Origin of the sequence: Novosphingobium sp. (genome assembly GCF_039595395.1) — a bacterium.
In the GTDB taxonomy this organism is placed as follows: domain Bacteria; phylum Pseudomonadota; class Alphaproteobacteria; order Sphingomonadales; family Sphingomonadaceae; genus Novosphingobium.
In genome coordinates this window covers 3,477,356-3,535,026 of the sequence record NZ_JBCNLP010000001.1, presented here as the reverse complement: position 1 = coordinate 3,535,026, position 57,671 = coordinate 3,477,356, and the positions used below count along the sequence as shown (strand labels likewise).

Below are 57,671 nucleotides of genomic sequence, written 5' to 3'. Positions count from 1 at the left end.
GCCGCTCTCTGGTGCATCACGCGGTGATGCACCACAAGGCCCGCGCATCATAAGCCGCGCGGCCAGAGAGGATTTGCCGCGTGAAGGACACTGCCCCGACCACCCTCGCTCTTGTCGATCCCGACGAGATCCGCACCCGCTTCTGCGCGGCGCTTTCCGCCATGTATCGCGCCGAGGTGCCGCTCTACGCCGATTTGCTGGACATCGTGGCGCGGGTGAATGCCGGGGCCGCCGATGCCGCTTCCACTCCCGCGCGCGTCGATATCGAGCGGCACGGCGCCATCCGCCTCGGCACACCCGCCGAACTGGCGATGATGGGCCGCGCCTTTGCGGTGATGGGCATGGCGCCGGTGGGCTATTACGATCTGGCGCCCGCAGGCGTGCCGGTGCATTCCACCGCCTTCCGCCCGGTGAGCGAGGCGGCGCTGGCGCGCAATCCCTTCCGCGTCTTCTGCTCTTTGCTGCGGCTCGACCTGATCGCCGACCCCGATCTGCGCGCGGAGGCCGCCGCCATTCTCGCCACGCGCCAGATCTTCCGCGCCGAGGCCGTGGCGCTGATCGAACAGCATGAGGCGCAGGGCGGTCTGAGCGAAAGCGAGGTGGACACCTTCGTCGCCGCGCTGCTCGAAACCTTCCGCTGGCATCAGGAAATGCTGGTCGACCGCGCCACCTATGAAAGGCTTGTCGCCAGCCATCGCCTGGTCGCCGATATCGTCGCCTTCCGGGGCCCGCATATCAACCATCTCACCCCGCGCGTGCTGGATATCGATGCCGCGCAGGCCGCGATGGTGGCGCAGGGGCTCGACACCAAGGACTCGATCGAAGGCCCACCGCGCCGCGCCGTCCCCATCCTGCTGCGCCAGACCAGCTTCAAGGCGCTGACCGAGAGCGTGCGCTTCGCCGGAGACACCGGCGCCCCCGGCCAGCACACCGCGCGCTTTGGCGAGATCGAGCAGCGCGGCGCGGCGCTGACGCCCAAGGGGCGGGCGCTGTATGATGATCTGCTGGCGAGGGCCTCCTCAGCCGATACCGCGCAGCCCTATGCGCAGCGGCTGGCGCTGGCCTTCGAAAGCTTCCCCGACGATCTGGAAACGCTGGTGCGCGAGGGGCTGATCTATGTCCGCCGCATGGCCGATGGAGCGCTGGAGCCGCTGACCTATGAGGACTTCCTGCCGGTCAGCGCGGCGGGGATTTTCCAGTCCAATCTGGGCAACGAGCAGCGCGAGACCTATGCGCAGCAGGGCGCTCAATCGGTGTTCGAAGAGGCGCTGGGGAGGGCGGTGCTCGATCCCTTCGCGCTTTATGCGGCGATGGCTGAAGGGGGATGAAGGGGGCCTCCGGCGGGCAAAGGGCCATCGCCCTTTGCAATCCCTTTAATGTCTAAGTCAGCTTGAATGTTGAGGCCTTGGCTCAAGGCCCCAACATGATGGCCGCTTCGCGGCGGGGCTATGATACGCTCAGCGTGCGAGGCGGCACAGCAGTAGCGCGCTGAGCGCCGCCCGTTCGCCAAGGCTCTCGGCAATCAGATATTCGTCCGAGGAATGGATCGACCCGCCGCGCACCCCCATCGTATCGACCACCGGCACACCGCAAGCCGCGATGTTGTTGCCGTCGCACACGCCGCCCGTGTCTTTCCAGCCGATCTCCTGACCCAGCAACCGCCCGCATGTCCGAACCAGCTCCAGCAACCGCTGACCCGGCGCATCAACAGGCTTGGGCGGGCGGGCAAAGCTGCCATGGCGGTGAAGATGCAGATCATGCGCGGTTGCGACCTCGGCCATCAGCCGGTCGAGCGCCTGCTCGGCAAAGGTCTGGAGATCGGGCGTCAGCGGGCGCATATTCACGCGCAGCACGGCATGATCGGGCACGACATTGTTGGGCCCGCCGCCCTCGATCTTAGCGCAGTTCACCGAAAGGCCGGGACGCACCAGGGCGCTCAGCCGCAACGCCAGATCGGCGGCACCGATCACCGCATTGCGCCCATCCTGCGGATTGCGCCCGGCATGAGCGCTGCGCCCTTTCACCAGAATCGAGAAATTCCCGCTACCCGGCCGCGCCCCGGCCAGCGTGCCATCGGGCAAAGCGGAGGGCTCATAGGTAAAGGCCGCCAGCTTGCCCGCCGCCGCGCGGCGCAGCAAAGGCGCGGAGCCGGGCGAACCCACCTCCTCATCGCTGTTGAGCACCACCTGATAGCCGACCCTGTCGCGATCAGGGCTGGTTTCAAACGCCTGCAACGCGGCGAGCATCACCGCAATCCCGCCCTTCATATCGGCCACACCCGGCCCATTCAGCACGCCGGGGCTGAGCCACTGGCAGCTCTGGAACGGATGATCGGCTTCGAAGACGGTGTCCATATGGCCGGTCAGCAGCAGTTGGACCGGCGCCTCAGGGCGCACCGTCAGCAGCAGATTGCGTCCATGGAGGACGTCGCTTTCCTGCCCCTGAGCATCGATCCGCGTCACCGGTTCGGGATCGAGCAGCTCGATCTGGCCGGGCAGCTCCGCAAAAGCCTGCGCCAGTTGCTCGGCCATCAACGCCAGCCCCTCCAGATTGCGGCTGCCGCTGTTGATTGCCGCCCAGCGCGGCACCTGATCCAGCATCGGCGCGGCCATGGCGCGCTCCACCACGGCTTGCTCGGCGCTGGTCAGCGGCTCTGTCACGAGGGTAATCCGGGGATGGCCAGACTTTCGATGCGCGGCGCCTCGAAACTGGCGGCGGGATAGGCGCAGTAATCGGCGGCATAGGCGGCGCTGGGCCGGTGATTGCCCGAATCCCCCAGCCCGCCAAAGGGCATGGCCGAGGCGGCGCCGGTCGTCGGGCGGTTCCAGTTGACCACGCCCGCGCGGATTTCGGAGGCAAACCGCTCCCACAGCGCCGCGTCCTGCGCGATCAGCCCTGCCGAGAGGCCGAAAGCGGTGTTGTTGGCGGCGGCGATGGCGGCGTCAAAACTGTCGGCGCGGATCACCTGAAGCACGGGGGCGAAGATTTCCTCATCGGGCGTGGCGATGCCGGTCACCTCCAGCACGGCGGCGCCCATAAAGGCGCTGTCGTCGCCGCGCGGCGCGGCAGGAGCCAGCAAAAGTTTCGCGCCGGATGTGGTCAGCGCCGCCACGGCCCCGCGCGCCTTGGCGGCGGCACGGGCCGAGATCAGCGGGCCCATAAAGCCTTCCGCTTCGTCCCATGCGCTGACCGGCAGGGCGGCGGCTTGCGCCAGCACCGCCTCAAGCATGCGGTCCCCCGCCGTGCCTGTGGGCAGGATCAGACGCCGCGCGCAGGAACAACGCTGACCGGTGGTGATAAAGGCCGAATGGCTGACCAGCGAGGCCACCGCCTCAGGCTCGCCATCCCAGGCAATCAGGGGATTGTTGCCGCCCAGTTCCAGCGCCAGAATGACATGCGGGCGGTCGGCAAAGGCATGGCGAAACACACGCCCGGCCTGCGCCGATCCGGTGAAGAGCAAGCCGTCGATATCGCCCGCGACCAGTGCCGCGCCGGTGTCACGGCCGCCCTGCACGATCTGGAACACGCCATCGGGCAGGCCAGCCTGCGCCCACAGTTCCGCCATCCTTGCGCCCACCGCCGGGGTTTCCTCCGAGGGCTTGAACACCACCACATTGCCCGCGATCAGCGCCGGGACGATATGGCCGTTGGGCAGATGGCCGGGGAAATTATACGGCCCCAGCACCGCCATCACCCCATGCGGACGATGCCGCAGCACCGAGCGGCCAAAGGGCATCGCCTGCTCGCGCGAACCGGCGCGCTCGGCCTGAGCGGCGATGGAGATCTCCACCTTGCCGATCATGGCGTTGACCTCGCCCCGGCTGTCCCACAATTGCTTGCCGGTTTCCTGAGCGATCAACTGCGCGAAGGGCTCCAACTGTTCCTTCAGCAGAGCGGCAAAGCGCCGGGTGAGGCCCAGCCGCTCCTCCAGCGGCGTGCGCGCCCAGAGCGGGGCTGCGGCGCGGGCGCGCTCCAGCGCCTGCGCGCATTGCTCGGGGCCATCCACCTGGCCTTCCCAGATGATGGCGCCATTGGCGGGGTTGGTCGATTGCAGGATCATGGAATCATTCTCGTCTTCGGATTTATGCTGTCAACCGGCGGCGCGGGTTGCTGCCAGAGCGGCTTCGAACCTTGTCAGCGCTTCGGTGGCCTCCTCGCCGGTGATGGTGAGCGGGGGCAGCAGGCGGATGCAATTCTCGCCGCCGCCCGCCACCAGCAGGCCATGCTCGCGCATGGTGGCCATCATGGCGCGGTTGCCCGTCACCAGCTTCACGCCGATCAGCAGGCCCTTGCCACGCACGTCCACCACCTGATCGGGGTAGCGCGCGGCGATCTCGCGCAGGCCGGTGAACAGCTTGGCGGAGATAGCGCGCACATGCGCCAGCATGTCTTCATTGGCGATGGCGTCGAATGCGGCCATCGCCACCGCCATGGCCAGCGGATTGCCGCCGAAGGTGGTGCCATGCACCGCCACCGTCATGCCCTGCGCGGCCTTTTCGGTGGCGAGGCAGGCGCCGACCGGAAAGCCGCCGCCCAGTGCCTTGGCGATGGCCATGATGTCGGGTGCAGCGTCCGGAACCCATTGATGCGCGAAGAGGCGGCCGGTGCGGCCCATGCCGCATTGCACCTCGTCGTAGATCAGCAGCGTGCCGGTTTCGTCGCAGAGCGCGCGGATCCAGCGCAGCCACTCGGCATCGAGCGCGCGGGCGCCGCCTTCGCCCTGCACCGGCTCGACGATGACGGCGGCGGCGGTGGGCGCGCGCAGCGCGGCCTCGATGGCGGGCCTGTCATCGAGCGAAAGCTGGACGTAGCCGGGCAGGCGGGGGCCAAAGCCCTCCAGATAGGACGGATTGCCCGAGGCGTTGATCGCGCCATAGGTGCGGCCATGGAACGATCCGGCAAAGCCGATGATGTCGATCCTTTCGGGCGCGCCCTTGGCGTAATGATAGCGCCGCGCGGTCTTCAGCGCGCATTCCACCGCCTCGGTGCCCGAATTGGCGAAGAAGACGGTGTCGGCGAAGCTGGCTTCGATCAGACGGTGCGCCAGTTCTTCCTGACCGGGGATGCGGAAGATGTTGGAGACATGCCACAGCTTTTGGGCTTGCTCGGTCAGGGCTTTGACCAGCACCGGCGCGCAATGGCCAAGGCTGTTGGTCGCCACGCCCGACACGCAATCGAGATAGGCGCGTCCGTCGCGGCCATACAGCCACACGCCCTTGCCGTGATCGGCCTCCAGCGGGGCGCGGTTGTAGACGCCCATCAGTTCCTGCGGCTTGGTTTGCGTGTCGATCATGCTGCTTGTTCCTCTCTCCACAGGCGGAAGTCGCCGAGGCGGCCTGTTGCGATCAGGCCCTTGCTGGTGCGGATGGGTGTGGTCTCATCCACCACCGCGCAGTCGCGGATGGTGGCGATATGGTCGGTGCGGGCGTGGACGGTGGGGCCCGCGTCGAAGATGTCGCAATAGCCGTCGTCAAGGAAATCCTCGCCCATCAGCAGGCGATAGGCGGGCAGGGATTTCTCATGCGGGCGGCCGATCACCTCGCGCGCGGCGGCGGGCAGCATCGAGGTGTAGATCGGATAGCGCGGCATCAGATCGGCGATGAACTGGTTGCCGTGCATGGCGTTGAACAGATCGGCCTCCAGCACGCCGCCGCCGAAGAAGGGCCCGGCCACCGCGTCCCAGAAGGGGCTGGTGTCGCCCTCCATCCAGCCACGCAGCTCGGCCACCACCTGATCGCCGAAGCGCTCGCGGTGCTGGGCGATGAAGAGGTAGCGGCTGCGCGCCAGCATCGCGCCCATGCCGCCGGTGCGCGCATCGGGGTGGAGGAACAGGCCCGCGATCTCGCTGGCGCCGTCGAAGTCGTTCACCAGATGCAGCACATGGGTCGAAAAGCTGCGATTGAGCCCGCGCGAGGCATGGGTGACCCGCGCGCGCTTGTAGCTGTAGAAGGGCCAGCGCACCCCGATGCGCGAGAAGATGCTGGCGGTGCCGATGACGCGGCCGGCGCCATCTTCCAGCACCAGCATGTAGAACTCATCCTGCGGGGCGTCGATCTGGGCGTCGAGCGAGTCCTCGCTCCAGGCGAGGCGTTCCTGCAGCGCGGGGCGGTCGTTGGGCAGGTTGGTCATGCCGCCGCCCGACAGCGCGGCGAGCGCGAGCAGGGCGTCGAGATCCGCCATGCGGGCCATGCGGATGAAGGGTTGGCCGGGGTTCGGGGCGGTCATCACAGCTCCCCCGCCTTGAAGCCGAGCAGGTCGAGCAGGGCGGCGCGGGCGCTCCAGCATTGCTGCCATAGATCGGGGGTGCCGATGTCCTCGGGCGCGATGCGTTCGGGCCAGTGGCGGGTGATGAGGTCGGCCAGCGCATCGGCTTTGGCTTCGGTGAGCAGGAAGCGTTGGTCGAGGGTGGCGATGTCGCTCTCCTCCAGCGCGACGCGCAGGCGCAGGCACGCCGGGCCGCCGCCGTTGCGCATGGATTCGCGCAGGGTCATGAACTGCGTTTGGCGGATCGGGCCGTTCGAGGCGATGAGTTCGTCCAGCCATGCCGTGACGGAGGGCACCTCGCGCGCCTCGCCGGGGAGCAGCAGCAGCATGCCGCCCTCGGGCAGCGTCACCAGTTGCGAGTTGAACAGGTAGGAGCGGATCGCATCGGCCAGCGAGACGCGGGCGGCGGGCACCTCGATGATCCGGGTTTCGGGCAGGCGCTGGCGGATGGCGGCGTAGAGGGCGTCGCGCTCGGCAAAGGCCTGTTCGTGAGTGAAGAGCACGGTTTCGTTGGCCACCGCCACCACATCATTGTGGAAGGCGCCCGCCGCGATGGCTTCGTCGCTCTGGCGGGCGAGCAGGGCGTTGCGCGGGTGGAGATGGTGCTTGCGGACCAGCGCCTCGGCGGCAAGGCGATGCTGGCGCGCGGGGAAGCCGCCGACCGGTCCCGCGCCATGGACGAAGATTTCCAGCCCCTCCGCGCCATGGCTGGCGCAGAGGCGCATATGGTTGGCGGCGCCCTCATCGCCGAAGGGGGCGGGCAGGGGGGCGTGGACTTTGACGCCGGGCATGTTGGCGAACAGGGCGTCGAGCTGGCGCTGCGTCTGCGGCGCCTCGATGCTGCGATGGGGCATGGAGGAGAGATTGGCGACCGAGAGATGGGTCAACCCATCGGTGCTGTCGGGCCGGGGCGAGACGGTGGCGGCATTGGCCGTCCACATCGCCGAGGCGGAAAAGCTGTTGCGGAAGAGCGCCGGATCGGCCTCCCATGCGGCGCGGCAGACCTCCAGATCGCTGCCGGCAAAGCCCATGCGGCGCAGCCATGCGGCATCGGGCCGGTCATGGGGCAGCAGCAGGCCCTGCGGCAGGCCCAGCGCTATCATATGCCGCATCTTGGCCAGCCCCTGCAGCGCCGCCTCGCGCGGGGCCGAGGTGCTGCCCGCATGCGTGGCCGAGGCGATGTTGCCCAGCGACAGCCCGGCGTAATTATGGCTGGGGCCGACCAGCCCGTCGAAATTGACCTCCAGCATGCACATCAGCCTTTTGTTATTCCTTGTACTCCTGATAAACCTGTTTTGCGTGAGTGATCTCATGCATAAAATGCCGATTGATATGAGTGAATGGAATGGATCAGGATGACCGGCGGCTGCTGCCGTCCATCACCATGCTGCAATGTTTCGAGGCGGCGGCGCGCTATGGCAGCGCCTCGCTGGCGGGGGCGCGCATTGGCCTCACGCAAAGCGCGGTCAGCCGCCATATCGCCAGTCTGGAAACCTGGCTGGGCAAGCCGCTGTTCGACCGGGTGGGGCGGCGGATCGTGCTCAACGAGCAGGGGCGGCTCTATCTCGACCGTATCGCCCGGCCTTTAAGCGACATCCGCGCCGCGACGCGCGACATGCTGGGGCATGGATCGGGGCGGGTGGTCAATCTGGCGACCTTGCCCAGCTTCGGCATGCGCTGGATCGCGCCGCGCCTGCCCGGCCTGCTGATGCATGACCCCGATCTGGTGGTGAACATCGCGGCGCGCACCGATATCTTCGCCTTTGCCGATGAGAATTTCGATGCCGCGATCCACGTGGGTGCGCCCGACTGGCCCGATGTGGAGCATGATCTGCTGTTTCGCGAAAAGGTGTTGCCGGTGGTCTCGCCCGCTCTGGCGCGGAGCGTGGGGGTCAAGGCGCCGGAGGATTTCCTGCGCCTGCCGCTGCTGGCGCAGAGCGCGCGGCGCGATGCCTGGCAGCAATGGTTCGCCTTGTGCGATGTGCCCTTTCCGGCGGAGCGGGCGGTTTCGGTGATGGGGCATTTCTCGATGCTGGCGCAGGCCGCCTGCGCGGGGGCGGGGGCGGCGCTGCTGCCCAGCTTCCTGATCCAGCCCGAGCTGCAATCGGGCGCTCTGGTGGTGCCGGTCGAGCGCGCGCTGGCCGAGGATCGCAACTATTACCTCGTCTACCCCAGGGCGAAATTGCAGATGCCGCATTTCGCCCTGCTGCGCGACTGGCTGCTGGAGGAAGCGCGCAAGGAAGAAGGATCTAGCGCGCAATATGCGTGATCATCTGCCCCGGTGAGGCCTGAATGGCCCGCGGCGGCGGCAGGGTCGATCACGATGCCGCCCTCGGTCGGTTTGATGCGGCCATAGGCGGCGCGGAAATGGTCCAGCCGTCCGTGCGCCACCAGACTTTCGGTGCCGTCATTCTCTTCCACCGCGACGATGATGTCCTGCTGGGCGTAGCGGATGGTGGCGATCTCATCCGTGGCGCAGACCATGGTCGGGCCGCCGTCGAAGACGTCGATGTAATTGCGGTAGGCGAAGCCTTCCTTCTCCAGCATGCGCTGCGCCGCGCGGCCCGAGGGGTGGGGGATGCCCATCACCGCCATCGCGCTTTCGGGCACCATGGCGGTGTAGATCGGGTGCTTGGGCATCAGATCGGCGATGAATTGCGCGCCGCGCACCGCCTTGAACTCGTCGGCCTCGCGGAAGGACATGCCGAAGAAGCGGCCCGTCACCCCGTCCCAGAAGGGCGAGACGCCGACCTCGTCGATCACCCCGCGCAGTTCGGCCAGGGTGCGGTCGGCAAAGCGCGCGCGGTGCATCGCCATGAAGAGGTAGCGGCTGCGCGCCAGCAGCGATCCGGCGCCCGCCGACCTTTCGGTGGGGTGCAGGAACAGCCCGCCCACCTCGCTGCTGCCATTGTGGTCGGTGACCAGCGTGAGCATCTCGCTGCGGATCGCGCGGGAGAACTCGCTGGAATAATGGGTGAAGGCATCGATGCGATAGGAGTAATGCGGGCGGTCGGTGCCGATGCAGGAGAAGATCTGGCAGGTGCCGCGCACCTTGCCGGTGTCCAGATCCTCCAGCACGAACATATACATGTCGCTGACCAGATCGTCGCTCTGGCGGGCGAAGGAGGCAGCGGCGCTGTCGAGCTTGTCTTTCAGCTTGGGGCGGTCGGCGGGCAGGTTGGTGAAGCCGCCGCCGGTGCTTTTGGCCATTTCATAGATGGCGGGCAGATCGTCTTGACTGGCGGCTCTCAGGACATGGGTCATGGGTTGGCTCTCGCAGGATGCGGCGCATCGGTGGCTGGCCTTGACCTAAGGGTAAGTGTGAAAATCGCCAAGCCTTATGGTGGGGCAAGGCTTCGGCCTCGCCCCTGCCGGATCAGCCCGCCTTGGCTTTGCTGCGCGGCAACCATTTGTAAAACTTGCGCGAATTGCCGATGAAAAACTTTTCCCGCGCCTCGGTGGAGGAACCGGCGAAGGCGGCCTTGGCCAGCCCCACGACCTGAGGCAGCGCGGCCACGCTGTCGGACTGCGGATAGTCGCTGCCGAAGATCACGCGGTCCTCGCCGAAGGTGCGGCGCAGCATGCCCAGCCGCTCGCTGTAGGCGGCAAGGTCGGTGTGGATGGCGCCCGCCATGGGGTGGATGATCTCGGAAAGCTTGCAGGCGATCTGGGGGCGGGCCGCGAAATTGCGCAGCGCGGCCTGATAGGCGCGCTGGTCGGCGGGGGTGGGGTCGAAGGCGGGCAGATGGTCGATGACGATGCGCAGATGGGGCACTGCATCGCTGACGCGCAGCGCGCCCTCCAGCAGGGCGATGTTCTGATTGGCGGTTTCCAGCACCAGATCGGCATCGGCCAGACGCCTCAGCCCATCAAGGAAGGCCGGTTCGCGCGAGCGGGCGGCCAGATCGTAATCCCACAGATTGCCGTAGCGGATGCCGCGAAACAGCGTATTGGCGTGGAAGCGGGCCAGCAGTTCCGGGAAATCAGCGTGTTCGGGGCGCAGATTGCCGATCATGCCCAGGATGATCGGATTGCCGGCGGCCTGATCGAGCACCCATTGATTGTCCTCCACCAGCGGGCTGGCCTCGACCACGATGGCGCCGATGATGCCCAGCGGTTTGGCATGCTGCGCATAGGCGGCGGGGAACGAGCCGGTGCGGTGCGTGGGGGATTTTTCCGGCCCGGCATAGGGCACGCCCTGCGGCCGGTTGGGATCGAACAGATGGATATGCGAGTCGACGATGGTCGTGACCGGATCGGGCGTGGTGAAGGTGGCGCTCAGGGCCCGGTCGGGCAGCAGCGCGGTGGCACCTGCCGCGCCCGCCGCGGCAAGGGCGGCGCGGCGCGAGAACAGGGAGGTGGTCATCGATCGGTCGCCTTTTGCGTGAGGGTGGATGAGGGTGAAGCGAGGCCGAGGATCATCGCTGCGCCCAGAAAACACAAGAGGGCCATCGCATAGAGCCCGGCTGTGACAGAATGGAGCGCGCTCTCGATTGCCACCCGCACATTGGGGCCGATGAAGGACCCGGCGGCGCCCAGCGCATTGATCAGCGCGATGGCGCCGGCGGCCTGCGTGGCGGGCAGGCGGGCGCTGGCCAGCGCCCAGAACAGGGGCTGCACCGCGATAAAGCCCGCCGCCGCGATGCTCAGCCCGGCCAGCGTGAAGGCCGGATGATGCAGCCAGACCGAGGCGGCCAGACCCAGCCCTGCCGCGAGGGAGCTGAGCACGGCGATACCCTTGTGGCGCCCGGTCCGGTCGGCGAGGGCAGGCAGCAGCAGCGTGGCGAGCAGCGCGGCGCTCCATGGCAGGGCCGAGAGCAGGCCGACCTGCCAGCCGACGCTTTGCCCGGTGGCCGCGGCGATCTGGCTGGGCAGGAAGAACACCAGCCCATAGACGCTCATCTGCACCAGCAGATAGATCGCCCCCAGATAGAGCACGCGCGGCGAGCGCAGGGCGCGCAGCAGGCTGGTTTCGTCAGGCGGCTTGCGGTCGCTGTCGAGCGCTTTCTGCAGTGTGGCCTTGTCCTGCGGGCTCAGCCATGGGGCCTGCCGCGGTCCGTCGGGCAGGTGGAAGAAGGCGAGGATGCCCACCAGCGAGGCCAGCAGGCCCTCGATCAGGAACAGCCATTGCCAGCCTGCCAGCCCCAGCGCTCCATCCAGCCGCAGCAGCCCGCCCGAGACCGGCCCGCCCAGAATGAAGCTGAGCGGCGCGCCGATGTAGAACAGGCCCAGCGCGCGGGCGCGAAAGCCCTCGGGGTAGAATTTGGTGATGTAGAAGACCACGCCGGGGAAGAAGCCCGCCTCGGCCAGACCCAGCAGGAAGCGCAGCAGGTAATAGGATGTCTCGTCGCGCACGAGAAACATCGCCGCCGAGACCAGCCCCCAGCTCACCATGATGCGCGAGAGCCAGATCCGCCCGCCGAAACGCTGCAGCATCAGGTTGGAGGGCACCTCCAGAAAGGCATAGCCCACAAAGAAGATCGAGGCGCCCAGCGCATAGGCCTGATTGCCGATGCCGGTCTGCGCCTGAAAGCTGTCCTTGGCGAAGCCGATGTTGGTGCGGTCGAGAAAGGCCATCACATACATCAGCAGCAGCACGGGCATCAGCCGCAGGTTGAGCCGACCGATGATGCGTGGAAGCGCGGCATCAGCCGTGTCGGCTGGTGCATCGTCCTGTGGCGCTTCGGCCTGTAGTGTGACGGAAACCACGGCAACCACTCCCTGCGCGCCGCATCGCGGGCGATGTTGCGTCTCTCATTCTGTTATGTGGGATTGAATGCCGTATGTTGAGATTTATTGCAACCGCCATCGACGGCTTTGCGGGGTGGATCAGGCGGCGACCGGCCCGGTGCTTTCGCGCAGGATCAGCTTGTGCGGCAGGCGGATCGACGCGATCTGTGCGTTCGGGTCTTTCAGCACCTCCAGCAGCAGTTTCACCGTGGTGCGGCCCAGATTCTTCATCGGCTGGCGCACGGTGGTCAGCGGCGGGTCCATCATGCGGGCGTAACGCGTGTCGTCGAAACCGACGATCGAGACATCCGCGGGGCAGCGCAGCCCCAGCCGCCGCATCGCCGCCAGCGCGCCGATCGCCAGCTCGTCGTTGAAGCAATAGAGCGCGGTGGGCCGGCCGGCCCGGCCCAGAATCTCCAGCGCGCGCTGGAAGCCCGATTCGGTGTGAAAGCCGCCCGCCGACACCGTCAGATGCATCGGCTCGGGGAAGGATCGGGCGCATTCCAGCGCGCCCTGCAGGCGGGCGCCGTCGAGCGTGTGATTGTCGGGCCCGGCCAGAATGACGACATGGCGGTGGCCCAGACCATACAGATGGGTGATCACATCGCGCGAGGCGGCGGCATTGTCGATGTAGACGCTGAGCAGGTTGAGGCTGGGGTCATACTCATGCCCGTTGACGATGGCGGGCGGCGAGGCGGCGCGCTTCACCGTATAGCGCAGCACCTCGGGCAGGCCGCTGGCGAGGATGATAAGCCCGTCGGCCTCCTTGCGCTGGAACATCTCGGCATAGTCGTTCTCGCGCAGCTTGTCGTATTGCGTGTCGCCCAGCAGCACCGAATAGCCCGCCTTGTGAGCGCTTTCCTCGATGCCGCGAATGACCACCGAATAGAAGGGGTTGGAGATGTCGGGCACCGTCACCAGGATCTTGCGGGTGCGGGTGGTGCGCAGGATCTTGGCCGCGGCATTGGGGGTGTAGTTCAGCTTGGCCACAGCCGCCTGCACCCGCTTGCGGGTCCCTTCGGACACGATGTCGGGCGCGCTGAGCGTTCGGGAAACGGTGGCGGTCGACACGCCGGCCAGAGCGGCAACGTCCTGAATGGTAGCCATGGCGCTATCACTGCCTCAGCGCGGGCGGCCTGACAAGATGGGGCGAGGGGGTGAAAGTTCGGATTCGCCTGAAGTTTTCGCCCGAAGGCGGGCAAGTTTTCGCGCAATTGTCGTGGCGGTGGGCAGGAATCATGGAAATATCTGCAAGAAATTCAAGGTGATGATCGCGAATGCGCGGCTTGTTGCGATCCAGCAATCTTTGCCATTGACAGAAGGGCCATTCTTAGAAGAATTAATGCATAAGATAAATGTAACGGATTTCATAAGGTCCGTACAGACGAGAGGCAGGGGCGATGAGCTTGGCAGTGGAAGCGCTGACGGCAAGGGATACGCACGGCATAGCGCTGCGACCGGAACATCAGATTTTGGCCACGAGTGACGATCTCAACTGGTCCTCGCTCTATGCCTCGCGGCAGGTCGAGCAGCCGCATCATGGGCGCTATTCGGCGCGAAACAGCCATTTTCTGGCGCTGCACCTCAGCGGCCCGGTCGCGGTGGAGCGCGAGATGCGCGGCCATGTGGCGCGCGCGAAGGTGCGTCCGGGCGGCATGCTGCTGATGCCGGCGGGCTGCGATTTTTCGGTGCGGCTCGATGCGCGGTCGGAAACTCTGCATCTTTACGTGCCCGACAGCGTGCTGCGCGTCGCCGCCGCCGAATTGTGCAAGGGCGACCCCGAGCGAATCGAGATCCTGCCCCGTCTGGGCGACCATGATCCGCTGATCGAGCGGCTGGGCCAGACCTGCTGCAAGATGCTGGCCGAGGGGCTGGGCGATTACTTTGCCGATGGCGTCTCGCGCTGGCTGGCGGCGCAGATGGTCGCGGCCCATTCCACCGGCCTGCGCCGTGCCGAGCCCAAGGTGACCGGGCTGAGCGCCGGGCAGCTTCGAAAAGTATCGGGTTTTATTGAGGAAAATCTCGAAGACCCGCTCAACATCGAGGATATTGCGGCGGTGGTCGGGCTCAACCCCATCCATTTCGCGCGGCAGTTCAAGCGCTCGACCGGCAAGCCGCCCTATCAGTTCGTGATCGAGAAAAGGGTGGAGCGCGCCCGCGAATTGCTGGCCGCCGACGATATGCCGATCGCCCAGGTGGCGGCGGCGGCTGGCTTCAGCCATCAGGAGCATCTCACCCGCGTCTTCGGGCGCCAGACCGGCATGACGCCGGGTGCCTATCGCCGCAGTCTGCTGCATTGATATCCGGGCATGGGGCATGAAGACTGTCCCATGGCCGACATATCATCGCCCAAAATTGGCGATGACTGTGCAGAGATTGATGTGCGCGTGATGAATTGGATATATCCACCATCCGGATTCATCGCCTTTATGAAATTTCTAGTCGCCAGAACAGCTTCGGGCCAATTTTAGGCAAAGCCGGTGCGGATCGTGCAGGACATGCGACGGCCTGAATTCCTAACTCACGATCACAGCGAAATAAGTGATGGAAGAGGGAGTGCCGATGTCCGCAAAGCGCAAGGCGCAATTGTTGCGTTTCACCGTCTGTACCGCTGCGGTGGTCACCGCCGCTGCCGCATGGGCACAGCCTTCTCCCGCTCAAACCGCTGATGGCGCCACGCTTGAGGCCCAGTTCCGCGATCCGCCCGCCAGCGCCCGCCCGCGTGTGTGGTGGCACTGGATGAACGGCAATGTCACCAAGGATGGCATCGCCAAGGACTTCGCCTGGATGAAGTCGGTCGGCATCGGCGGCATGACCAACTTCGACGCCAATCTGCGCACGCCCCAGATCGTGCCCAAGCGGCTGGTCTATATGACGCCGGAATGGAAGGACGCCTTCAACTTCGCCGCGCATGAGGCCGACCGGCTCGATCTGGAGCTGACGGTGGCCTCCTCGCCGGGCTGGTCGGAAACCGGCGGGCCCTGGGTCAAGCCCGAGGATGGCCTGAAAAAACTGGTGTGGAGCGAGACCCGCGTTGCCGGCGGCAAGCCCTTCAAGGGGGCGCTGGCGCCGCTGCCCGGCATCACCGGACCGTTCCAGAACATGCCCATCCCCTCGGGCATTCTGGAATCGCTGACCGGGGGCAAGGCCGCCGAGCCGCCCAACTTCAACGGTTCGATCGCGGTGCTGGCCGTGCCCGACATGAGCGCGGCGGAGGTGATGCCGCAAGGCTCGGTCTCGGGCGGCGGCGCGCTCGATCCGGCCCGGCTGCGCGGCGATGACCTCACCCAGGGCGTGGAGGTGCCGCGCGGCACGGCGGAGGCGCCGACCACGGTGGTCTACAGCTATGACGCGCCGCAGACGATGCGCTCGGCGCGGATCTTCATCCCCGGCGCCAAGACGATGTTCGCCAAGGCCACGCTGGCGGTCGCGCTGGAGGCCAGCGAGGATGGCCAGAGCTGGCGCAAGCTGGCCGATGTGCCGATGACCGAAGTGCCCAGCACCGTCAGCTTTGCCCCCGCCACCGCGCGGCAGTTCCGGCTGGTGCTGACGCCTCTGCCTTTCAGCGGCTCGAACATGGGCGCCCCGGCCGAGGGGATCATCGACATCAATCTGCTGGCGCCGCCCAAGGGCAACACCAACACGCTGCGCCAGTTTACTTTGTCGAACGCCGCGGCGATCGATCAGTTCGAGGCCAAGGCGGGCTTTGCGCTGGTCAATGACTATTTCTCGCTGGGCGGGCCCAAGGATGGCGCGCAGGGGCCAAAGGCGGCTCAGGTGATCGATGTGACCAGCCATGTGCGGCCCGATGGCACGCTCGACTGGACACCGCCAAAGGGCAACTGGCGCATCGTGCGGCTGGGCTATTCGCTGCTGGGCACCACCAACCACCCCGCGCCGCCCGAGGCTACGGGTCTTGAGGTCGACAAATTCGATGGCGAGGCGGTGCGCCGTTACATCGACCACTATCTGGGCATGTACAAGGATGCGGCGGGGCCCGGCATGCTGGGCCAGCATGGCATTCGCGCGCTTCTGACCGATTCCATCGAGGTGGGCGCGGCCAACTGGACGCCCAAGATGATCGCCCAGTTCAAGGCGCATCGCGGTTATGATCCCACGCCATGGCTGCCCACCTTGTCGGGCGTGCTGATCGGCAGCCGGGACGATGCCGACCGCTTCCTCTTCGACTGGCGCCGCACGCTGGCCGAGCTGATGTCGAGCGAGCATTACGGCACCATCGCCAAGGCCGCGCATGAGGCCGGGCTGAAGGTCTATGGCGAGGCGCTGGAGGACAACCGTCCCTCGCTGGGTGACGATATGGCGATGCGCAGCCATACCGACATTCCCATGAGCGCCATGTGGACCTTCCCGCGCGGCAAGCAGCCCAACCCCAGCTATATCGCCGATATCAAGGGCGCGGCCAGCGTGGCGCATATCTATGGCCAGAATCTGGTGGCCGCCGAAAGCATGACCTCGGCGCTGACCTATTGGGCGGATTCGCCGCGCACCTTGAAGCATGTGATCGATCTGGAGTTCGTGACCGGCGTCAACCGCCCGGTGATCCACACCAGCGTCCATCAGCCGGTGGACGACAAGGTGCCGGGCCTGTCGCTGATGATCTTCGGGCAATATTTCAACCGGCATGAGGCCTGGGCGCCGCTGGCCAAGGCCTGGGTCGATTACATCAGCCGCAATGCGCTGATGCTGCAGCAGGGACGCAATCTGGCCGATGTCGGCTATGTCTATGGCGAGGAAGCGCCGTTGACGGGCCTCTATGGCCATCAGGTGATCGAGGATGCGCCCAAGACGCATGCCTATGATTTCGTGAACAATGATGCTTTGAACAGCGCGCTGAGCAACGATGGCGCCGATCTGGCGACGCCGGGCGGAGCGCGGTATCGGGCGCTTTATCTGGGCGGTTCCTCGCGCGAGATGACGCTGGCGACCCTGCGCCGGGTGAACGCGCTGGTCGAGGGCGGCGCCACGGTGATCGGGCTGAAGCCCACGCATAACCCCAGCCTGGCCGATGCCGGGACACCTCAGGCGGCGCAGGAGTATGATGCGCTGACGGCCAAGCTGTGGCCCGGCGCGGGCACGGCGACTGTGGGCAAGGGCCACGTCATCGCCTCGGGCGATGTCGAGGCGGCGCTGGCGGGGATGGGGGTGGCCTCCGACTTCCGCTACACCGGCGGGCAGGCGGACAGCGACATTCCCTTCCTGCACCGCAAACTGGACGGGGGCGACGCCTATCTGCTGGTCAACCGCCAGTTGCGCGACGAGACCATCGAGGCCCATTTCCGCGTCACCGGCCTGAAGCCCGAGATCTGGCATGCCGAAACCGGCACCTCGGAACCGGTGAGCTATCGCGTGGAGAACGGCGAGACCATCGTGCCGCTCAAGCTGGGCAGCGAGGATGCGCTCTATGTCGTGTTCAACAAGCCGGGGGCGGCATCGGCTCAGGTGGCGCCCAAACCCGCGGTGGCGCTGGGCGCGTTGGCGGGCCCGTGGAAGGTCGAGTTCCAGCCGGGACGCGGCGCGCCTGCGTCCGTGACCTTGCCGCAACTGGCCGGGCTGGAGCAGAATGCCGACGCAGGCGTGAAGTATTTCTCCGGCGTGGCGACCTACAGCAAGGACTTTGCCGCGCCCAAGGGATGGAAAGCAGGCCAGCCGCTGTGGCTCGATCTGGGCGATGTGCATGAGCTGGCCGAGGTCAGCGTCAACGGCAGTTCGGCGGGGATCGTCTGGCACACGCCCTACAGGATCGACCTTGGCAAGCTGGTGAAGCCGGGCAGCAATCATCTGACGGTGCGGGTGGCCAATCTGTGGATCAACCGCCTGATCGGCGACGCGCAGCCCAATGCAGCCAACAAGGTGACCTGGACCGCCATACCGACCTATCGCCCCGATGCGCCTTTGCGCCCCTCGGGCCTGCTGGGGCCGGTGACGCTGCAGGGCGAAGGGAAATAGGGCTCTCGCAGACAGGGGGCGTCCCTCCGCCTCCATGCTGTTGATGAGAAGACTGGCGGCTCGGGGTGATCTCCGGGCCGCCTTTTTGCGGCTACGCTGGAATGCATGCAAACATGCGCTATATCAGCGCGATAGCTGCGTGTTTCTTCCGCGAGGGCAAGCCATGAGCACCATCGACAGCCGCGATATGATTGGCCCTCGCGAGGCGCTGGCCTATTACGACAGCCAGTCGATCGATCTGCCTCGCGCCGTCACGCCGCTGGAGGCGTGGAACCTGATGATGGCGCAGCCCCAGCCGGTGCTGCGCTGGGCGTTCCGGGTTCGCGATGCGATCTCGGCATGGTTTGGCGTCAGAAAGATCGGCGGCTTTACGGGGCGGCGTCATACGGAGGTGAAGGTCGGTGACCGGCTCGACTTCTTCCTGGTCGAAGGCGTGCGGCCTGATGCGCTGCTGCTGACGGCGCGCGACCGGCATCTCGATGTCATGACCGGGCTTCATACCGATGGCACGCGCCTGACCGTCACCTCCTCGGTGATCGTGCATAATCTGTTCGGGCGGGCCTATATGGTGCCGGTGGGGCCCGCGCACAGGGTCATCGTGCGGGTGATGCTCAGGCGTTTGCGCAGGAGTTTGATGGAAGCCGGGTAAGGGAGAAAAGAGACAGGCGAGGGGGTTACCCCCTCGCGCTCCCATGAATGTCGATCTTACGCTTCGGGTTCGGCCTTGCGTGCGGTCGCCGCGCCGCAGGCTGAAAACCCCCAACGAGCCTGTCGTGTTGGGGGGGCTTCACTGCCTGCGGCGCAACGCAGACAAATAAAGGGATTGCAAAGGGCGATGGCCCTTTGCCCGCCGGAGGCATACTTCCCTCTTCCTGAAACACACAAAAAAAGACGACCGGGAGGGCAAATCCCGGTCGCCGCAGGTGAGGAGGCCCGGTTGGTACCGGGCCGTGTGAAGATCGATCAGAACTTGTGCTTCAGCCCGAACTCGAAGCTGCGGCCCAGCGTCTGGCCCAGCCCGGTGCCGTCCACCGTGCCGAAGCCTGCGCCGGTCACATTCTTGTAGGAGGGGTTTTCGTCGCCGACATTGTTGACGTTGAGGCTCAGCGTGGTGCCGCTCAGCAGGCCGGCGTCCTTGATGTCATAGGCGAAGTACAGGTTCACCGGGTGGAAGGAGTCGACATGCGTCTGCGTGATCGCTCCGGTGGTGATCGGCGCGATGTCGAAGCCCGCCGAATAGTTCATCGTGGCGCGCATCGTCAGATTGCCGACCGAGCCGCCCAGCGCCAGCGCAAGCTGCAGGCGGCTGAGGCCACCCTGGCTGGGGTCAAAGGCGCTGAGCTGCGTGGTGCCGCCCACCGCCAGGCTGGCGTTCTTCAGCGAATAGGTGCCCGCCACCATGGCATTGACCGAGCCGAAGCTGGTCGGCCGCTGGTAGTTCAGCTTGAAGTCCAGACCGCGGTAATAGAAATTGCCCAGATTGGTGCGGGTGGCGTTGAAGATCGCATAGGGCGTGGTGCCGTTGGCGATGTTGTTGGCCGAATAGAGCGTGGCCAGGCTCGGCCCCTGCACATGCTCATTGCCGATCAACGCCTGGGCCTGTGCCAGGGTGGGGTTCAGCACATAGGTGCTGGCAAAGGCCGGGGTGGTGAAGATCGAGGGTGAATAGAAGGGGTAGATGTTGATGGCGTGGAACAGGTTCACCGCCCAATAGGTCAGGCTCATCGACAGGCCGGGGACGAATTTGGGCTTATAATCCGCGCCGAAGGAATAGGTGTGCGCGGTCTGCGGGCCGATGTTGTTGCCGCCGCCCGCCAGCAGGATCGTCGGGCGTCCGATGTTGGCATTGAAGTTCGAGCCCACCGGCTGGAACGGGCTGTTCAGCAGAACCTGCGCGCGGCTGTCGATGGCGCCGGCCTCGTCCTGAAGGCTGGGCGCGTTGAAGGAGGTGCCGTAATTGCCGCGCAAGGTGAAGCTCGGCGTCGGCTGATAGGTGAAGCCGATCTTGGGGTTCACCGTGCCGCCGAAATCGCTGTAATTGTCATAGCGGATCGAACCGTCGAGGTTCAGCGCATAGATAAAGCTGTTGCGGTTGTCGGCGCCGAAGACCGGCACATAAAGCTCGCCCCACACCGATTTGGTGGTGCGCTTCTGATTGGCGAAGGCCGCGTTGGAGAGGTCTCCGGGCACGGCATCGGCCTGATAGGCCACGCTCTTTTCATGCGAGAGCTGGGCGCCCGCCGCGATCTTCACCGCTCCGCCCGGCAGGTTGAACAGCGGGCCGGTGACATCGAGGCGCACCTGTTCCAACGTCTGCACATTCTGCGCGAATTGCGCGAAATTGGTGATCGCCTGAATGACCGAGGGGTTGGTCGCCGCGATGTTGTAGGGGTTGAGCGCGGTCGCCGGATTGGTGGAGGCCAGAGCGGCGGATTCGGCGGCGGCATTGACCTCGGCCGAGCTGGCGTTGGTCTTGCTGTGGCCGTAATTGCCCAGCAGCGTCACATCCCAGTGATGGCCCAGATCCATCTTCAGCGTGGGGGTGATGCCATATTCCTGGGTCTTGGTGGTGTTGATCGCCGAATTGCCGTTGGTGCTGGCGTAATTGTAATAGACCGTCTGCGATGTCGCGGTGCCAACCGGGATGAAATAGGGGTTGGACGAAGTAATCGTGCCGCTGGAGGCCAATTGCGCGGTCAGGATGGTGGTGTCGCGCCGGGTCCAGAAAGCGGTGACGTCGAGCTGCAGCCGGTCGGTCAGGCGCTGGGTCAGCGATCCGAAGACCGAGTTCTGCGTTTCGTTGGGCTGCAGGTCGGTGTAAAGGTCGGCGTCGCATTTGTTCTGCGTGCCCGCCACCAGATTGGGCAGGGCGTAATTGACGCCATTGGCCACCACATTGCCGGGGTTGCAGTTGGCGACGCGGTTGTCGGTGCCGCCAAAGGGCGTGAGATTGGTGCGGTAATAGCTGCGATAACGCCCCAGCAGGTCCGAATTGTGGCGGTTCTCATAGGAGATGATCGCCGAGCCCGAACCCCAGTCCTTGCCGCCGGTGACGTTGAAGTCCTGCTTGTAGTAATTGTTGGCGAGGCCGTAATGCGCGTCGACCTCCAGCCCGTTCATATGCTTGCGGGTGATCATGTTGATGGTGCCCGCGATGGCGTCCGAACCATAAAGCGCCGAGCCACCATCGGCCACCACATCGACCCGCTCCAGCATGCCGGCGGGGATGATGTTGATGTCGGGCGCGGTCTGCAGGATGCCGACGCCGACCATATTGTGCCCGTTGAGCAGCAGTAGCGTCGCCGCGCCGCCTGCCGCGCTGATGTTGCGGATGGTGGGGCGCACGCTGGTGCCGCCGCTCAGGCCTGTGCCGGGGGTGGGCAGGGCGTTGAAGGCGTTGGAGATTTCCGGCACCGTCGCCATCACGCCCAGCGCCGTGGTGGCGCCCGAGGAGGCGATGTCGGCATGGCTGACGCCGACGACATTGGTGCCGACCGGGGCGATGCCCTTGATGAGGGTGCCGGTGACGACGATCTCATTGTCGGTGGGTTGGCGCGGCTGGTCCGGCGCGGCGGCGGGGGCATCGGCCCCGGCATCTGCAACAGGCGCGGGGGCGCTTTGGGCCATGGCGGGGGCGGCCAGCAGGGCCAGGCTCGACACGGATGTCACATAGATCAGAGTTTTCAGCATAATCCCTCCCTGCGGATGCGGTTCTGTTGACCGTCATCGGCTTGCGTCATGTGACCAGAATGGCTCGCCTGATACGGAGCGATGCAATTCTGTACATTGCGATACGAAGTACAGAGGAGGGCATGGAGCATCCTGCACGAAACTGTCATCGCATGCACAAAAATGAACGTGTTTTGGATTGAATGCTTGGTGTTGCTGGCTTGCAACAAATTTTCGGCGCAAGATGGGCCTATGAATGCTTGCCATTATTGCAGCAGCTTAGCGAAGTTTTGCCATATATTGGGAAAATGGGCGACGACATGCGCCGCCGCCCGGAACAAACCTATTGCAGGTTCACAAAGGCCCCGCCATCGACCAGCAGCGCCGCGCCGGTGACATATTGCGCCATATCCGAGGCGAGGAAGATGATCGGCCCGGCCAGATCCTCGGCCTCGCCCAGACGGCCCAGCGGCACGCGCGCCTCCATGCGGCGGCGCTTGTCGAGATCGGCCAGATCCTCGCGGTTGATCTCGGTCAGGATCGTGCCGGGCAGCACCGAATTGCAGCGGATGTTGTGCTTGCCAAGGGCGATGGCCGCGCTCTGCATCAGCGAATGGACGCCCGCCTTGGTGGGGGTGTAATGCGTCTGGAACTCGCCGCCCACCAGCGCGGAGATCGAGGACACCGCGACAATCGCCCCGCCATGGCCCTGCTTCACCATCTGATTGGCGGCGGCCTGCACCATGTAATAGGCGCCATGCAGATTGACGCGGAAGGTGCGCTCCACCACCGCCACCGGCATGTCGAGCAGGGCATGGAACGGGCAGATGCCCGCATTGTTCACAAAGACATCCACCCCGCCAAAGGCCTCGACCGCGCGGGCGATGAAGTCCTGAGCGGTGTCGGGATCGGCCACATCGCCCCGCACGGCCAGCGCCTTGCGGCCCATGGCCTGAATGTCGGCGATCACCTGCTGCGCGCGGTCCTCGCTGGTGGCATAGTTGATCGCCACATCCGCGCCTTGCCTTGCGGCCTCCACGGCGGCGGCGGCACCGATGCCGGTCGATCCGCCCGTGATCAAAACGCGTTTACCTGCCAGCAATGTCATCAAGGCTCTCCTGAGCGTGGGAATATGGAAAATCAGCGCTTTGGGGTCAGCAGGCCGGGAGTCAGTAAACCTCTGGCCTGCGCCCAGGCGAGGAATTGCTCGATCCACAGATCGCTGCTCTTGCCCTGTTTGCGCATGCCGAAACCGTGGCCGCCGCTTTCATAGAGATGCGCCTCCACCGGGCGGCCCGCCGCGCGATAGGCGGTGATGAAGCCAAGATCGCTGTGGCCGAAGATGGGGTCGTCGATCGCCATGGCGGTGAACATCGGCGGGGCGTCGGCGGGCACGGCGCGTGTGCTGAGCGGGCCGTAGATCGGGGCGATAAAGTCGGGGCGGCTGGCTGTGTCCGGGTCGAGGCCGGTGCTGATCGTGGTCATGGCGCCGGCGGAAAAGCCCATCAGGCCAACGCGATGCGGGTCGACATGCCATGCGGCGGCGCGCTGGCGCACCAGCCGCAGCGCCGCCTGAGCATCGGCCAAAGCCTCGGGCGGGGTGGAGAGGTTGTCGCTGGTCTTGCCCGCATTGCCGAGCAGCGCGGCGAGCTGGCCCATAAAGGCGGGCGTGTCGCGCGGGGTGGGTTTCAGGCGATATTTCAGCACGAAAGCGGCGATGCCATGGGCCGCCAGCCAGCGCGCGACATCATAGCCCTCATTGTCGATCGAGAGCATCATGAAGGCCCCGCCCGGCGCGACCACCACGGCGGCGCCATTGGCCTTGGCCGGATCGGGCAGAAAGGGCGTGAGCGTGGGCGCGGTGACATTGCGCACGATGCGCGAGTCCATGAAGCTTTCCCATTGCTCGGCATCCGGGGTTTTCGTCTGGGGTATCAGGGGGATGGCGTTGGGATCATGGGCGCCGGGCAGTTCCGTGCTCGCCGGTTGGGCCTGCGCGACAAGGGGCGAAGGCAGCGAAAGGCCGAGGGCCATGATGGCCAGCTTGCGACGGGATACAGGCATAGCGGCGCCCTCATGCGGGATTGGACCGTGGCCGGAGGCTTGGGCCTGTCCAGCGTGCTCAGGATGAGGGCTGGCGCGGGTGGCGTCCTGCATGAAATGTATCGCTGCGATGCCGGGGGAGCGCGCGGATCTTGCCGCTGGAGGATGCGGGGTGACGGCGCGGTGAAATCCCGCCCTTTGTGCGCCGGATTGGTGTGAACGGCTTGAGGATCAGCGGTTTGCGTGGGGTGCGCGCGCTCGGTGGGCAGCCGGGTGTCGGAGGCTTGGCGCGGGCAGGGGAAGGTTCGTTTTGTGCAGGGCGCGGCCCATCGGATCCCTGCCGATGGGCCGCGCCGGAACGATCAGTCGCCGAAGCCCATCAGGCGCCGGTTGAGCGCGCGATCGGCGCCGGATTTGGCGAAATCGTCGAAGGCATGGGGCGTGGTGCGGATGATATGTTGCGCGATAAAGGGCGCGCCTTCCGCAGCACCATCCTCGGGATGCTTGAGGGCGCATTCCCACTCCAGCACGGCCCAGCCGGCATAGTCATACTGCGCCATCTTGCTGAAGATCTGCGTGAAATCGACCTGGCCATCGCCCAGCGAGCGGAAACGACCGGGCCGGTCCACCCAGCTCTGATAGCCGCCATAGACGCCGCTGCGGCCATTGGGGCGCAGCTCGGCATCCTTCACATGGAAGCATTTGATGCGCTCGTGATAGATGTCGATAAAGGCCAGATAATCGAGATGCTGCAGCACGAAATGGCTGGGGTCATAGAGAATGTTCGCGCGCGGATGATTGCCCACGCGATCAAGGAACATCTCGAAGGTCACGCCATCGTGCAAGTCTTCGCCGGGGTGGAGTTCGAAACCGATATCGACGCCATTCTCGTCGAAGACATCGAGGATCGGCTTCCAGCGGCGGGCCAGCTCATCGAAAGCGTCTTCGACCAGACCGGCGGGACGCTGCGGCCAGGGATAGACATAGGGCCACGCCAGCGCGCCGGAGAAGCTAGCATGCGTGGTCAGCCCCAGACGGCGTGAGGCGACTGCCGCCAGCTTCACCTGCTCGACCGCCCATGCCTGACGCGCCGCCGGATTGCCGCGCACATGCGGCGCGGCAAAGCCATCGAATTGCGGATCGAAGGCCGGATGCACCGCCACCAACTGGCCCTGCAGATGGGTCGACAGCTCGGTGATCTCCAGACCCTTGTCGGCCAGCATCCCCTTGATGTCGTCGCAATAGGTCTGGCTGTCGGCGGCCTTCTCCAGATCGAACAGGCGCGGGTCAGCCGGGATCTGCAGACCCTTGTAACCCAGACCCGCCGCCCAGTCGGCCAGACCCGACAGCGTGTTGAAGGGCGCTGTATCGCCCAGAAATTGTGCCAGGAAGATACCCGGCCCCTTGATGGTTCGCATGATGTGTCGCCTTAAACCGTGAAATCGACCCAGCCCGCGCCCTTGGCGCTGGCATGAACCGCCGTTTCGATCAGAGCCATACCGCGCAGACCATCGGCGATGCCGGGGATCAACGCGCCCTCCTCGCCGCGCAGCAAACGCGCGAAATCGCGATACAAATTGGCGAAGGCTTCCAGATAGCCCTCTGGGTGGCCGCCCGGCGTGCGGGTGGCCCACTGGGCATCGGTGCCCAGATCGGGATCGCCCGCCTGCACCAGCTCGCTGCGGCCGTTCTCATGGAACAGCCAGAGCTGGTTGGGCTCTTCCTGACGCCAGCGCAGCCCGGCCTTTTCGCCATAGATGCAGATCGTCAGCCCGTTGCGCTCGCCCACCGAAATCTGCGAGGCGAGCAGCGCGCCGCGCGCACCATTCTCAAAGCGCAGCAGGATCTGGCAATCGTCATCGACCCGGCGACCCGGCACCACCGTGCCCAGATCGGCCAGAATTTGGGTCACCTTCAAGCCGGTGACAAATTCCGCCAGATGAAAGGCATGGACGCCAATATCCGCCACGCAGCCGCCGATGCCGCTGCGCGAAGGATCGCCGCGCCATTCGGCCTGCTTGCCGGTTTCGGGCTTGGCCAGCCAGCCTTGCGGGTATTCGACCACCACCTTGCGGATCGGGCCCAGAGCGCCCGCCGCCACGCGTGCCCGTGCCTCGCGCACCAGCGGATAGCCGGAATAGGTGTAGGTCAGCGCAAAGGGTTTTGCTGACTTCTCGACGATGGCGGCCAGTTCATGCGCCTGTGCCAGCGTGGTGGTGGCGGGCTTGTCGCAGATCACCGCCAAACCAGCCTCCAGCGCGGCTTGCGCGGCGGGCAGATGCATATGGTTGGGCGTGGTGATCGCCACGAAATCAATGCCATCCTCGCGCGCGGTTTCTCGCGCGATCATCGTCGCGATGTCGGGATAGGCGCGGGCCGGGTCGATGCGATAGCTCTCGCCCGCCGCGCGCGATTTCTCCGCGCTGCTGGAAAAGGCGCCCGCGACCAGCTCGATCTCGCGGTCCATCTCGGCGGCCAGGCGGTGCACCGGGCCGATGAAGGACCCCGGCCCGCCGCCGATCAGTCCCATGCGTAAACGGCGTGAAGCCATGAAATCACTTTCCTTGAAAGGAACCGGGGAGCGTCCGCACGCCCCCCGGCAAACGTCCTCAGGCCTTGAAGCGCGAGAGGAAATCGTAGGACATCTTCACCGAGTCGAAACGGTCATGCGCGAAGGGCGGTTCCTGCTCGACGAAGTAATGCTGCACCCCGGCCGCCACGCAGGCGGGCAGGATGGCATGCCAGTTCAGCTTGCCCTGACCCACTTCGCAGGGGTCCTGCTGCAGCGCATAGTTGGTCTTGGTGGTGGGCTTCACGTCCTTGAGGTGAACCATCTTCACGCGGCCCTTGAGGCGACGCAGTTCCGTCGCCGGGTCGAGCCCGCCCGCCGTGATCCAGCCCAGATCGAGTTCGAGGAACACGAGGTTGGGGTCCAGTTCTTTCAGCAGCACGGCCCAGCCGGTGGTGCCGCCCACCGGGCGGAATTCCATATTGTGGTTGTGATAGCCCAGTTCGATGCCATGCGGCTTCAAAGCGGCGGCGCGCTTGTTGAGCAGGTCGCCCATACGCTTCCACATGTCGATCCCGCCCGCCTCGATCCCCTGGATCAGCGAGGCGCGCTGGTCGGGGCCGGGCTTCCAGTCATCGGGCAGCAGGGGGATGGGCAGCACGGCCTTGCCGATGCCCAGCGTGCCCAGCGCATCGGCGATCTCCTGCGGGCTGCTCATCAGCGTCAGCGAGCCGGGGGGCAGGCGGTTGGGCAGGCCCATATGGATCGAGCTGAATTTCACGCCCGCCTTGTCGCCCTCGGCGCGCAGATCCTTGGCGCTGTGACCATAGAGGCCGGGCAGCTCGAACTCCTTGTAGCCGGTGGCGGCCAGACGGGTGAGGGTGCCCGACAGATCCTTCTGCGCGGCCTCGCCCATGGTGTAGAGCTGGATGCCGATCGGCTTGTTGATCCGCTTGAAGAAAGGCGTGGTGGGGGCGGCGGCCCAGGCCGGGGTGGCGGCGGCAACGCCGGCCACACCTCCCATAGCCATGGCGCCTGCGAGCAGGCTGCGGCGGTTCATCTCAAAAGCCATCAGATATCCTCCAAAGACCCGGCCGGTGCGACCGTGGGTGGGTGAAACGCAAAGGCAAGAACCAGCGCGCCCAGCAGGGCCAGCCCGGTGGGCACATAGAACAGCGTCTGGTAATCGACCTTGCCATCCGCGCCGGTGAGCGCGGCAATCAGGTTGGGGAAGACGTAGCTGGCCACCATGTTGCCCACGCCCAGAATCAGCAGGTTGAACAGGCCCTGCGCGCTGGAGCGGACATCCTTGGGGAAAGCGTCATCCACGAAGATGTAAACCGTGGCGAAGAAGAAGGCGTAGCAGATGCCATGCAGCAACTGCACCGCGATGATCGCGGGAATGCTGTCGGCCAGAAAGGAGAAAGCGAGGAAGCGCGCGGCATGGCCAAGGATGCCCACGATCATCGTGGTGCGCCAGCCCAGCTTCACCAGCACCTTGCCCAGCACCAGCATGGTGAGGATTTCGGCGACCTGCCCCAGCGACAGCACTACCATCGAGAGATTGCCGGCAATCCCCACGCGGTTCGTCAGGAAGGCGTCGGACATCACGAAATAGCCGTTATGCACCACCGAATCGATGAAGGTGACGAAGAACAGCACCGCGACATAGGGCTTCTTCAACAGGCCGAGCGCCCGGCGCCAGGCCAACGAATCGACACCATTGCCCTTCTGCGGCGGGGTGTGCGGCAGGGTCAGCGAGAAACCGGCCAGCAGCAGCGAGATCACCGCCGAGACGATGAAGATCGCCCGCACGTCCACCGCGGTGGAATGCGCGCCGAGGATGAAGATGAAGGGCCAGCTCGCCATGATCCAGCCCACCGTGCCGCCCGCGCGTACCGTGCCGAAATCTTTGCCATCCTTCAGCGCGGCAAAGGCGATGGTGTTGCTGACCGAAAGGGTGGGCACATAGACCAGGCTATAGGCCAGATAAAACAGGAAAAAGGGCAGGAACTGCGTGCTGAAGGCCGCCCCGAACAGGCAGATGGCACCGATTACATGGCTGACGGCCAGAAAGCGTTCGGCGGCGAAATAGCGGTCCGCGAATTGATTCGCGAAAAAAATGCCGACCACCGAGGCAATGCCCCAGCAACAACCCACTAAAGCCTGCTGTGACGCGGAAAATCCCAGCATGCCCATATAGGGGAACAGCTTGGGAGCCCAGGCCCCCCAGATGGCCAGTTGCAGCGCCATCATGCTGAAAAGGCGTATCTTTTGTATTGTTGTTGACAAGGTCCGATCCTCTGCCCCATATTTTTGTAAACGTTGCCAGAATAAAACGGCATCGGTCAAGAAAACAAATATGGAAGAGGGGATTCTGGATGATCGAACTGGATCGTCGGCAGATGCTGGAGGGGCTTGGCGCCCTGATCGGCCTTGCTGCCCTGCCTGCCGAAGCCTTGGCCGCCGTGGCGGGCCCAAATGCCAAGACCGCGCCTTCGCTCGACAAACCCACCACCGCGCTGGCCACCGCCTTTGCCGACACGCTGATCCCGCAGACCGATACGCCGGGCGCGGTGCAGGCGGGCGTCCCCGCGAAGTTCGACGCGCTGATGCATGACTGGGCCAGCCCCGCGCATCGCACCGCCTATCTGGCCGCGCTGAGCGCCATCGACGATGAGGCCAAGGCCAAGGCGGGCAAGCCTTTCGCCCTGCTGACCGCCGCCCAGCGGCTGACAATTCTCAAGGCCTATGATGCGCAAAATCTGAAGAGCAACATGGCTTACGCCGCGCTCAAGGATCTGTTTGTCAACCTTTATTACCTCAGCGAACCCGGCTCCACCGTCGAGCTGCGCTATGAGCACAACCCCGGCGTGTGGGAGGCCTCGACGCCGATGACGGCCGAGACGCGCGCCTGGGCCGGGGCCATGCCCGCCGGCAAATTGCTGGTGATCGCCTGACGGGCGCAACACGCTGATGATACGGCCCAACCCACATTCGCCTGACCCCATTCGCTGGGCAAGGGCACGGGCCGAAACACGGATCAGGACGCGGACAACAACGCGGACGCACGGGAGAGAATGATGTTCGACGCCATTGTCATCGGCTCGGGGATGAGCGGCGGGATCGCCGCCAAGGAATTGTGCGAAAGGGGCCTCAAGGTCCTCGTCATCGAGCGCGGGCGCAAGCTGGAGCATGGCTCCTCCTACACCGACTGGATGCAGCCCTGGGATCTGCCCAATGCAGGCAACATTCCGGAAGAGGAACTGGCGCGCGACTATCAGATCCAGCGTCAGTGCTATGCGGTCAACAGCGCCACCAAGGACCTGTGGGTCAAGGATAGCCAGCACCCTTACGAAACCACGGAAAACAAGCCTTTCTCCTGGATCCGTGGCTATCATCTGGGTGGCCGCTCGATCATGTGGGGCCGCCAGACCTACCGCTTTTCGGAGATGGATTTCTCCGCCAACAAGCGCGACGGCCACGGCATCGACTGGCCGATCCGCTATGCCGATATGGCGCCCTGGTATGACAAGGTGGAAACCTTCATCGGCGTCTCGGGCGCGAACGAAGGCCTGCCGCAGCTTCCCGACGGCAAGTTCCTGCCCGTGATGGCGATGACCGACACCGAGAAGATGTTCAAGGAAGCGGTCGAAAAGCAATTCCCCGGTCGCAAGGTGATCCAGGGCCGCTGCGCCCACCTCACCGAGCCGCAGCCGCACCATATCGAGCTGGGCCGCAACCCCTGCCAGTATCGCTCGCTGTGCGAGCGCGGCTGCAGCTTCGGCGCCTATCATTCCAGCCTGTCCTCCTCGCTTCCAGCGGCGGAAAAGACCGGCAATCTCACCATCGTCACCGATGCCATCGCCCATTCGATCATCACCGATCCCAAGACCGGCAAGGCGACCGGCGTGCGGATCATCGACCAGAACACTAAGGAAAAGCGCGTCTATGAGGCGCGGATCGTCTTCCTGTGCGCCTCCACCATCGGCACGGCGCAGGTGCTGCTCAATTCGCGCAGCGACGCCAATCCGCGCGGGCTTGCCAATGGTTCGGATCAGGTCGGGCGCAATCTGATGGACCATGTTTACGGCCCCACCGTCGCGGGCGTGATGAACGGGCCCGAGACCTATCATCGCGGGCGCCGCCCCAATGGCATCTACATTCCGCGCTATCGCAATCTGGAGGCCGACGACACCGGCTATCATCGCGGTTACGGCTATCAGGGCGGGGTGATGCGCCAGGGCTGGCGCCCGATGGCCGATGCCGAGCCCGGCGTGGGCGCGGAGCTGAAGGAGCGCGTGCGTCATCCCGGCCCCTGGGCGATCCGCCTGTCGGGCTTTGGCGAGATGCTGCCCGATCCGAACAACCGTGTCACCCTGCATGCCAGCAAGACCGACGAATGGGGCATTCCCCAGCTCACCATCGATTGCGCTCATGGCGAGAACGACAAGGAGCTGGGCCGCCGCATGCTGGAGGATGCCAAGGCCATGCTGATCGCGGCGGGCGCCACCATCACCGCCGAAAGCGGCAAGCTGCACCCGCCGGGGCTGGGCATCCACGAGATGGGCACGGCGCGCATGGGGCATGATCCCAAGACCTCGGTTCTGAACGGTTTCAACCAGGCGCATGAGGTGCCCAACCTGTTCATCACCGATGGCGCGGCCATGACCTCGAGCGGTTGTCAGAACCCGTCGCTGACCTATATGGCGATGTCCGCGCGGGCGGCCTATCACGCGACGGAATTTATGAAGGCGGGCACGATCTGATAGGCCGCTGACGCAAGGAAAACAGCTTGGTTACCATCCGTGACATTGCCAAACGGGCCGGCGTTTCCGTCGCCACGGTCTCGCGCACCCTGCGCGAGCCCGAGGCGGTGCGTCCCGTGCGGCGCGAGCGGGTGCAGGCCGCGATCGACGAGATGAATTACACGCCTGACGCCATTGCGCGTCAGTTGCGGCGGCGCAGCAATGAGACGATCATCGTCATCGTGCCCGAGATCGCCAACCCGTTCTTCTCAGGGATCGTGCAAGCCATTGAAAATGTGGCGCATGATCTGGGCTATCGCGTGCTGATCGGGGAAACCCAGGGCAAGCAGGAGCGGCTGGATTACTATGCCGACATGGTCCAGACGCGCGTCGCCGACGGGCTGATCCTGCTGGGCTCGCTGATGCCGCGCATCGTCACCAACGCTCTGGACAGCGGGCAGAAAGAGCCGCCGATCCCGATGGTGCTGGCCTGCGAGCATTTCGAGCCGCTCGAATGCCCCAAGGTGGTGATCGACAACATCGCCGCCGCCCATCTGGCGGTCAGCCATCTGATCGAGAGCGGGCGGCGGCGCATCGCCACCATCACCGGCCCGCTCGACAATCCGCTGACCGTGGACCGTCTGCAGGGCTATCGCGATGCGCTTGAGGAGGCCGGGCTGCCCTTCCGTGAGGATTGGGTGGCGCCGGGCGATTTCTCCATCGAATCAGGCTATTCCGCCATGCGCAGCTTGCTCGACGCCGGGCAGATGCCCGATGGCGTGTTCTGCGCCGGTGACGAAATGGCCGTCGGCGCGATGCATGCCATCCGCGAGGCCGGGCTGGTGATTCCGCGCGCGATTGCGGTGGTGGGGTTCGATGATCTGCGCTTCGGGGCCTTTGCCGCTCCGCCGCTGACCACCATCCGCCAGCCCGCCAATGAGCTGGGGGAAACCGCCATGCGCATGATGGATGCCGTGCTTCACAAACGTCCGCTCGACCAGCTCAAGGTGGTGCTGCCGCATGTGCTGGTAACGCGTGGCTCCACGGCGATGAGTTGAGCGAAAGTCTTGCTTGCACCAGAGAGACGCTCTGGTTATGGTCTGTAACAAGGTGACACCGATTGCAAAGAGCAGCGGGCGCCAGGAGGAGGGGAAGAAAGATGCGGCAGTGCCGCTTTTTATAAAATTCAGATTGTAATCGGTACCATTTTTCTCCGTTCGACCTGCTGATCGTGATCAATCGGCGCAGGCGGGCAGGGAAGGCGTGCGGCCGAGGGTATGGGCCCCTTTGTCTTTCGCTCATTTGGTATCGTTTTCAAAAAGGCAGGCAGCCACCGGGGCATTCCGCATGATCGCCCGGAACGGGGACGCTTGCTCAAGTGACAACAAGAGAGGGGAATACAATGATGCGTAAGAACCACCGGTTGGGGGTGTCCCTGCCGTGCATGATGTCGGCCATGCTGATCGCCGGCTCGATGCTGGCGCAGACCGCGACGGCGCAAACCGCCCCGGCTTCGGGCTCGGCCCCGCAGGAAAAGGCCGCCGAGCCGATCAAGGCCGAGAATGGCGACATCGTCGTCACCGCCACCCGCTTCGAAACGCTGGCCTCCAAGACGCCGATCGCGCTGACCGCCGTGTCGGGCGAGGGACTGCGCACCGCCGGCATCACCAACCCCACCGCTCTGGGCGACCAGGTCCCCAGCGTGATGATCAACCGCAACAACGGTCTGCAGATCACCATTCGCGGCGTGACCAGCGCCGACGGCACTGAAAAGGGCGATCCCAGCGCCGCCTTCATGGCCGATGGCGTCTATATCGCCCGCCAGCAGGCGCAGGAAGTCAGCTTCTTCGACATCAGCCGCGTGGAAGTGCTGCGCGGGCCGCAGGGCACGCTCTATGGCCGCAACACCACGGCGGGCGCGGTCAATGTCATCACCAACCGTCCGGATCTGAGCAAGTTCTCGGGCTCGGTCGATACGTCCTATGGCAATTATAACAACACCCAGACCACGGCTGTTCTGAACACGCCGGTCAATGAGAATCTGGGCCTGCGTTTCGGCGTCAATTACGACCACCGCGACAGCTTCCTGAAGCCTGGCCCCAATCTGGGCGCCGACCTTGGGGCCTTCAAGGACAACATCTCGGCGCGCATGACCGCGCTGCTCAAGTTCGACCGGGGCGAGCTGCTGATCCGCGGCGACTATTCGCATATGGGCGGCATCAGCACCAATGCGCTGCCGACCAGCAATTTCTATTCGAACTACACCACCAACACCGTCAACCCGACCTACATCGCCAATGGCGTCAGCAACGACAAGCTGCTCACCCTGACCCCGCCCACGGCTGACGGCATCTATCGCCTCGACCGCGCCGCCAATCTGCGCCGCGACAATGCCACCTATGGCGTGATGGGCGAGTTCAAGTATGATCTGGGCTTCGTCACCCTGAACTATGTCGGCTCCTACCGCGAGTTCAAGCGCCACGAGGGCAATTACAGCTATTACGCCAATGGTCTGGCGCCCAACCAGTTCGACGGCTGGTACTGGCAGAACAGCCAGGAGCTGCGCTTCTCGACCAACAGCGATGGCCCGCTGCGCGCTCAGGCCGGTGTCTATTACTTCAAGGAGCGCGGCTCGATCGCGCTGCAGATCTTCGACCGCGTGGTCAATGGCGCGCGCACCAATCCGGGCGATGCGGGCTATCTCTTCGCCTTCCCGCAGAGCTATGTGATGTCGAGCAGCCTGGCGGGCTTCGGTCAGGCCACCTATTCGCCCGCCTCGAACCTGCACATCACCGCCGGCATCCGCTACACTTCGGATGAGAAGGCGCGCACCGGCTACACCGTCACCTGCGCCTATGATCTGAGCTGCGCGGCGCCCGGCGACGTCAAGACGCCCAACATCGCCGACCGTCATTACCAGAAGACCACCTGGAAGGTGGGCGTCGACTATGAGGTGACGCCTTCGACCATGCTCTATGGCACGGTGTCGACCGGCTATAAGGCGGGCGGCTTCAACGATGGTTGCGAAGCGGGCACGGGCGCCGGCTGTCTGCTGCCGGCCAGCACGCTCTACTATCAGCCCGAAACGCTGACGGCCTATGAAATCGGCACCAAGACCGCCCTGTTCGACCGGCGCCTGCGCCTGAACCTGTCGGCCTTCCACTATGACTACAAGAATCTGCAGCTCACGCAGGTCGGCCCCTATTGCGCGGGCGGCACGCAGTGCACGCAGACCACCAACGCCGCATCGGCCAAGATCGACGGCATCGAGGCGGAGGCCAATTTCGCCGCCACCCCGCATGACAAGATCGATTTCTCGCTGTCTTATCTCAATGCGCGCTACGGCACCTTCCTGCCCAATGCGGCGACCTATCCCACGCTCAACTTCCAGGGCCTGAAGCTGGACCGCAGCCCGACGATCACGCTGATGGGCGGTGTCACCCACACCTTCCCGATGGCCAATGGCGGCGAGCTGGTGGCGGGCGTGCGCTCGCGCTATTCCAGCAGCTACAAGATGATTGCGCTGACCATCTATGGCCAGTTCAACCAGCCCTCCTACACCCAGACCGAGGCGACCCTCACCTACAATGCGCCCGAAAAGCGCTATTACGTGCAGGGCTTCGTCAAGAATCTGGAGAACACGCTGCTGGTCACCGCCGTGGGCGGCGGCGCCAATGGTACGCTTCAGGTCTCCGACCCGCGCACCTATGGCATCCGTGCCGGCGTGAAGTTCTGATCGAAACTGTGCGGACAATGCGCTGATGCGCATTGTCCGCGCGGCACCGGCCTTCTCCCCCGCCCGGCTGCCCATCGGGGTATGCTGTGGGTGGCCGGGCGGGGGAGAGGGCCGGCGCCGCACATCCGGCCTGTCCGGATGTCCAAAACGACCACACTGCCGGGCGTCACCTGAAAGATGGTGACGCCCCTTTTTGTTATTTCAGGATAATGAGTGCCGAGGGGGCATCGACAGGCAGCGTCTGCACCAGCTCGCCGATCACCCCGCTTGCCGTGTCGCGGCGGAACACCTTCACCCCATGGCTGGTCTGATTGGCGACCAGCACGAAGCGCCCGTCAGGCGAGAAGGTGAACTCACGCGGCTGCGTCCCCTCGACCGAGCGGCGGTCGACCTGCTTGAGCGAGCCATCCTGCGGCGAGACGGCAAAGCTCACCAGATGATTGTCGGTGCCGCGATTGACCACGGTGAGGAAGCGCCCATCGGGGGAGAGATGCAGCCCGCCGCCGCCCTGCTGCCCGGTGAAACCGGCAGGCGCCAGCGGCAGCACCTGACGCAGGCTCAGCCGCCCATCGGCATAATCGAGCAGCGCGACGGCGCCGGTCATCTCCAGCGTCAGATAGGCATGGCGCCCATCGGGCCCAAACACCAGATGACGCGGCCCCGAGCCCGGCGGCAGGTCGAGCCAGGGCTGCTCCTTCACCGCCGTCAGCGGCGCTTCGGGATGGGTGGGGTCATAGCGATAGGCATAGATCCGGTCGGCCCCCAGATCCTGCGCGAAGAGCGTGCGCCCATCGGGCGAGGACACCGCCGAATGGACATGCGGCCCGGCCTGCCGCTCGGCATTGACGAGGCTGGCGCGGTGGGTCTTGATCTGGGTGACGGGGCGCAGCCTGCCATCGGGCGCGATGGGCAGCACCGCCAGCGTGCCGCCCGGATCGGTGGCGCCCGAATAATTGGCCACGAAGAGGGTGCGGCCATCCTTGCTCAGGCTGGCATGGGTGGGCTCGTCGCCCAGCGATGGGGTGCTGTTGAGGAAGGTCAGGCGCCCGCTGGCCTTGTCCAGCCGCCAGGCCGAGACGCGGCCGATGGGGTCGCGCTGCCCCGGCCCGTTCTCATTGACGGCATAGAGGAAGCGCCCGTCGGCCGAGACGGTCAGCCATGAGGGGTTCTCGGCCGGGGTGATCTGCGCCGGCGTGGTGCTGATATGGCCGGTGCGCGGATCGAAGCGATAGAGATAGATGCCCTTGCTCTGCCCGCCGGTGTAGGTGCCGACCAGCAGCGGCAGCGCGCCTTGCGGCGCCGGACCGGGGTTGGCGGACAGGGCAGGTGTTGCCGAAATGGAGGCGATCAGCGTGCAGGCGGCGAGGCTCGCCAGACATTTGAGCATCATGACATGGGGTCCGGGATGGGAGGAGGCGGGTGCCGGGGGAGGGAATGCCTATCGGTCCGTCGCAAATTTGTCCATCTGATCGGCGCGGAGGGCGGGGCGGTTCGTGAGGGGCTCTTTGGGCCGAGAGGTTTGATCCTCGTGGTTTTTCCGTAGGTTCAGGGGGGATCTGCGGGGGGTGCTGTTGCAGGGCGGTCGCAGCGCGGAACGATCCACTTCGGACTCTTTTCGAAAAACATGGACTATCGCCATGAAACCAATATGAATCACGGGCGTTTGAAAAAGACATGGGGAGGCTCTCATGCCTGATCGAAAAATTCCCAGAGTGTCGAATTTCCATTCGACTGTGACTATGTATCATGGTGCGGCATCTGGCCTTTCGGGCCGATGCGCTGGTGTTCGCGGCAAGGGTCTGGGACAGGCCTTTTCAATCGGTCTTGGTGAGGATGCCGCCTTGCGGCATTACCGCAACTTTCGCGGATAGCGGCAAGATCCGGGGATAGAGCGCAGGGTGCTGGTTCTCGTGCCGGCGGCTGATGCCGCGGGCCGGATGCCTGTCATCGCAACAAGGTGTCATCACAACAAGGGGCGATGGCTTTGGTAACGGGGGCCATAGAGGCAGAACGATATATGGCTTCGCGCAGTTTCGACAGTCCCGTGCTTTTCATGAAGGTGGGTGACCCGCAACCGGGGCCGATACGCTGTCGCGGGAACCCACGCTGGGGCAGGCCATCGCTCATGTGATGCAGCAGCCGCGCGACGACCACTGGCTGTTCGACATCGTGACCGAGGACGGTCTGATCACCTTCACCCATATGCGCGATATCGCCCGGAGCGAGGCCTATGTGATCTGGCAGGAAGGGCAGGCGGCCTGACGTCAGCCGGGCCGGCGTTCCATCGGGCGGGCGGGCACACCCACCACCGTTACCCCGCCCGGCACATCGCGCGTCACCACCGCTCCCGCGCCGATCACGGCCTTGTCGCCCAGCGCCAGCCCTTGCAGCACCGTGGCGTTCATCCCGACGAACACCTCAGCACCGGCCCGCACCGCGCCGCCGAAACGCGCGCCGGGGCAGATGTTGGCATAGTCCCCGACCTGCCCGTCATGGTCGACACTGCAGGCGTGATTGAGGATCACGCCGCGCCCCAGCACCGCCCGCGTCCCCAGAATGGCGCCTGCCAACACCGTGCAGCCATCCCCGATGCGCGCGCTGGGCGAGACAAGCGCGGCGGGATGCACCACGCTTTGCAGCATGGCGCCCTGCGCCAGCAGCGCCTCGCTCCATGTGCGGCGCAGCGCATTGGCCCCGCAGGCGATATGGAAGCGATGGCCCTGCGCGATTCCAGCCGCCGCGATGGCCTCCAACCTGCCGAGCCATGGGGTGTTGAAGGGGGGCGCCTCATCCCCCAGCGTGGCAAAGCCGAGCACCTCCAGCCCCGAGAGCACGGCGGCCTCATGCACCACGGCGGCATGCTGGCCGCTGGCCCCGGCGACGATGATCAGCGCCATCGGAGGATCGGCCCTGTCAGCGCACCACCACCTTGCTGAACTGCATCACCGGCGCGATGCTGGTGTAATGGGCCACATCGCCAACGATCTCCTCGGCATGCGGGGCGAAAGCGGCCTGAAAACTCTCCAGCGAGTCGCTGAAGATATGGCACAGCGCGACAAAGGGCGCGGCGTTGCCCGGAGCGTCCCCGGCGATCCCCTCGTCGATCTCGTAACCCAGACAGGCCGCGCCCAGCCGCGCCTGGATCATCGGCAAATGGCTGTCGCGGTAATAGGCGTGGTCGAAGCGGGCGCCATCGGTGGCGGGGTAGAGCACAGTGACCTTGATCATGACACGGAACCTTTCACGGATGCCTGCCGCAGGATGAAGCGCGGGAAGGGCAAAGTCGCTGCGACTTTGGGTCGAGGGGGGAGGCGTTAAAGGTGAGGCAGGGGCCGGGTCATGGCAAGGCGGCAATGTCGATCTGCGCGCCCATCTTCACCCGGTCCAGCGCGATCAGCGAGCGGTAACTGGCCACCGCCTCGTTCTGCGCGAAGAGCCGCCGGGTCGTCGCCTCATAGGCGATCATGTCGGGCGCGACGATCACCAGCACGAAGCTGATGCCGCCGGTGACGTAATAGCATTGCTGCACCTCGGGCGCCTGCTGGAACAGCGCCTTGGCCGCGTCCACCATCTCCAGCCGCTCGCTGACCAGCGTCACCTCGACGATGGAGGTGATGGTCATCCCCACCGCGCGCGTGTCGACGATGGCGACATTGGCGGCGATCACCCCGGAGCTTTCCATGGCGGCGATCCGGCGCTGCACGGCGGCGGTCGAAAGGTTGACCGCCTCGGCGATGGTGCGCTGGGGAGTGCGGTTGTCGCGCTGCAGGATCTGCAGGATCGCGCGGTCGAAACGGTCGAGGTCGCGCCGCTTGCTGGGGGGAATGGGGGACATAAACGAGTTTTTGTTGCATTTTGCCCGGTAATCAAGAGCGCAAATCTCGCCATGCCGATGATATATCCCGCAGGGCCGATACGGCCCCGTCAGGAAAGCGCCTGTAAGGCCTCATCAAGGGACAGCATTGTGACCACCGCCCCCGCCACCTCGGCCACAACCTCTTCCGGGCCGAACCGGACCCATCTGGGCATCGCCTGCGGCATGGGCGCGGGCGCGCTGTGGGGGCTGGTGTTCCTCGCGCCCGAACTGGTGCGCAGTTTCACCCCGCTGCAACTCGCGATCGGGCGCTATCTGGCCTATGGGGTGATCGCCGTGCTGCTGATCGCGCCGCGCTGGCGATCGGTGGTGGGGGCGGTGCGGCCTGCCGAGTGGCTGTCGCTGCTCTGGCTCTCGCTGGCGGGCAACACGCTGTATTATGTGCTGCTGTCGATGGCTATCCAGCAGGGCGGCATCGCGACGACCTCGCTGGTGATCGGCTTTCTGCCCGTGGCGGTGACGATCATCGGCAGCCGCGACACCGGCGCGGTGCCGCTGCGGCGCCTGATGCCCTCGCTGCTGCTGTGCGGCTGCGGGGCGCTGTGCATCGGCGCGCAGGCGCTGGGCGGGGTGAGCGCGGCGGGCGGCGCGCGGCTCACCGGGCTGCTCTGTGCGATTGGCGCGCTGGTGTCGTGGACGGCCTATGCGGTGGGCAACAGCCGCTGTCTCGCGCGGCTCGACCATATTTCGGCGCATGACTGGAGCCTGCTGACCGGCATGGTCACCGGCGCCCAGGCCCTGCTGCTGATCCCGGTGAGCCTGCTGTTTGAACCCCTGCGCCACAGTGCCGGTGAATGGTGGCGGCTGGGGGCGGTGTCGGTCGGGGTGGCGGTGATCGCCTCGATCATGGGCAATGCGTTGTGGAACCGCATGAGCCGGCTGCTGCCGCTGACGCTGGTGGGGCAGATGATCCTGTTCGAGACGCTTTTCGCGCTGCTTTACGGCTTTATGTGGGAGCATCGTCTGCCCACCATGCTGGAAAGCGCGGCCTTCCTGCTGGTGGTGCTGAGCGTGACAAGCTGCATTGCCGCGCATCGCGGGCGGGGCGCGCACGCCTGACACACCGGTCGTCGCAAAAGGCGCTCCGCACTTATCTCACCCCATGGCATGCTTCGCCGCAGAGCGGTAAGGCACGGACATGATGGGATATCACACCAGCGCGCCGCTGCCTCGCGCCAGATCCGCCGCCGCCCTGCTGGGTGCCCTGCTGCTCTCGGCCTGCGGCGGGGGCGTGCATTACCGCGCGGTCAGCGATGTGCCGGTGCGCGTCGGGCGGCCCTATGTGGTGCGCGGCGCGACCTATGTGCCCGCCGCCGATCCCGCCTATGACCGGCTGGGTTATGCCAGTTGGTATGGCCCCGAATCGGGATCGCAGACCGCCAATGGCGAGCGTTTCCGCCCCGACGGCATCAGCGCCGCGCACACCACCCTGCCGCTGCCCAGCTATGTCGAGGTGACCGCGCTCGAGACCGGGCGGGTGATCGTGGTGCGGGTCAACGATCGCGGGCCTTTCACCCGCAATGGGCGGCTGATCGACCTGTCGCGCGGGGCGGCGCGGCTGCTGGGCGTGCATCAGACCGGGGTGGCGCCGGTGCGGATCAGGGTGGTCAACCCTTCCGAGGCGGACCGGCGGCGCTTGCGTGAGGGGCAGGCGGCGTCACCCCGGCCCAGCGTTTCGGGCCGGGCGCTGGCCGATCTGCGGGCGCAACTGGCGCAGGCGGGGCCGGGCAGCGCGGTGTTCGCGCCATAAATCGAATACATCGATGCTGTTGCAAATCAATCGCAACAAAGATAGGGCGCCCCTGAAACGTCGGAACAGCCGACATTGGGGGTCCATCCATGCTTCTTCTCGCCGCCGCGGCTGCCGCCGTTTCTGTCGCTCCCGCCGCGCCCTTGGGCGATCCGCAGTCCACCAGCGACGATTCACGGGTCGAGCGCAGTCTGGATGACCAGATCGTCGTGACCGGCAAGCATGAGGCGCCCTTCCGCGCCGAGGTCGTGCAGGTCGGCGCCTTCCGCAACCAGTCGATCATGGATACGCCCGCCAGCATCGCGGTGATGACGCGCTCGCTGCTCGACGATCAGGGCGCCATCGGGCTCGACGATGCGCTGCGCAACACGCCCGGCGTCACCCAGCAGTCGACCAGCCCGACGACCACCAACAACTTCCTCTCGCGCGGTGTGCTGATGCAGGCGCGCACCAATTATCGCCTCAATGGCGCGCTGCAGATCATCAACCTCGGGCCGATCCCGCTGGAGAACAAGCAGCGCGTGGAGCTGCTGAAGGGCGTTTCGGCGCTCTATTACGGGATCAGCACGCCCTCGGGCATCGTCAATGTGGTGACCAAGCGGGCGGGGGCCCAGCCGGTCACCAGCCTTTATATGAACGGCGATATCGAGGGCAGCGCCGGGGCGGGCGTGGACATCGGCCGCCAGTTCGGGTCGGAAAAGCAGTTCGGCGCGCGGATCAACGCCTATGGCGCGCATGTCGAGACGCCGATCGATGGCGTCAATGGCTCGCGCTATGTCGTGAGCGGCGCCTTCGATGCCAAGGTGACCGACCGCCTCTCGCTGAAACTGGATGTCGAGCATTACCGCCGCGCCACCGATGAGCCGGGCGGCATCACCCTGCCCACGGCGGTGAACGGCAAGATCACGCTGCCTGATGTGCCGAGCCCGCATAACCGCTATGCCCCGACCGATGCGCCCTATCGCACGCTGGTGACCAATGCGCTGGGCCGCGCCGACTATGCGCTGTCGGACGACTGGTCGATCCGCGCCGAGGCCGGTTACGCCAACACGCAGCGCGCGCGGATGATCGCCAACATCGCCAAATTCAACCTGACCACCGGCGCGGGCACGGTCGCGCCGACCTTCGTCGGGGATCAGGAATATTCCAATCTCTACTGGCGCACGGAGATCTCGGGCAAGGTCGAGACCTTCGGCATCAGCCACGAGATCCTCTTCGGCTATGCCCGCAACCGGCAGGTGCAGGAGGACCAGCATACGCAGAGCTATGCCTCCTATAACCAGAATCTCTACAGCCCCGTCACCGTCGCGCTGACCAGCCTGACGCCGACCACATTGCGCACCACCACCGGTTCGACCAACATCGACACCGGCCTCTATGCGCTGGATCTGGCGCATATCGGCGAGAAGGTGCTGGTGATCGGCGGCGTGCGCTATGTCGATTATGCCACGCGCACGGCGACGGCGAATTACTCGGTCCGCACCTGGACGCCGACGGGTGGTCTGGTGCTGCGCCCCACCAAAAAGACCAGCCTGTACTTCACCTACATCGAGGGTCTGGAAAGCGCGGGCACGGCGCCCGACGGCACCGTCAATGCGGGCGATGTGCTGGCCCCGATCAAGAGCACCCAGATCGAGCTGGGCACGCGCTGGGAGTTTCAGGGCGCGCTGCTGTCCTTGGCGTGGTTCCATATCAACCGGGGGCTGACCTACACCGATCTGGCCACCAACACCTATCTGGTCAACGGGCGGCAGGTGAACAAGGGTATCGAGGCCTCGGTGCAGGGCAATCTGACGCGCGAGCTGTCGGTGGTGCTCTCGGGCCAATATCTCACCGCGATCCAGCGGCAGACGGGCATTGCCGCGCAGGACGGCAAGTTCATCGACAGCACGCCGCGCTGGTCGGGCTCGGCCTTTGCCGAGTATCATCCGGCCGTGGTGCCCGGTCTGGGGCTGAATGCGGGGGTCTATTACACCGGCAAGCGCTACACCGATGTGCTCGATCAGGGCGTGCTGCCCGCCTATGCGCTGCTTGGGCTTGGCACCAGCTATCGCATGCCGCTGGGCGGGCGTCAGGCGATGACCTTCCGCGTCAATGCCGACAATGTGACCAACAAGCGCTATTTGGCGACGGGCGGCTCGACGCTCTATGTGGGTCTGGCCCGCACGGTGCGCGCCTCGGTCACGGTGGATTTCTGATGGGGTAGGGGGCGCCGGTGCGCGCCCCCATCCTTACTCGCTGATCTTCACATAGCCCTTCGTCTGCAAGTTCAGGAAGGTGACGGTGGCGGACAGATTGGTCTGCACGCCGGGCAGGTAATCGGCGGGGGTGTAATGCTGCGCCAGCGCCGATTGCCCGCAGGTGACCATATGCACGCCCGCCGCAATCAGCTCCCTGAGCAGCGGCGCATTGGGGTTGGTCGCGGCGTTCAGCCGCTGTTGATAGACCGGATCGCGGGTGACCAGCGCGATGGTCTTGCCATGGAACACCGCCGTCATCTGCAGATGGCTGAGCGGCACGCCATAATGCGTGTAGGTGTTGATCAGCCCGCCGATGGCTGCAAGCGCGGGGCTGATCGCCTCGGGCTTGTCGGCCATGGTCTGCACGTCGAAGACGATTTTATAGGTCGCCTTGGGGTCGGGCAGTTCCTGCGCTTCGGGGATGTCCTTGGCGACGCCGGCGCTGGGCACGGCGCGGGTCTGCGCCGCGGCGGCGAGGGGCGTCATGGCACCCAGCAGGGCGACCATGGCAAGAGCGTGATGCGGGCGGAGCTTTCTCATCATGGTGGTCCTATGGCTTGTCTGGCGGCCTGTTGTGCCGTGTTGCGCGCCAAAAGCGATAGGCCATTTGGCCCGGATCGCCCGCGCCTATTTCCAATTTCGATACATTGCTATCCATAGAAGCGATTATGGGCCGCCAGCAACTGTGGTATCATTCCCAAACCCCCGAAAACAGGGGGAGACCAGCGCTGCCTGCCGGGGGGTAGACAGCGGCTGGTCGCAAGACACGGGTGATGCGATGATTGGACGTTCCAGGATCGAGAAGTTTTCCAAGACGCCGCTGCCTTCGGTGCTGTGCTTTCCCGCCATTCTGCTGATGTTCGGCCTGCTGGGATGGGTTTTGGAATTTGTCGCGACCAAGATCTTTATCCATTAAGCGGCGATCCGCTTAAGCTCTTCGATCCGGGCGCGCGGCTTGCTATGGCGCGGCGATGAGCAGCGCGAATCTTGCCGAACCCGATTTTGTTGTCGTCGATGTGGAAACCGCCTGCTCGCGGGTGAGCAGCATCTGCCAGATCGGCATCGTCGGCTTCCGGGGCGGGCAGGAGGTCTTTGCCTGGGAAACGCTGGTCGATCCGCGTGACGAGTTTTCCGCCTTCAACATCGGCATTCACGGCATCACCCCGCACCATGTCGCCGGGCAGCCGCATTTCGGCGAGATCCATGCGCAGATCGACGCCCATCTGCGCGGGCGCGTCACCGTGGCGCATAGCTGGTTCGACAAGGGCGCTCTGGCCGCCGCCTGCCGGGTGAGCGAGCGCGCCGAGATCGCCACCGACTGGCTCGACAGCGTGCGCGTGGCCAAGCATGCTTGGCCTCAGCTTGAAAACCACAAGCTCAACCGGTTGGCGGCGTTTCTGGGCATCGAGCATCACCACCACGATGCGCTGAGCGATGCGCGCGCGGCGGGCATGGTGATCGTGAAAGCCATCGAGCATACCGGCATTGACCTCAAAGGCTGGATGGCCAAGCCCGACCGCAAGCGCGCCCAGCCGCCCGCGCCCGCGCTGGACGGGCCGCTCAAGGGCCAGCGCATCGCCATTCTGGGCGAGCCGCGCGATGGCGCTCTGGCGCAGCATCTGGCGGCGGCGGGCGGGCGGATCGTGGCCTCGGTGGGCTCGACGACCAATATGCTGGTGGTGGCCACCAAGCAGCCTTACGGGCGCTGGGCCGAAACCAGCGAGCCTTACCGCAAGGCCAATGCCCTGCGCGCGGCGGGCAAGCCCATCGTGATCGTCAGCGAGGCCGATCTGCGCGCGAAGCTGAAACGTCAGGGTTGATCGCTTGCGGGCAGGGGTGGAGGCGGTAGGATGGCGGGCATGACCATGATCCGCCTGTGCCTGATGGCGCTTTTCTCTCTGGCTGTGGCCATACCGGCGCAGGCTCAGGCCCCACAGCAGGGGCCCAGCTTTGCCTGCACCGCCGGGCAGGGCGTGGTGGAGAGCACCATTTGCGCCAGCCCTTCGCTTTCTGCCGCTGATCGGTTGATGGCGGCGCTCTATGCGGTGAACAAGGTCAGCGCCTTTGGCTCCGGCCCCGCGAACCAGTTGGAGACCCAGCGCCGCGCGGTGAAGGCGATGCAGGATTGCGCGAAGCCCTCGGGCCGCTCGGGGCAGCAGAGCATCGCGCAATGCCTCGAGGGCGCCTATGACCAGCGCAATGAGGAACTGGCCGTGGGCGCGGTCACCCGCGCGCCCGATCTGGCCCTGCCGGTGATCCGGCGGCTCGACCCCGGCTTTGCGCCTTTGGCCGAAGCCATCGCGCTCTGGTCGAGCGAGCCGGAAAGCACCGATTGGGCCACGCCCCGGCTGGCGGCCAAGCGCCAGCGCATCCTTACCGTGCTGCGCCCCATGGTCACCGATCTGCTGACCAGCGAGGACAAGAGCTTTTACCGCAGCGTGATGAGCCAGGACGTCAAGCGCGTCGAGGATGTGCTGGCCGCGCCGGGGAACCTTGCCGCCGTGCTCAATGTGCTGGGGCCGGCGCTGGCCGATGATGGCAGGGTGAATGCCCGGGCCATCCCCTGTGCCGCCATCGTCAGCCATCCCGCGTTGCTGGGGGCGACGCAGACGGCCTTCGGTGCGACGCCCGACAGTTTCGTCTTCAACAGCGATTGCCCGATCACCCTGCCGCCGCTGCCCGCGCTCGATGCGCTGGATGGCAAGCTCAACAAGGGGTGGCCGCAATGCGATGGCACGATCCGCTTTGCCGCCTATCGCATGTACAACACCAGCCTCGATAAGGCGCGGCTGGGCTTTGCCAAGCATCAGGCCAAGGCGACCCTGCCGCCCCGGCGCGGGGTCAGCACGGCGGATGTGCAGGCGGCGCGTGCCGAACTGACCGCCTATTACATGCGCTATCGTGGTGTGGCTCAGGCGAGGGCGGCCCAGATGGCGCTGGATGCGCTGAGCGGCGTGCTGAACACGGCGCAGGAATGCGAATAGGGCGGCTCTTTGGGGCCGCTGCTTGCCAATCGGGGGCGTCGCTCCTAGATCGCATCCGATCTTTCTGCATGCCGGACCTGCCCATGACCCAGTATATCGCCGTCACCCCTCAGGATGTGAAGGGGCGCACCAATGCCATCAAGCTCTATGGCCCCGAGGGGTTCGAGGGGATGCGCCGCGCCGGGCAGATGACCGCGCGGGTGCTCGACCTGCTGACCGAGCAGGTGCGCCCCGGCGTCACCACGCAGGAACTCGACGATTTCGCCCGCCTCGCCATCGAGGCCGAGGGCGGGGTGGCCGCCAACATCGGCTACAAGGGCTATGCCCATGCGAGCTGCATCTCGATCAATCAGGTGGTGTGCCATGGCATCCCCGGCGACAAGGTGTTGAAGGATGGCGATGTGCTCAACATCGACCTCACCTCGCTGGTCGATGGCTGGCATGGCGACACCAGCCGGATGTTTCTGGTGGGTGACGTGCCGCTCAAGGCCCGGCGGCTGGTCGATGTGACCTATGAATGCATGATGCGCGGCATCGAGAAGGCCAAACCCGGTAACCGGCTGGGCGACATCGGCCACGCGATCCAGAGCCATGCCGAAAAGCACCGTTACGGCGTGGTGCGCGATTTCGTCGGGCATGGCGTGGGGCTGGTCTATCATGACTCGCCCGATGTGCTGCATTACGGCCGCGCGGGCACCGGCCCCGAGCTGAAGCCCGGCATGATCTTCACCATCGAGCCGATGATCAATCTGGGCAAGCCGGATGTGAAGATCCTTGATGATGGCTGGACGGCGGTGACGCGCGACCGCTCGCTTTCGGCGCAGTTCGAGCATTCGATCGGCATCACCGAAACCGGCTGCGAGATCTTCACCAAGAGCCCCAAGGGGCTGGACCGCCCGCCGTATTGATTGGCTTGGACAATGGGCTGTCGCCCATTGTCAGAACGGCACCGGCCCGCTCCCCCGGCCCAGCCACCCACAGCATACCACGATGGGTGGCCGGGCCGGGGGAGCGGGCCGGTGCCGCATCGGCGTCCAAACCATTTTAAGCCTGATGATCGGGGCTTAGGGTCTCGCGCAGATCGTGGCGTGTGGCGGAGAGCATCTGCCGCGCCTCGGCCTTGATGGCGTGGCGATCCTGCGCGGGCAGGACCTCGTGCAGGCCCATGAACAGCGCAACCCACAGGGCCAGCGACAGCGGGATGGCAAAGATCATGCCGCGCATCAGGGGTCTCCTATCCATACGCGCGTGTATAGGTTGCGGGCCTGAACGGAAGCTGACCCTGATGCGGGCGGGCGGCTCGGCTGGTGCCGGAATGGGGAACGCCCTGCCCGTTATCGAGGCCTGCAATCTAACCTTGACATCGATGTCAATTTCGCGGAGCCATCGCCCCGAGTGATGGAAAACAGACAGAGGATGCCATTTATGACCTTCCCTTCCACCCTGCTGTCCCGCCGGGACATGGCCCGCGCGCTTGGCGTCGCGGGCGCGGCCGGCCTGACGCTGGATGGCACTGCCGCTTTCGCTGCCGCCGCACCCCAGGCCTTCCCCGAGGGCTTCCGCTGGGGCTGCGCCACCGCCAGCTATCAGGTCGAGGGCGCGGTGAAGGAAGACGGGCGCGGCCCCAGCATCTGGGACACCTTCAGCCACACCCCCGGCAAGATCGCCGATGGCTCGACGGGCGATGTGGCCTGCGACAGCTATCACCGCTTTGGCGAGGATATCGCGCTGCTGAAAAATCTGGGCGTTTCGACCTATCGCATGTCGATCGCCTGGTCGCGCATCTTTCCGGAGGGGAAGGGGCAGATCAACCAGCGCGGGCTGGATTACTACAACAAGGTGGTCGATGCGCTGCTGGCGGCTGGCATCACGCCTTACGTCACGCTGTTCCACTGGGATCTGCCTCAGGCGCTGCCGGGCGGCTGGCAGAACCGCGACACCGTCCATGCCTATGCCGATTACGCCGCCGTGATGGCCAAGGCGCTGGGCGACCGCGTGAAGAACTTCATGACGGTCAATGAGCTGCGCTGCTTCACCGATCTGGGCCATCAGGACGGCATCCATGCGCCGGGGCTGAAGCTGCCGCCCAAGCTGGTCAATCAGGTGCGCCACCATGGCATTCTGGCTCACGGTCTGGGCGTGCAGGCGGTGCGGGCGCATGCGCCCAAGGATGTGCAGGTGGGTCTGGCCGACAACACCGTTTTCCATGTGCCCGCCATCGAAACCCCCGAGCATATCGAGGCCGCCAAGCGCGCCACGCGTGACCGCAACGCCATGTTCCTCACCGCGATCATGGAGGGGCGCTACATCGACTCCTATCTGGCCGAGACCGGTGCCGACGCCCCCAAGGTGCAGGCGGGCGATATGGCGGCCATCGGCAGCCCGATCGATTTTCTGGCGATCAATGTCTATGCGCCGGAATGGGCGCGCGCGGCGGACAACGCCAAGGGTTACGAGGTGATCCCGCATATCGCCTCCTCGCCGCGCATGGCCTCGCCGTGGCTGGTGGTGGGGCCCGAGGTCGCCTATTGGAGCGTGCGTCAGGTCAGCGAACTGTGGAAGCCCAAGGCGGTCTACATTTCGGAGAACGGCGCCTCGGCGGATGATCCGGTGCATGAGGGGCGCGTCGATGACGTGGATCGCGTCATGTATCTGCGCAACTATCTGGGCCAGTTCCGCCGCGCGGCCAATGAGGGCTTCCCGCTCAAGGGCTATTTCCTGTGGAGCCTGATGGACAATTTCGAATGGGCTGACGGCTACACCAAGCGTTTCGGCATCCATTACGTCGATTTCGCCACCCAGAAGCGCACCCCCAAGCTGAGCGCGGCGTGGTATCGCGAAGTCATCAAGCGCAACGCTCTGGTTTGAGATAAGGGGCGGCGCCGGCCCGCTTCCCCGGCCCGGCCATCCATCGGTGATATGCTGTGGGTGGCCGGGCCGGGGGAGTGGGCCGGTGCCGCAACATCCGGCGAAGCCGGATGTTCAATCAAACTTTCGCCAGCCCCAGCGACAGCGCGCTGAGCGTCACCATCGGCGCCAGCACGCTGAGCAGCAGGCCGAAATGCCCCCCGCTCGCCAGAGACACCGCCAGCGCCGGGCCGACCAGCGAGGGCACGGTGTTGGCCAGATTCTGCAGCCCCATGTCGCGCCCGCGATGGCGCGGCGAGGGCAGGGCCTGCACCAGCAGCGCGGCATGCAGCGCCAGAAACACATGGGTGCCCACCGCGAACAGGCCATAGCCCAGCGCCGCACCCTGCCAGCCATCCGTCAGCCGCATCACCAGCAGACCGGCCGCGGAGGCCAGCACCGAGATTTGCGCCAGCAGGCGGCGGCGTGCCTGCTGGCGCGCCCAGTGCCCCGCCCACACCGCCAGCGGCACGGCCAGCGTGGTGGCGATGGCGCTCAGAATGCTGACCTGCTCCACCAGCGCGGAGGCAGGCATGCCGTGGCTCACATCCTCGAAATAATAGATGAGGTAGTAGGAGAGGACGTTCATCGCCGTCTGCGGCAGAAAGCGCGCGATCCACAGCCAGATCTGCTGCTGCAGCGGTTGCCGCGCGGCACGGTCGGCTTCCGGCGCCGGGGGCAGCAGCCGCGCCCGTGTCGCCAGCAGCGGCAGCACCATGCCCACGATCAGCAGCGTCAGCGCCAGATAGGCTAGCGCCTCGCTGCGCTGTTCGAGCGCCACCAGCGCCGCGCTCAGCCCCATCGAGAGCGGCTGGGCCACGGTGGTCAGCCCACTGGCGAGGCCCTTTTGCGCATCGGGCACCTCATCGGCCAGCATCGCCAGCAGCGGGGCCAGCACCACATTGATCGCCGCCTGCACCGCGCAGACCGCCAGCAGCAGCTCGGTCGCGCCATGCGCGCGCCACACCCAGCCATAAGCCAGCGCCGTGGCCACCAGCCCGATGCCGATCCAGCCGCGCCGGCTGCGCCCGGCGGCAAAGCTGCGGTCGCTCAGCCAGCCGGCCACGATGTTCGACAGGCTGGCCACCACCGCGCCCGCCACCAGCACGGTGGAGAGCGCCTCGATCCGTCCCTGATGCGCCATGGCCTCGATCCGCTCGGGCAGCAGGAAGCCGAGCAGCGGCATATAGCTGAGCACACCCCCGGCATAGGCCAGAGCAAAGGCCAGCAGGAAGCCCAGCTTGCGGGGTTGGGGCGCTGCCTCGGCCTCAATCACGGGGCGGCGGCACTCTGGCGCTGCACCAGCGCGAAGGGCAGTTCGAGGCGCGCGGCAGGCTTACGCCCATCTTTCCCGGCATCGCGGCGATATTTGGGATCGACCAGCATGTCCACCGCGCTGGCCACCATATCGCTGACCGGCTGGCGCATGGTGGTGATCGGCGGCCATGAGAAGCGCGCGGCGGGCGCATCGTCGAAGCCGACGATCGAGAGGTCGGCGGGGGCCTCCAGCCCATGCTTGCGCGCGGCCGAGACCGCGCCCAGCGCCATATCGTCATTGGCGCAGAACAGGGCGGTGGGGAGGGCGGCCTTGCGTGAGAGCAGCTCGTCGGTGGCGGCAAAGCCGCTCTGGAAGGTGAACAGGCCGGGCAGCACCCAGTCGCGGTTCACGGTGAGGCCCGCCTCGGCCATCGCCGCCTCGAAACCGGCATAGCGGCGGGCGGCGGCGGCGTGGGTGGGAATGCCCTCGACAAAGCCGATGTCGCGGTGGCCCAGCCCGATCAGATGGCGGGTCATGTCATGGGCGGCGGCAAATTCGTCGATCTCCACCAGCGCCGAGCGGTCCATGTCCTGCCCCGGCGAGATCCGCACATAGGGCATGCCCATTTCCTCGATCCGGCTGAGCAGCGGTTCGAAGGTGCAGAGCGGCGGCGGCAGGATCACCCCGTCGAGTCGCAGCCCGGCCACGCTTTCGACGACCTGCTGCGCGGCGCCCTCCACGAAGGGGTCGATCGGTTCGATCACAAGGTGATAGCCCAGCTCGCGGCAGCGGCGCAGCGCGCCGAGCTGAATGTCCGTCGCATAGCCCGACCAATAGGGATCGTAGATAAACAGGCCGATCAGATAGGAGCGCGCGCTCGACAATCCGCGCGCGAACATGTTCGGCTTGTAGTTCAGCTCCTCGATCACCCGCATGACGGTTTCGCGCAATTGCGGGCGCACATGCGTCTCATTGTTGAGCACGCGCGAGACGGTTTTGGGCGAGACGCCCGCGCGCTGGGCCACATCCTTGATGGTAACGATCACGTGTTCGACCCGCAGCCTTTCTTTAAGCATTCAGGGGGCAAGGCCGATGCCTTGTCCGCATCCCCTGCCGCCAGATTAGGCGCTTTGCAGCGCGGCGCAAGCGATGTGGCATCTTTGCATCGCTCCAAGATGAATTTTTGACATCGATGTCGGAAACGCATGGGGCGATGTTGACATCGATGTCAAATCCGGACAGATCGCCCCCAGACATGCCAACTGGCATGATACAGGGAGATGATACGATGGTTCGGCATATGCTTGCCGCAAGCACGGCGCTTGCGGCTGTTGTGGCTTTCACGCCCGCGCTGCACGCCCAAACTGCCTCAGCGACTTCTGCACCGGCAACCCAGAGCGCCAATGACGGCAGCCAGGTCGCCGAAATCGTGGTGACCGCCACCAAGCGCGAAACCAGCCTGTCCAAGACCCCGATCGCCATCTCGGCCTTCGGTCAGGACCTGCTCAACAAGCAGCAGGTCAAGGACGTCACGGGCCTTGCGCAGTATGTGCCCAGCCTTCACTTCGCCCAGCAGGGCGACCAGGGCGCCATCCTGCTGACCATGCGCGGCATCGGTAACGACAGCGCCTACACCGAAGTGGCCGACCCCGAAGTCGCCATCTATGTCGACGGCATCTACAGCCCGCGCGCCCAGGGCGCATCGGCCCTGATGTACGACATGGAGCGCGTCGAAGTGCTGCGCGGTCCGCAGGGCACGCTGTTCGGCCGCAACGCCACCGTCGGCGCGGTCAGCCTCGTCACCGCCAAGCCCAAGTTCGACAAGCTGGCAGCCGAAGTCGAAGTGGTGGGCGGCGCCTACAACCGCTTTGGCATCCGCGGCATGCTGAACATCCCCGTCACCGACAATTTCGCGGTGCGCGCGGCCTTCATCAGCGACCGTCATGACGGCTACATCGCCTATCAGCCCGCTCCCAACGTGCCGGGCATCAACCCCTCGGCCTATGTCACCAGCGGCAAGCGCTATTACGCCGGCGACCAGAAGTCGGCCCGCCTGAGCGCCCGCTGGGAACTGCCCAAGTTCCACTGGGACGTCTCGGCTGAATACTACAAGGACGATGGTTCGCCGATCCTGTCGCTGCTGCAGACCCCGCGCCCCGGCACGGATTTCTGGTCGGCCCAGATCGACACCGCGCCCCAGACCGATCGCTACTCGGTCGGCATCCGCTCGAACATGGGCTATGACCTGACCGATCACATCGGCCTGACCTACATCGCGGGCTGGTCGCGCGTGGGCGGTACGGCGGATTCGGACGCCGATGCCGGTGCCTTCCCGGCCACCAGCGCGACGGCGCCTGTCGATGCCTTCGGCGAGAACCGCACGGCCTTTTCGCGCTATGACTTCTGGAGCCATGAAGTTCAGCTCAAGTCGACCGGCAAGAACGTGATCGACTGGATTCTGGGCGGCTACTACAGCCACGAAGTCAACAAGATCCGCTTCGACATCGATCAGCGCAATGGTTACCGCAACGGCACCTTCAACTGGGCCGGTTCGTTCATCCAGGCCGACCGCGAGATCGATTCGGCTGCCGCTTTCGGTCAGGCCATCTGGCACGCCACCGACAAGATCAACTTCACCGGCGGTCTGCGCTTCACGCATGACCAGAAGAAGGACATCGGCGGTCGCAACGTGACCTACAACGGTGGCTGCCCCGCGGGTCTGCCCGCTGCTCAGGCTGCTGCCTGCGCTCAGGCCGCCACGCAGCTTCCGGGCATCTTCGGCCTCGACCTGAACGGTGTCGGCAATGCGCAGGATCTGGTCAACCAGCTCAACGCACCGACCGCGCAGTACGGCAATCTGTGGAGCATCTCGCCCAACGATACGCATGGTTCGTGGAACAAGGTGACCTGGCTGGCCCGCGCCGACGCTCAGGTGACCAACAGCACGCTGGCCTATGCGAGCGTGAGCACCGGCTTCAAGTCGGGCAACATCGAGGACGGCGGCCTGCTGGCCGGCCCCGAGACGCTGACCAACTATGAAATCGGCTCGAAGTCGCGCTTCTTCGGTGGCCGCGCCACGCTGAACCTTGCTGCCTATTACAGCAAGTTCACCGGCTATCAGGTCAACCAGGCGATCACCAACCGTGACGCTGCCGGCAACATCATCAACAGCTCGATCGTCACCACCAACGCCAAGGGCGCCAAGTCCTATGGTTTCGAAGCTGAACTGTCGGCCAACATCACCCGCAACGACCGCCTGAACCTGGCGGCCACGGTGCAGAAGACCAAGCTGGACGACCTGATCACCGTCGACAACCGTATCTACACCAACGATCCGGCCAATTACGAAAACCTCAAGGGCAACGAACTGCCGCACGCGCCGCGTTTCTCGGCCACGGCGACCTATGAGCATGACGTGGTGATGGACAATGGCGGCAAGCTGACGCCCCGCTTCACCCTGCACTATGAGACCCGCAGCTGGCTGACCTACTTCAACGGCGACGTTGCCAGCCGCTATGCTGCCGGCAATCAGGCGGGCAAGGGTCTGCTGGGCACCAGCTTTGACGAGCAGAAGGCTTTCGCCAAGATCGACATGGGCCTGTCCTACACCATGCCCGGCGGCAAATACATGGTCGAGGCTTTCGTCCAGAACCTGACCGACCATCGCATCCGCACCAGCTCGAGCGTGTCGGGTCCGACCAACGGTCTGAGCCCGGTCTATCTGTCGAACTACGAACCGCCGCGTACCTGGGGCGTTCGTCTGCGCGGCAGCTTCTAACCCTCTGATCCATCCGGGGCGCGCCCAGCAGCCCCGGATGGCATGCGCAGTCATCACCGACCTCCCCCTCCCTGTCGGCGGTGGCTGCGTTTATTGGGGCCGGCATGCGGCCGGCCCCTTTTTTTATGCATCTTCCCTAATCTGAACGAGGTCCGCCATGCGCCTGTCCGCGATGAATTTCGCTTCCATCGGTCTGGCCGCACTGGCCATGTCAACGGCCATCGCCGCGCCCGTCACGGCCAGGACGCTTCCGGCCAAGCCTGCTGCCAAATCCGCCACCGCCAAGAGCGCCGCCATCTGGCAGGACCGCAAGCTGGATGCGCAGGCCCGCGCGACCGCTCTGCTGGCCGCGATGACGCAGGCCGAGAAGCTTCAGCTCGTTCGCACCTATTTCCCGCCCTTCACCATGGGCAAGCCGGGCATGCCGACGGACATGATCCCCTCGGCAGGCTATATGCCGGGCGTGCCGCGTCTGGGCATCCCGACCCTGCGTGAGAGCGATGCCAGCCTCGGCGTCGCCAACCAGGTCGAGCAGCGCAAGGGCGATGTCGCCACCGCTCTGCCCTCCAGCCTTGCCACCGCCGCCAGCTTCGATCCCGATGTCGCCTATGCGGGCGGCCGCATGGCCGGGGCCGAAGCGCGCGCCAAAACCTTCAACGTGCTGCTGGCCGGCGGCGTCAACCTGACGCGCGATCCCTGGGGCGGCCGCGATTTCGAATATCTGGGCGAAGACCCGGTGCTGGCGGGCAACCTTGCCGGCGCCAGCATCGCGGGCGTGCAAAGCAACCACATCATCTCCACCGTCAAGCATTTCGCGCTCAACGCGCAGGAGACGGGGCGGATGATCGCGGATTCGCATCTCGACTGGAGCGCGCTCCACGAAAGCGATCTGCTGGCCTTCAACATCGCCATCGCGCGCGGCAAGCCCGCCTCGGTGATGTGCGCCTACAATCTGGTCAACACCGACCATGCCTGCGAAAGCCGTGAGCTGCTGACCACCGTGCTGCGCGGCGACTGGCACTATCAGGGCTTCGTCATGTCCGACTGGGGCGCGGTGCATTCGACGGTGAAGGCCGCCATGTCGGGCCTCGACCAGCAGTCGGGCGAGGAGCTGGACAAGGAAATCTACTTTGGCGAGCCGCTGAAGGCCGCGCTGGCCAAGGGCGAGGTGCCCGCCGCCCAGCTCGACACGATGGTGCGCAACGTGCTGACCGGCATTTTCGCCAGCGGCCTCTATGACAATCCCACGCCGGTGACGGCGCAGGCCATCGACTACACGGCTCACGCCGATGTGGCGCAGAAGGCGGCGGAAGAGGGCATCGTGTTGCTCAAGAACGCCGGGCTGCTGCCGCTGGCGGCGGGCGCCAAGAAGATCGTGCTGATCGGCGGCCATGCCGATGTCGGCGTGCTGTCGGGCGGCGGCTCGTCGCAGGTGCGTTCGGTCGGCGGCGTGCCGATTGAAATTCCGCTCAAGGGCGGCCCGGCTGCCGGTTTCGCGCGCACCACATGGCACAATTCCTCGCCGCTGCAGGCGCTGCGCGCGCTGCTGCCCTCGGCGCAGATCACCTATGTTGATGGCAGCGACAAGGCTGCCGCGGCTCAGGCTGCGCAGCAGGCCGATCTGGCGCTGGTCTTCGCCACCCAGTGGCGCACCGAGGCCGAGGATATCCTCGATCTGAAACTGCCCAGCGATCAGGACGGCCTGATCACGCAGGTCGCGGGCGCCCAGCCCAGGACCGTGGTGGTGGTGGAAAGCGGCGGTCCGGTGCTGATGCCCTGGCTCGACAAGGTGGGCGCGGTGCTGGCCGCCTGGTATCCTGGCCAGCGCGGCGGCGAGGCGATCGCCAACATCCTGCTGGGCAAGGTCAATCCCTCGGGCCATCTGCCGATCACTTTCCCCGCCAGTGAGGCGCAGGCTCCGCGCCCCGCGCCCATCGGTCTGGAGATCGTCAAGGCGGATGATGCCGCTTCCAACGCCGGTTCGGCGGGCGGGCAGGCCAAGAGCTTCGTGGTGGATTACCGCGAGGGTGCCGATGTCGGCTATCGCTGGTACGCCAAGCAGGGGCTGAAGCCGCTGTTCCCCTTCGGCTATGGCCTGAGCTACACGCAGTTCGGCTTTGGCGGTTTTGCGGTGACGCAAAGCGCCAAGGGGCCGGTGGTCAGCCTTGATGTCACCAACAAGGGGCAGGTGGCGGGAGCCGCCGTGCCGCAGGTCTATGCCACGCTGCCCGGCGGCGGCACGGCGCGGCTGGTGGCCTATGGCCGCGTGCAGCTCGCGCCGGGCGAGACGCGCCATCTGACCCTGCCGGTCGAGATCCATGCGCTGGCCCATTGGCAGGCTGGCACCCGCAACTGGCGCATCGAGGCAGGCGACTATCGCCTGACGCTTGGCACGCAGGCCGGTGACGAGCAGGCCAGCCAGACCCTGCATCTGGCGCAGGCCACGCTGCCCGCCGCCGTGCGCTGATCGGACGCGTATAGACGGGCGCTCCGGAGCGGTGATCCTTCGCCGTTTCGGAGCGCCTGTTTTTTGCTTGATCTAGCATCCCCCCCTAGGGGATAGGATTCACATCACAATGCTGCTAGAGGCAGCGGCATGACGAATCTCACCGACCTTCTTCAGCACAGCGCCGGCCATGGCTGGCTGTTCATTCCCACTGCCATTCTGCTGGGCGCGCTCCACGGGCTGGAGCCGGGCCATTCCAAGACGATGATGGCCGCCTTCATCATCGCGGTGCGCGGCACGGTGCGGCAGGCGGTGCTGCTGGGGCTGGCCGCGACGCTCTCGCATACGCTGGTGGTGTGGCTGGTGGCGCTGGGCGGCATGTGGCTGCTGGGCGGGCTGAATGCCGAAAGCACCGAGCCCTATTTCCAGCTCGCCTCGGGCCTGATCATCGTGGCAATGGCGCTGTGGATGCTGTGGCGCATCCGGCGCGAGCAGCATGGGCACCATCATCATGACCACGATCATGGGCATGACCATGACCACCACCATGGGCACGGCCATCATCACCATCATGACCACGATCATCACGATCACCACCACGCCCCAGCCATGACGGCGGATGAGGAGCATGGCCTCGAACTCGTCACCGGCACCTATGCCGACGCCCATGAACGCGCCCATGCCGAAGACATCCGCCGCCGCTTCGCCAGCCGTAACGTCACCACCACGCAAATCGTGATCTTCGGCCTGACCGGCGGCCTCGTGCCATGCCCCGGCGCGATCACCGTGCTGCTGCTGTGCCTGCAGCTCAAGCGGCTGGTACTCGGCGCGGTGCTGGTGCTGGGCTTTAGCGTGGGCCTTGCACTCACGATGGTCAGCTCGGGCGTGATCGCCGCGCTCAGCATCAAGCATCTCTCGCGCCGCTGGGATGGTTTCGGAGAACTGGTGCGCCGCGCGCCCTATGTCTCGGGCCTGCTGATTCTGGTTGTCGGCCTCTATGTCGCGGTGCATGGCTGGCTGGATATCCCCCGGTAACGAGACCCACCATGAGCCATGCCGCCAGTCCCGATCTGCTGAACCGACTGAAGCGCGCTCAGGGCCACCTCGCCAAGATCATCGAGATGGTCAGCGAAGGGCGCGACGGCTTGCAGATCGCGCAACAGATGCAGGCGGTGGTCTCGGCGCTGGACAAGACCAAGACCCTGCTGGTGACCGACCATATCGAGCACCATCTGGAAGATCTGGTTGGCCCGCTGCCTCGCGCCACGCGGGAGGAATTGGCCAAGCTGGGTGAATTGGCGCGGTATTTGTAAGGGGTTGGAAGTAGGGAAGATGCGAGGGTGTTACACCCTCGCGCTCCCATGAGTTGTCAGCCTTGGCGCTTCGGGTTCGGCGTTGAGCAAGGTCGCCGCGCCGCAGGCAGCAATCAATGGCGCAGTTTTAAGGGTTCTCATGCCTGCGGCGCTTGAAGTGGCGCAGGTGGAGAGCCGGGGCGCACCGATCGGGCGCCACCACCCTATCGTCGGAAGACGTTCTGGGAGCTCGAGGGGGTAACCCCCTCGCATCTTCCTTTTCCCTTATCTGAAAATCAGCGCGAAGCCGCCCAAGGGAAGTCCAACTGGCGCAACCCCAGCAACGCGGGGGCGGAGCGCAGCATCTCGCTGGTCTGGGCATCCACGCAAGCAAACTTGACGTTGAGCTGGTCGTTGCGGCCCATCTCGAACCATTCGACGACCACGCCGCTGTCCCGCCCGGCCGGAGCGGCGCA

General features: G+C 65.5%; 47 protein-coding genes (1 of these 47 cut by a window edge). 22 read left to right on the top strand and 25 right to left on the bottom strand.

Annotation, left to right across the window (positions count from 1 at the left end; genetic code table 11):
* The first annotated feature begins 80 nt into the window (after positions 1-80).
* Positions 81-1,328: a VOC family protein gene (locus ABDW49_RS16150; protein WP_343613071.1), complete on the top strand. Its 1,248-nt coding sequence runs from the start codon at positions 81-83 to the stop codon at positions 1,326-1,328.
* A gap of 129 nt (positions 1,329-1,457) precedes the next feature.
* Here the strand turns inward: ABDW49_RS16150 and ABDW49_RS16145 are convergent, their stop codons facing one another.
* Genes ABDW49_RS16145 through ABDW49_RS16125 form a run of 5 tightly spaced genes read right to left on the bottom strand, consistent with a single transcriptional unit; the run spans position 1,458 to position 7,520 of the window.
* On the bottom strand, positions 1,458-2,660 hold the full coding sequence (locus ABDW49_RS16145; protein ID WP_343613070.1) for a hydrolase: 1,203 nt from the start codon (positions 2,658-2,660) through the stop codon (positions 1,458-1,460).
* Entirely contained in the window at positions 2,657-4,060 is a 1,404-nt protein-coding gene (astD, locus tag ABDW49_RS16140) for a succinylglutamate-semialdehyde dehydrogenase (RefSeq protein WP_343613069.1), read from the bottom strand. Before astD ends, ABDW49_RS16145 begins: the two co-directional genes overlap by 4 nt.
* A gap of 30 nt (positions 4,061-4,090) precedes the next feature.
* Positions 4,091-5,293, bottom strand: coding sequence for an aspartate aminotransferase family protein (locus ABDW49_RS16135; protein WP_343613068.1), 1,203 nt, complete (start codon positions 5,291-5,293; stop codon positions 4,091-4,093).
* Positions 5,290-6,225: an arginine N-succinyltransferase gene (locus ABDW49_RS16130; protein ID WP_343613067.1), complete on the bottom strand. Its 936-nt coding sequence runs from the start codon at positions 6,223-6,225 to the stop codon at positions 5,290-5,292. Before ABDW49_RS16130 ends, ABDW49_RS16135 begins: the two co-directional genes overlap by 4 nt.
* Positions 6,225-7,520: an N-succinylarginine dihydrolase gene (locus ABDW49_RS16125; RefSeq protein ID WP_343613066.1), complete on the bottom strand. Its 1,296-nt coding sequence runs from the start codon at positions 7,518-7,520 to the stop codon at positions 6,225-6,227. The genes ABDW49_RS16130 and ABDW49_RS16125 overlap by 1 nt, the downstream gene beginning before the upstream one ends.
* A gap of 89 nt (positions 7,521-7,609) precedes the next feature.
* Between ABDW49_RS16125 and ABDW49_RS16120 the strand changes: the two genes are divergently transcribed.
* Positions 7,610-8,533 carry a LysR substrate-binding domain-containing protein gene (locus ABDW49_RS16120; RefSeq protein ID WP_343613065.1) on the top strand — a complete coding sequence of 308 codons (924 nt, stop codon included), beginning with the start codon at positions 7,610-7,612 and terminating at the stop codon, positions 8,531-8,533.
* Here the strand turns inward: ABDW49_RS16120 and ABDW49_RS16115 are convergent.
* The 4 genes from ABDW49_RS16115 to ABDW49_RS16100 all read right to left on the bottom strand — a co-directional run bounded on the left by ABDW49_RS16115 (position 8,431) and on the right by ABDW49_RS16100 (position 13,101).
* Entirely contained in the window at positions 8,431-9,528 is a 1,098-nt protein-coding gene (locus tag ABDW49_RS16115) for an arginine N-succinyltransferase (protein WP_343613064.1), read from the bottom strand. The genes ABDW49_RS16120 and ABDW49_RS16115 overlap by 103 nt on opposite strands.
* Before the next feature lie 112 nt (positions 9,529-9,640).
* Positions 9,641-10,630: an amidohydrolase family protein gene (locus ABDW49_RS16110; RefSeq protein WP_343613063.1), complete on the bottom strand. Its 990-nt coding sequence runs from the start codon at positions 10,628-10,630 to the stop codon at positions 9,641-9,643.
* Positions 10,627-11,973: an MFS transporter gene (locus ABDW49_RS16105; RefSeq protein WP_343613062.1), complete on the bottom strand. Its 1,347-nt coding sequence runs from the start codon at positions 11,971-11,973 to the stop codon at positions 10,627-10,629. Before ABDW49_RS16105 ends, ABDW49_RS16110 begins: the two co-directional genes overlap by 4 nt.
* A gap of 120 nt (positions 11,974-12,093) precedes the next feature.
* Complete coding sequence (locus ABDW49_RS16100) at positions 12,094-13,101, bottom strand: LacI family DNA-binding transcriptional regulator (protein ID WP_343613061.1); 1,008 nt, start codon at positions 13,099-13,101, stop codon at positions 12,094-12,096.
* A 293-nt stretch (positions 13,102-13,394) separates the two neighbouring features.
* On the opposite strand from ABDW49_RS16100, the gene ABDW49_RS16095 reads away from it, so the two are divergent.
* From ABDW49_RS16095 to ABDW49_RS16085, 3 genes are all read left to right on the top strand, one after another.
* Entirely contained in the window at positions 13,395-14,294 is a 900-nt protein-coding gene (locus ABDW49_RS16095; RefSeq protein ID WP_343613060.1) for an AraC family transcriptional regulator, read from the top strand.
* 262 nt (positions 14,295-14,556) lie between these two features.
* Entirely contained in the window at positions 14,557-17,961 is a 3,405-nt protein-coding gene (locus tag ABDW49_RS16090; protein ID WP_343613059.1) for a glycosyl hydrolase, read from the top strand.
* A 163-nt stretch (positions 17,962-18,124) separates the two neighbouring features.
* Complete coding sequence (locus ABDW49_RS16085) at positions 18,125-18,610, top strand: DUF2867 domain-containing protein (protein ID WP_343613057.1); 486 nt, start codon at positions 18,125-18,127, stop codon at positions 18,608-18,610.
* 314 nt (positions 18,611-18,924) lie between these two features.
* Here ABDW49_RS16085 and ABDW49_RS16080 read toward each other — a convergent pair whose 3' ends face one another.
* From ABDW49_RS16080 to ABDW49_RS16050, 7 genes are all read right to left on the bottom strand, one after another.
* Complete coding sequence (locus tag ABDW49_RS16080; RefSeq protein WP_343613055.1) at positions 18,925-21,651, bottom strand: TonB-dependent receptor; 2,727 nt, start codon at positions 21,649-21,651, stop codon at positions 18,925-18,927.
* Positions 21,652-21,973: 322 nt separating this feature from the next.
* Positions 21,974-22,738 carry an SDR family NAD(P)-dependent oxidoreductase gene (locus ABDW49_RS16075; protein ID WP_343613053.1) on the bottom strand — a complete coding sequence of 255 codons (765 nt, stop codon included), beginning with the start codon at positions 22,736-22,738 and terminating at the stop codon, positions 21,974-21,976.
* Between the two features lie 32 nt (positions 22,739-22,770).
* Positions 22,771-23,694 (bottom strand): alpha/beta hydrolase, encoded by a 924-nt coding sequence (locus ABDW49_RS16070; RefSeq protein WP_343613052.1) that lies wholly within the window; start codon positions 23,692-23,694, stop codon positions 22,771-22,773.
* Positions 23,695-24,035: 341 nt separating this feature from the next.
* A complete protein-coding gene (locus ABDW49_RS16065; RefSeq protein WP_343613050.1) occupies positions 24,036-25,091 on the bottom strand; it encodes a sugar phosphate isomerase/epimerase in 1,056 nt (351 codons plus the stop codon).
* A gap of 11 nt (positions 25,092-25,102) precedes the next feature.
* Entirely contained in the window at positions 25,103-26,224 is a 1,122-nt protein-coding gene (locus ABDW49_RS16060; RefSeq protein WP_343613049.1) for a Gfo/Idh/MocA family oxidoreductase, read from the bottom strand.
* A gap of 58 nt (positions 26,225-26,282) precedes the next feature.
* Positions 26,283-27,254 carry a sugar phosphate isomerase/epimerase gene (locus tag ABDW49_RS16055; protein ID WP_343613047.1) on the bottom strand — a complete coding sequence of 324 codons (972 nt, stop codon included), beginning with the start codon at positions 27,252-27,254 and terminating at the stop codon, positions 26,283-26,285.
* Complete coding sequence (locus ABDW49_RS16050) at positions 27,254-28,474, bottom strand: MFS transporter (protein ID WP_343613045.1); 1,221 nt, start codon at positions 28,472-28,474, stop codon at positions 27,254-27,256. The genes ABDW49_RS16055 and ABDW49_RS16050 overlap by 1 nt, the downstream gene beginning before the upstream one ends.
* An 89-nt stretch (positions 28,475-28,563) precedes the next feature.
* Here ABDW49_RS16050 and ABDW49_RS16045 point away from each other — a divergent pair, with 89 nt between their 5' ends.
* The 4 genes from ABDW49_RS16045 to ABDW49_RS16030 all read left to right on the top strand — a co-directional run bounded on the left by ABDW49_RS16045 (position 28,564) and on the right by ABDW49_RS16030 (position 34,666).
* Positions 28,564-29,142, top strand: coding sequence for a gluconate 2-dehydrogenase subunit 3 family protein (locus ABDW49_RS16045; RefSeq protein ID WP_343613043.1), 579 nt, complete (start codon positions 28,564-28,566; stop codon positions 29,140-29,142).
* Positions 29,143-29,262: 120 nt separating this feature from the next.
* Positions 29,263-30,951, top strand: coding sequence for a GMC family oxidoreductase (locus ABDW49_RS16040; RefSeq protein ID WP_343613041.1), 1,689 nt, complete (start codon positions 29,263-29,265; stop codon positions 30,949-30,951).
* Between the two features lie 26 nt (positions 30,952-30,977).
* Positions 30,978-31,988, top strand: coding sequence for a LacI family DNA-binding transcriptional regulator (locus ABDW49_RS16035; RefSeq protein ID WP_343613039.1), 1,011 nt, complete (start codon positions 30,978-30,980; stop codon positions 31,986-31,988).
* Between the two features lie 344 nt (positions 31,989-32,332).
* Positions 32,333-34,666, top strand: coding sequence for a TonB-dependent receptor (locus ABDW49_RS16030; protein WP_343613037.1), 2,334 nt, complete (start codon positions 32,333-32,335; stop codon positions 34,664-34,666).
* A gap of 196 nt (positions 34,667-34,862) precedes the next feature.
* On the opposite strand, the gene ABDW49_RS16025 is transcribed toward ABDW49_RS16030, so the two are convergent.
* Positions 34,863-36,056 carry a lactonase family protein gene (locus tag ABDW49_RS16025; protein ID WP_343613035.1) on the bottom strand — a complete coding sequence of 398 codons (1,194 nt, stop codon included), beginning with the start codon at positions 36,054-36,056 and terminating at the stop codon, positions 34,863-34,865.
* A 737-nt stretch (positions 36,057-36,793) separates the two neighbouring features.
* Here ABDW49_RS16025 and ABDW49_RS16020 point away from each other — a divergent pair.
* Positions 36,794-36,928, top strand: coding sequence for a hypothetical protein (locus tag ABDW49_RS16020; RefSeq protein ID WP_343613033.1), 135 nt, complete (start codon positions 36,794-36,796; stop codon positions 36,926-36,928).
* 2 nt (positions 36,929-36,930) lie between these two features.
* Here ABDW49_RS16020 and ABDW49_RS16015 read toward each other — a convergent pair whose 3' ends face one another.
* From ABDW49_RS16015 to ABDW49_RS16005, 3 genes are all read right to left on the bottom strand, one after another.
* Positions 36,931-37,563: a NeuD/PglB/VioB family sugar acetyltransferase gene (locus tag ABDW49_RS16015; RefSeq protein ID WP_343613031.1), complete on the bottom strand. Its 633-nt coding sequence runs from the start codon at positions 37,561-37,563 to the stop codon at positions 36,931-36,933.
* Between the two features lie 16 nt (positions 37,564-37,579).
* On the bottom strand, positions 37,580-37,894 hold the full coding sequence (locus ABDW49_RS16010) for an EthD family reductase (protein WP_343613029.1): 315 nt from the start codon (positions 37,892-37,894) through the stop codon (positions 37,580-37,582).
* 109 nt (positions 37,895-38,003) lie between these two features.
* A complete protein-coding gene (locus ABDW49_RS16005; protein ID WP_343613027.1) occupies positions 38,004-38,501 on the bottom strand; it encodes an Lrp/AsnC family transcriptional regulator in 498 nt (165 codons plus the stop codon).
* A 129-nt stretch (positions 38,502-38,630) separates the two neighbouring features.
* Here ABDW49_RS16005 and ABDW49_RS16000 point away from each other — a divergent pair, with 129 nt between their 5' ends.
* The 3 genes from ABDW49_RS16000 (at position 38,631) to ABDW49_RS15990 (ending at position 42,488) form a co-directional block, all read left to right on the top strand.
* A complete protein-coding gene (locus tag ABDW49_RS16000; protein ID WP_343613026.1) occupies positions 38,631-39,599 on the top strand; it encodes a DMT family transporter in 969 nt (322 codons plus the stop codon).
* Positions 39,600-39,681: 82 nt separating this feature from the next.
* A complete protein-coding gene (locus tag ABDW49_RS15995) occupies positions 39,682-40,290 on the top strand; it encodes a septal ring lytic transglycosylase RlpA family protein (RefSeq protein ID WP_343614327.1) in 609 nt (202 codons plus the stop codon).
* Between the two features lie 89 nt (positions 40,291-40,379).
* On the top strand, positions 40,380-42,488 hold the full coding sequence (locus ABDW49_RS15990) for a TonB-dependent siderophore receptor (protein WP_343613024.1): 2,109 nt from the start codon (positions 40,380-40,382) through the stop codon (positions 42,486-42,488).
* 33 nt (positions 42,489-42,521) lie between these two features.
* Here the strand turns inward: ABDW49_RS15990 and ABDW49_RS15985 are convergent, their stop codons facing one another.
* Positions 42,522-43,073, bottom strand: coding sequence for a DsrE family protein (locus ABDW49_RS15985; protein WP_343613023.1), 552 nt, complete (start codon positions 43,071-43,073; stop codon positions 42,522-42,524).
* A 235-nt stretch (positions 43,074-43,308) separates the two neighbouring features.
* On the opposite strand from ABDW49_RS15985, the gene ABDW49_RS15980 reads away from it, so the two are divergent.
* From ABDW49_RS15980 to map, 4 genes are all read left to right on the top strand, one after another.
* The gene (locus tag ABDW49_RS15980) at positions 43,309-43,446 is read left to right on the top strand and encodes a hypothetical protein (protein WP_343613022.1); all 138 of its coding nucleotides are present in this window, start codon (positions 43,309-43,311) and stop codon (positions 43,444-43,446) included.
* 55 nt (positions 43,447-43,501) lie between these two features.
* Complete coding sequence (locus ABDW49_RS15975; protein ID WP_343613021.1) at positions 43,502-44,350, top strand: exonuclease domain-containing protein; 849 nt, start codon at positions 43,502-43,504, stop codon at positions 44,348-44,350.
* A 39-nt stretch (positions 44,351-44,389) separates the two neighbouring features.
* On the top strand, positions 44,390-45,514 hold the full coding sequence (locus ABDW49_RS15970) for a hypothetical protein (protein WP_343613020.1): 1,125 nt from the start codon (positions 44,390-44,392) through the stop codon (positions 45,512-45,514).
* A gap of 83 nt (positions 45,515-45,597) precedes the next feature.
* A complete protein-coding gene (map, locus tag ABDW49_RS15965; protein ID WP_343613018.1) occupies positions 45,598-46,422 on the top strand; it encodes a type I methionyl aminopeptidase in 825 nt (274 codons plus the stop codon).
* Between the two features lie 136 nt (positions 46,423-46,558).
* On the opposite strand, the gene ABDW49_RS15960 is transcribed toward map, so the two are convergent.
* A complete protein-coding gene (locus ABDW49_RS15960; protein WP_343613016.1) occupies positions 46,559-46,738 on the bottom strand; it encodes a hypothetical protein in 180 nt (59 codons plus the stop codon).
* A 201-nt stretch (positions 46,739-46,939) separates the two neighbouring features.
* On the opposite strand from ABDW49_RS15960, the gene ABDW49_RS15955 reads away from it, so the two are divergent.
* Entirely contained in the window at positions 46,940-48,382 is a 1,443-nt protein-coding gene (locus ABDW49_RS15955) for a GH1 family beta-glucosidase (protein ID WP_343613014.1), read from the top strand.
* Between the two features lie 118 nt (positions 48,383-48,500).
* On the opposite strand, the gene ABDW49_RS15950 is transcribed toward ABDW49_RS15955, so the two are convergent.
* Positions 48,501-49,697, bottom strand: coding sequence for an MFS transporter (locus ABDW49_RS15950; RefSeq protein WP_343613012.1), 1,197 nt, complete (start codon positions 49,695-49,697; stop codon positions 48,501-48,503).
* Complete coding sequence (locus tag ABDW49_RS15945) at positions 49,694-50,725, bottom strand: LacI family DNA-binding transcriptional regulator (RefSeq protein WP_343613010.1); 1,032 nt, start codon at positions 50,723-50,725, stop codon at positions 49,694-49,696. Before ABDW49_RS15945 ends, ABDW49_RS15950 begins: the two co-directional genes overlap by 4 nt.
* Before the next feature lie 242 nt (positions 50,726-50,967).
* Here ABDW49_RS15945 and ABDW49_RS15940 point away from each other — a divergent pair, with 242 nt between their 5' ends.
* The 4 genes from ABDW49_RS15940 (at position 50,968) to ABDW49_RS15925 (ending at position 57,216) form a co-directional block, all read left to right on the top strand.
* A complete protein-coding gene (locus tag ABDW49_RS15940) occupies positions 50,968-53,457 on the top strand; it encodes a TonB-dependent receptor (protein WP_343613008.1) in 2,490 nt (829 codons plus the stop codon).
* 157 nt (positions 53,458-53,614) lie between these two features.
* Positions 53,615-55,924 carry a beta-glucosidase gene (locus ABDW49_RS15935; RefSeq protein WP_343613007.1) on the top strand — a complete coding sequence of 770 codons (2,310 nt, stop codon included), beginning with the start codon at positions 53,615-53,617 and terminating at the stop codon, positions 55,922-55,924.
* A gap of 129 nt (positions 55,925-56,053) precedes the next feature.
* Positions 56,054-56,938, top strand: coding sequence for a nickel/cobalt efflux transporter (locus ABDW49_RS15930; protein WP_343613006.1), 885 nt, complete (start codon positions 56,054-56,056; stop codon positions 56,936-56,938).
* 11 nt (positions 56,939-56,949) lie between these two features.
* Positions 56,950-57,216, top strand: a complete 267-nt coding sequence (locus ABDW49_RS15925; protein WP_343613005.1) for a metal-sensing transcriptional repressor — start codon at positions 56,950-56,952, stop codon at positions 57,214-57,216.
* A gap of 275 nt (positions 57,217-57,491) precedes the next feature.
* Here ABDW49_RS15925 and ABDW49_RS15920 read toward each other — a convergent pair whose 3' ends face one another.
* A protein-coding gene (locus ABDW49_RS15920; protein ID WP_343613003.1) for a hypothetical protein crosses the window boundary here: on the bottom strand, positions 57,492-57,671 show its 3' end. The gene runs 360 nt beyond the window's last position; 180 of the gene's 540 nt are visible here — the last part of the coding sequence; its start codon lies off the right edge, out of view; the stop codon is at positions 57,492-57,494.

What these genes read in the sequence shown, in the direction of transcription:
- astD (WP_343613069.1), bottom strand. Translation starts at nt 4,060, where the DNA reads ATGATCCTGCAATCGACCAACCCCGCCAATGGCGCCATCATCTGGGAA.
- ABDW49_RS16135 (WP_343613068.1), bottom strand. Translation starts at nt 5,293, where the DNA reads ATGATCGACACGCAAACCAAGCCGCAGGAACTGATGGGCGTCTACAAC.
- ABDW49_RS16130 (WP_343613067.1), bottom strand. Translation starts at nt 6,225, where the DNA reads ATGACCGCCCCGAACCCCGGCCAACCCTTCATCCGCATGGCCCGCATG.
- ABDW49_RS16125 (WP_343613066.1), bottom strand. Translation starts at nt 7,520, where the DNA reads ATGTGCATGCTGGAGGTCAATTTCGACGGGCTGGTCGGCCCCAGCCAT.
- ABDW49_RS16120 (WP_343613065.1), top strand. Translation starts at nt 7,610, where the DNA reads ATGGATCAGGATGACCGGCGGCTGCTGCCGTCCATCACCATGCTGCAA.
- ABDW49_RS16115 (WP_343613064.1), bottom strand. Translation starts at nt 9,528, where the DNA reads ATGACCCATGTCCTGAGAGCCGCCAGTCAAGACGATCTGCCCGCCATC.
- ABDW49_RS16110 (WP_343613063.1), bottom strand. Translation starts at nt 10,630, where the DNA reads ATGACCACCTCCCTGTTCTCGCGCCGCGCCGCCCTTGCCGCGGCGGGC.
- ABDW49_RS16100 (WP_343613061.1), bottom strand. Translation starts at nt 13,101, where the DNA reads ATGGCTACCATTCAGGACGTTGCCGCTCTGGCCGGCGTGTCGACCGCC.
- ABDW49_RS16095 (WP_343613060.1), top strand. Translation starts at nt 13,395, where the DNA reads ATGAGCTTGGCAGTGGAAGCGCTGACGGCAAGGGATACGCACGGCATA.
- ABDW49_RS16090 (WP_343613059.1), top strand. Translation starts at nt 14,557, where the DNA reads ATGTCCGCAAAGCGCAAGGCGCAATTGTTGCGTTTCACCGTCTGTACC.
- ABDW49_RS16085 (WP_343613057.1), top strand. Translation starts at nt 18,125, where the DNA reads ATGAGCACCATCGACAGCCGCGATATGATTGGCCCTCGCGAGGCGCTG.
- ABDW49_RS16080 (WP_343613055.1), bottom strand. Translation starts at nt 21,651, where the DNA reads ATGCTGAAAACTCTGATCTATGTGACATCCGTGTCGAGCCTGGCCCTG.
- ABDW49_RS16075 (WP_343613053.1), bottom strand. Translation starts at nt 22,738, where the DNA reads ATGACATTGCTGGCAGGTAAACGCGTTTTGATCACGGGCGGATCGACC.
- ABDW49_RS16070 (WP_343613052.1), bottom strand. Translation starts at nt 23,694, where the DNA reads ATGCCTGTATCCCGTCGCAAGCTGGCCATCATGGCCCTCGGCCTTTCG.
- ABDW49_RS16065 (WP_343613050.1), bottom strand. Translation starts at nt 25,091, where the DNA reads ATGCGAACCATCAAGGGGCCGGGTATCTTCCTGGCACAATTTCTGGGC.
- ABDW49_RS16060 (WP_343613049.1), bottom strand. Translation starts at nt 26,224, where the DNA reads ATGGCTTCACGCCGTTTACGCATGGGACTGATCGGCGGCGGGCCGGGG.
- ABDW49_RS16055 (WP_343613047.1), bottom strand. Translation starts at nt 27,254, where the DNA reads ATGGCTTTTGAGATGAACCGCCGCAGCCTGCTCGCAGGCGCCATGGCT.
- ABDW49_RS16045 (WP_343613043.1), top strand. Translation starts at nt 28,564, where the DNA reads ATGATCGAACTGGATCGTCGGCAGATGCTGGAGGGGCTTGGCGCCCTG.
- ABDW49_RS16040 (WP_343613041.1), top strand. Translation starts at nt 29,263, where the DNA reads ATGATGTTCGACGCCATTGTCATCGGCTCGGGGATGAGCGGCGGGATC.
- ABDW49_RS16030 (WP_343613037.1), top strand. Translation starts at nt 32,333, where the DNA reads ATGATGCGTAAGAACCACCGGTTGGGGGTGTCCCTGCCGTGCATGATG.
- ABDW49_RS16025 (WP_343613035.1), bottom strand. Translation starts at nt 36,056, where the DNA reads ATGATGCTCAAATGTCTGGCGAGCCTCGCCGCCTGCACGCTGATCGCC.
- ABDW49_RS16015 (WP_343613031.1), bottom strand. Translation starts at nt 37,563, where the DNA reads ATGGCGCTGATCATCGTCGCCGGGGCCAGCGGCCAGCATGCCGCCGTG.
- ABDW49_RS16010 (WP_343613029.1), bottom strand. Translation starts at nt 37,894, where the DNA reads ATGATCAAGGTCACTGTGCTCTACCCCGCCACCGATGGCGCCCGCTTC.
- ABDW49_RS16005 (WP_343613027.1), bottom strand. Translation starts at nt 38,501, where the DNA reads ATGTCCCCCATTCCCCCCAGCAAGCGGCGCGACCTCGACCGTTTCGAC.
- ABDW49_RS15995 (WP_343614327.1), top strand. Translation starts at nt 39,682, where the DNA reads ATGGGATATCACACCAGCGCGCCGCTGCCTCGCGCCAGATCCGCCGCC.
- ABDW49_RS15990 (WP_343613024.1), top strand. Translation starts at nt 40,380, where the DNA reads ATGCTTCTTCTCGCCGCCGCGGCTGCCGCCGTTTCTGTCGCTCCCGCC.
- ABDW49_RS15985 (WP_343613023.1), bottom strand. Translation starts at nt 43,073, where the DNA reads ATGATGAGAAAGCTCCGCCCGCATCACGCTCTTGCCATGGTCGCCCTG.
- ABDW49_RS15980 (WP_343613022.1), top strand. Translation starts at nt 43,309, where the DNA reads ATGATTGGACGTTCCAGGATCGAGAAGTTTTCCAAGACGCCGCTGCCT.
- ABDW49_RS15975 (WP_343613021.1), top strand. Translation starts at nt 43,502, where the DNA reads ATGAGCAGCGCGAATCTTGCCGAACCCGATTTTGTTGTCGTCGATGTG.
- ABDW49_RS15970 (WP_343613020.1), top strand. Translation starts at nt 44,390, where the DNA reads ATGACCATGATCCGCCTGTGCCTGATGGCGCTTTTCTCTCTGGCTGTG.
- map (WP_343613018.1), top strand. Translation starts at nt 45,598, where the DNA reads ATGACCCAGTATATCGCCGTCACCCCTCAGGATGTGAAGGGGCGCACC.
- ABDW49_RS15960 (WP_343613016.1), bottom strand. Translation starts at nt 46,738, where the DNA reads ATGCGCGGCATGATCTTTGCCATCCCGCTGTCGCTGGCCCTGTGGGTT.
- ABDW49_RS15955 (WP_343613014.1), top strand. Translation starts at nt 46,940, where the DNA reads ATGACCTTCCCTTCCACCCTGCTGTCCCGCCGGGACATGGCCCGCGCG.
- ABDW49_RS15940 (WP_343613008.1), top strand. Translation starts at nt 50,968, where the DNA reads ATGGTTCGGCATATGCTTGCCGCAAGCACGGCGCTTGCGGCTGTTGTG.
- ABDW49_RS15935 (WP_343613007.1), top strand. Translation starts at nt 53,615, where the DNA reads ATGCGCCTGTCCGCGATGAATTTCGCTTCCATCGGTCTGGCCGCACTG.
- ABDW49_RS15930 (WP_343613006.1), top strand. Translation starts at nt 56,054, where the DNA reads ATGACGAATCTCACCGACCTTCTTCAGCACAGCGCCGGCCATGGCTGG.
- ABDW49_RS15925 (WP_343613005.1), top strand. Translation starts at nt 56,950, where the DNA reads ATGAGCCATGCCGCCAGTCCCGATCTGCTGAACCGACTGAAGCGCGCT.